The 44,570-nt window shown below is 74.1% G+C and carries 45 protein-coding genes and 2 pseudogenes (1 of these 47 cut by a window edge); 23 read left to right on the plus strand and 24 right to left on the minus strand.

Going from position 1 to position 44,570, the window contains the following annotated elements; genetic code table 11:
- The 3 genes in view from rpsR to rpsF are tightly spaced (at most 54 nt apart) and all read right to left on the minus strand, a layout consistent with a single transcriptional unit that may run on beyond the window.
- A protein-coding gene (rpsR, locus tag ZF1_RS27075; RefSeq protein WP_020623471.1) for a 30S ribosomal protein S18 crosses the window boundary here: on the minus strand, positions 1–72 show its beginning. 165 nt of this gene lie to the left of the window's left edge; 72 of the gene's 237 nt are visible here — the first part of the coding sequence; its start codon is at positions 70–72; the stop codon falls past the left edge of the window.
- 54 nt (positions 73–126) lie between these two features.
- Positions 127–672, minus strand: a complete 546-nt coding sequence (locus ZF1_RS27080; RefSeq protein ID WP_251783330.1) for a single-stranded DNA-binding protein — start codon at positions 670–672, stop codon at positions 127–129.
- A gap of 11 nt (positions 673–683) precedes the next feature.
- Entirely contained in the window at positions 684–998 is a 315-nt protein-coding gene (gene rpsF / locus ZF1_RS27085; protein ID WP_062398960.1) for a 30S ribosomal protein S6, read from the minus strand.
- Positions 999–1,331: 333 nt separating this feature from the next.
- On the opposite strand from rpsF, the gene ZF1_RS27090 reads away from it, so the two are divergent.
- Positions 1,332–2,099 (plus strand): deoxyribonuclease IV, encoded by a 768-nt coding sequence (locus ZF1_RS27090; protein WP_179761498.1) that lies wholly within the window; start codon positions 1,332–1,334, stop codon positions 2,097–2,099.
- A 121-nt stretch (positions 2,100–2,220) separates the two neighbouring features.
- Positions 2,221–2,469 (plus strand): hypothetical protein, encoded by a 249-nt coding sequence (locus ZF1_RS27095; RefSeq protein WP_482638643.1) that lies wholly within the window; start codon positions 2,221–2,223, stop codon positions 2,467–2,469.
- Positions 2,470–2,489: 20 nt separating this feature from the next.
- On the opposite strand, the gene ZF1_RS27100 is transcribed toward ZF1_RS27095, so the two are convergent.
- The 4 genes from ZF1_RS27100 to ZF1_RS27115 form a co-directional block, all read right to left on the minus strand.
- On the minus strand, positions 2,490–3,167 hold the full coding sequence (locus ZF1_RS27100) for an NUDIX hydrolase (RefSeq protein ID WP_073576122.1): 678 nt from the start codon (positions 3,165–3,167) through the stop codon (positions 2,490–2,492).
- Positions 3,168–3,301: 134 nt separating this feature from the next.
- Positions 3,302–4,903, minus strand: coding sequence for a glycosyltransferase family 87 protein (locus tag ZF1_RS27105; protein WP_482638644.1), 1,602 nt, complete (start codon positions 4,901–4,903; stop codon positions 3,302–3,304).
- Positions 4,904–5,034: 131 nt separating this feature from the next.
- Positions 5,035–7,461 (minus strand): transglycosylase domain-containing protein, encoded by a 2,427-nt coding sequence (locus ZF1_RS27110; RefSeq protein ID WP_482638645.1) that lies wholly within the window; start codon positions 7,459–7,461, stop codon positions 5,035–5,037.
- 286 nt (positions 7,462–7,747) lie between these two features.
- Complete coding sequence (locus tag ZF1_RS27115) at positions 7,748–8,143, minus strand: DUF5318 family protein (RefSeq protein ID WP_062403958.1); 396 nt, start codon at positions 8,141–8,143, stop codon at positions 7,748–7,750.
- Between the two features lie 194 nt (positions 8,144–8,337).
- On the opposite strand from ZF1_RS27115, the gene ZF1_RS27120 reads away from it, so the two are divergent.
- The 4 genes from ZF1_RS27120 to ZF1_RS27135 all read left to right on the plus strand — a co-directional run bounded on the left by ZF1_RS27120 (position 8,338) and on the right by ZF1_RS27135 (position 11,853).
- Positions 8,338–8,982, plus strand: coding sequence for a PadR family transcriptional regulator (locus tag ZF1_RS27120; protein WP_482638646.1), 645 nt, complete (start codon positions 8,338–8,340; stop codon positions 8,980–8,982).
- 1 nt (position 8,983) lies between these two features.
- On the plus strand, positions 8,984–10,063 hold the full coding sequence (locus tag ZF1_RS27125; RefSeq protein ID WP_062398977.1) for an inositol-3-phosphate synthase: 1,080 nt from the start codon (positions 8,984–8,986) through the stop codon (positions 10,061–10,063).
- Positions 10,064–10,428: 365 nt separating this feature from the next.
- A complete protein-coding gene (locus ZF1_RS27130) occupies positions 10,429–11,028 on the plus strand; it encodes a C40 family peptidase (protein ID WP_238589730.1) in 600 nt (199 codons plus the stop codon).
- Between the two features lie 105 nt (positions 11,029–11,133).
- Entirely contained in the window at positions 11,134–11,853 is a 720-nt protein-coding gene (locus ZF1_RS27135; RefSeq protein ID WP_482638647.1) for an SDR family oxidoreductase, read from the plus strand.
- Here the strand turns inward: ZF1_RS27135 and ZF1_RS27140 are convergent.
- Positions 11,822–12,736 (minus strand): LysR family transcriptional regulator, encoded by a 915-nt coding sequence (locus ZF1_RS27140; protein WP_251783320.1) that lies wholly within the window; start codon positions 12,734–12,736, stop codon positions 11,822–11,824. The genes ZF1_RS27135 and ZF1_RS27140 overlap by 32 nt on opposite strands.
- A gap of 82 nt (positions 12,737–12,818) precedes the next feature.
- Between ZF1_RS27140 and ZF1_RS27145 the strand changes: the two genes are divergently transcribed.
- The 6 genes and pseudogenes from ZF1_RS27145 (at position 12,819) to ZF1_RS27170 (ending at position 15,627) form a co-directional block, all read left to right on the plus strand.
- Positions 12,819–12,953, plus strand: coding sequence for a hypothetical protein (locus ZF1_RS27145; protein ID WP_255497419.1), 135 nt, complete (start codon positions 12,819–12,821; stop codon positions 12,951–12,953).
- Positions 12,950–13,816 (plus strand): annotated as a pseudogene (locus tag ZF1_RS27150) (DMT family transporter); the annotation flags it as partial. The gene ZF1_RS27145 and the pseudogene ZF1_RS27150, both read left to right, overlap by 4 nt.
- 127 nt (positions 13,817–13,943) lie before the next feature.
- Positions 13,944–14,042 (plus strand): annotated as a pseudogene (locus ZF1_RS27155) (DUF1707 SHOCT-like domain-containing protein); the annotation flags it as partial.
- 87 nt (positions 14,043–14,129) lie between these two features.
- Positions 14,130–14,369: a hypothetical protein gene (locus ZF1_RS27160; RefSeq protein WP_482638765.1), complete on the plus strand. Its 240-nt coding sequence runs from the start codon at positions 14,130–14,132 to the stop codon at positions 14,367–14,369.
- 50 nt (positions 14,370–14,419) lie between these two features.
- Entirely contained in the window at positions 14,420–15,175 is a 756-nt protein-coding gene (locus tag ZF1_RS27165; RefSeq protein ID WP_062398985.1) for a UPF0158 family protein, read from the plus strand.
- Positions 15,172–15,627 (plus strand): HEPN domain-containing protein, encoded by a 456-nt coding sequence (locus ZF1_RS27170; protein WP_062398987.1) that lies wholly within the window; start codon positions 15,172–15,174, stop codon positions 15,625–15,627. The genes ZF1_RS27165 and ZF1_RS27170 overlap by 4 nt, the downstream gene beginning before the upstream one ends.
- A gap of 12 nt (positions 15,628–15,639) precedes the next feature.
- On the opposite strand, the gene ZF1_RS27175 is transcribed toward ZF1_RS27170, so the two are convergent.
- The 3 genes from ZF1_RS27175 to leuS all read right to left on the minus strand — a co-directional run bounded on the left by ZF1_RS27175 (position 15,640) and on the right by leuS (position 19,818).
- Complete coding sequence (locus ZF1_RS27175; RefSeq protein ID WP_224401053.1) at positions 15,640–16,068, minus strand: DUF805 domain-containing protein; 429 nt, start codon at positions 16,066–16,068, stop codon at positions 15,640–15,642.
- A gap of 86 nt (positions 16,069–16,154) precedes the next feature.
- The gene (locus ZF1_RS27180; RefSeq protein ID WP_073573693.1) at positions 16,155–16,910 is read right to left on the minus strand and encodes a hypothetical protein; all 756 of its coding nucleotides are present in this window, start codon (positions 16,908–16,910) and stop codon (positions 16,155–16,157) included.
- A gap of 46 nt (positions 16,911–16,956) precedes the next feature.
- Entirely contained in the window at positions 16,957–19,818 is a 2,862-nt protein-coding gene (gene leuS, locus ZF1_RS27185; protein WP_482638648.1) for a leucine--tRNA ligase, read from the minus strand.
- A 207-nt stretch (positions 19,819–20,025) separates the two neighbouring features.
- Here leuS and ZF1_RS27190 point away from each other — a divergent pair, with 207 nt between their 5' ends.
- The gene (locus ZF1_RS27190; protein ID WP_062398996.1) at positions 20,026–20,511 is read left to right on the plus strand and encodes an SdpI family protein; all 486 of its coding nucleotides are present in this window, start codon (positions 20,026–20,028) and stop codon (positions 20,509–20,511) included.
- 56 nt (positions 20,512–20,567) lie between these two features.
- On the opposite strand, the gene ZF1_RS27195 is transcribed toward ZF1_RS27190, so the two are convergent.
- From ZF1_RS27195 to ZF1_RS27205, 3 genes are all read right to left on the minus strand, one after another.
- On the minus strand, positions 20,568–21,077 hold the full coding sequence (locus tag ZF1_RS27195) for a DUF427 domain-containing protein (protein WP_482638649.1): 510 nt from the start codon (positions 21,075–21,077) through the stop codon (positions 20,568–20,570).
- A gap of 123 nt (positions 21,078–21,200) precedes the next feature.
- Positions 21,201–21,797, minus strand: coding sequence for a YqgE/AlgH family protein (locus tag ZF1_RS27200; protein ID WP_073573695.1), 597 nt, complete (start codon positions 21,795–21,797; stop codon positions 21,201–21,203).
- Positions 21,798–21,938: 141 nt separating this feature from the next.
- Positions 21,939–23,420, minus strand: a complete 1,482-nt coding sequence (locus ZF1_RS27205) for a CCA tRNA nucleotidyltransferase (protein WP_482638760.1) — start codon at positions 23,418–23,420, stop codon at positions 21,939–21,941.
- 199 nt (positions 23,421–23,619) lie between these two features.
- Between ZF1_RS27205 and ZF1_RS27210 the strand changes: the two genes are divergently transcribed.
- From ZF1_RS27210 to ZF1_RS27245, 8 genes are all read left to right on the plus strand, one after another.
- On the plus strand, positions 23,620–24,168 hold the full coding sequence (locus ZF1_RS27210; RefSeq protein ID WP_346101884.1) for an NUDIX hydrolase: 549 nt from the start codon (positions 23,620–23,622) through the stop codon (positions 24,166–24,168).
- Positions 24,165–26,441: a DUF6049 family protein gene (locus ZF1_RS27215; RefSeq protein WP_482638650.1), complete on the plus strand. Its 2,277-nt coding sequence runs from the start codon at positions 24,165–24,167 to the stop codon at positions 26,439–26,441. The genes ZF1_RS27210 and ZF1_RS27215 overlap by 4 nt, the downstream gene beginning before the upstream one ends.
- Positions 26,442–26,670: 229 nt before the next feature.
- Entirely contained in the window at positions 26,671–28,434 is a 1,764-nt protein-coding gene (locus ZF1_RS27220) for a protein kinase family protein (RefSeq protein ID WP_482638651.1), read from the plus strand.
- Positions 28,435–28,511: 77 nt separating this feature from the next.
- Positions 28,512–29,024 carry a sigma-70 family RNA polymerase sigma factor gene (locus ZF1_RS27225; RefSeq protein ID WP_073573699.1) on the plus strand — a complete coding sequence of 171 codons (513 nt, stop codon included), beginning with the start codon at positions 28,512–28,514 and terminating at the stop codon, positions 29,022–29,024.
- Positions 29,021–29,671 (plus strand): hypothetical protein, encoded by a 651-nt coding sequence (locus ZF1_RS27230; RefSeq protein WP_482638652.1) that lies wholly within the window; start codon positions 29,021–29,023, stop codon positions 29,669–29,671. Before ZF1_RS27225 ends, ZF1_RS27230 begins: the two co-directional genes overlap by 4 nt.
- Positions 29,672–29,862: 191 nt before the next feature.
- Positions 29,863–30,876 carry a thioredoxin-disulfide reductase gene (gene trxB / locus ZF1_RS27235; protein ID WP_062399016.1) on the plus strand — a complete coding sequence of 338 codons (1,014 nt, stop codon included), beginning with the start codon at positions 29,863–29,865 and terminating at the stop codon, positions 30,874–30,876.
- Between the two features lie 50 nt (positions 30,877–30,926).
- Positions 30,927–31,253, plus strand: a complete 327-nt coding sequence (gene trxA, locus ZF1_RS27240) for a thioredoxin (protein ID WP_020622767.1) — start codon at positions 30,927–30,929, stop codon at positions 31,251–31,253.
- A 202-nt stretch (positions 31,254–31,455) separates the two neighbouring features.
- The gene (locus ZF1_RS27245; RefSeq protein ID WP_073573702.1) at positions 31,456–32,616 is read left to right on the plus strand and encodes an N-acetylmuramoyl-L-alanine amidase; all 1,161 of its coding nucleotides are present in this window, start codon (positions 31,456–31,458) and stop codon (positions 32,614–32,616) included.
- An 85-nt stretch (positions 32,617–32,701) separates the two neighbouring features.
- Here ZF1_RS27245 and ZF1_RS27250 read toward each other — a convergent pair whose 3' ends face one another.
- Positions 32,702–33,391, minus strand: a complete 690-nt coding sequence (locus tag ZF1_RS27250; protein WP_224401046.1) for a GNAT family N-acetyltransferase — start codon at positions 33,389–33,391, stop codon at positions 32,702–32,704.
- Positions 33,392–33,663: 272 nt separating this feature from the next.
- On the opposite strand from ZF1_RS27250, the gene ZF1_RS27255 reads away from it, so the two are divergent.
- On the plus strand, positions 33,664–35,034 hold the full coding sequence (locus tag ZF1_RS27255) for an aminotransferase-like domain-containing protein (RefSeq protein WP_482638653.1): 1,371 nt from the start codon (positions 33,664–33,666) through the stop codon (positions 35,032–35,034).
- Positions 35,035–35,123: 89 nt separating this feature from the next.
- Positions 35,124–36,074, plus strand: coding sequence for a D-alanine--D-alanine ligase family protein (locus tag ZF1_RS27260; RefSeq protein ID WP_062399020.1), 951 nt, complete (start codon positions 35,124–35,126; stop codon positions 36,072–36,074).
- Between the two features lie 46 nt (positions 36,075–36,120).
- Here ZF1_RS27260 and ZF1_RS27265 read toward each other — a convergent pair whose 3' ends face one another.
- From ZF1_RS27265 to rpmH, 9 genes are all read right to left on the minus strand, one after another.
- Positions 36,121–37,041: an aminoglycoside phosphotransferase/kinase family protein gene (locus ZF1_RS27265; protein ID WP_482638654.1), complete on the minus strand. Its 921-nt coding sequence runs from the start codon at positions 37,039–37,041 to the stop codon at positions 36,121–36,123.
- A 1,629-nt stretch (positions 37,042–38,670) separates the two neighbouring features.
- On the minus strand, positions 38,671–39,642 hold the full coding sequence (locus tag ZF1_RS27270) for a ParB/RepB/Spo0J family partition protein (RefSeq protein WP_405420729.1): 972 nt from the start codon (positions 39,640–39,642) through the stop codon (positions 38,671–38,673).
- Position 39,643: 1 nt separating this feature from the next.
- The gene (locus tag ZF1_RS27275) at positions 39,644–40,537 is read right to left on the minus strand and encodes a ParA family protein (protein WP_482638655.1); all 894 of its coding nucleotides are present in this window, start codon (positions 40,535–40,537) and stop codon (positions 39,644–39,646) included.
- Between the two features lie 70 nt (positions 40,538–40,607).
- On the minus strand, positions 40,608–41,282 hold the full coding sequence (rsmG, locus tag ZF1_RS27280) for a 16S rRNA (guanine(527)-N(7))-methyltransferase RsmG (protein ID WP_062399027.1): 675 nt from the start codon (positions 41,280–41,282) through the stop codon (positions 40,608–40,610).
- Entirely contained in the window at positions 41,279–41,770 is a 492-nt protein-coding gene (locus ZF1_RS27285) for a Jag family protein (protein ID WP_482638761.1), read from the minus strand. Before ZF1_RS27285 ends, rsmG begins: the two co-directional genes overlap by 4 nt.
- Positions 41,771–41,925: 155 nt before the next feature.
- Positions 41,926–43,065: a membrane protein insertase YidC gene (gene yidC, locus ZF1_RS27290; protein WP_482638656.1), complete on the minus strand. Its 1,140-nt coding sequence runs from the start codon at positions 43,063–43,065 to the stop codon at positions 41,926–41,928.
- 40 nt (positions 43,066–43,105) lie between these two features.
- Complete coding sequence (gene yidD, locus ZF1_RS27295) at positions 43,106–43,471, minus strand: membrane protein insertion efficiency factor YidD (RefSeq protein ID WP_073573709.1); 366 nt, start codon at positions 43,469–43,471, stop codon at positions 43,106–43,108.
- Between the two features lie 41 nt (positions 43,472–43,512).
- Positions 43,513–43,899: a ribonuclease P protein component gene (gene rnpA / locus ZF1_RS27300; protein WP_062399033.1), complete on the minus strand. Its 387-nt coding sequence runs from the start codon at positions 43,897–43,899 to the stop codon at positions 43,513–43,515.
- Positions 43,900–43,926: 27 nt separating this feature from the next.
- Positions 43,927–44,064, minus strand: a complete 138-nt coding sequence (gene rpmH, locus ZF1_RS27305) for a 50S ribosomal protein L34 (protein ID WP_020622600.1) — start codon at positions 44,062–44,064, stop codon at positions 43,927–43,929.
- Between the last annotated feature and the right edge of the window lie 506 nt (positions 44,065–44,570).

A 44,570-nucleotide genomic window follows, 5' to 3' on the forward strand; every position in this document is an offset into this window, starting at 1 on the left:
GATCAGCTGGGCCTTGTCCTTGCAGAAAGCGCAGACCTTCTTCTTCGGCTTGCGCACGATGGCCTTGGCCATGGTGGTGCTCCTGGAGATCGTCCTCCGCCCGTCACGGGCGGAGAGGTACGTGGATCAGAAGGGGGGCTCGTCGTCGGACGCGGCGCCACTGCCCGCGGGCGGGGCCGAACCCCAGGGGTCGTCATAGCCGCCGCCGGAGTTGCCTCCACCGCCGGAACCGCCGCCCTGTCGGGCGCCACCGCCACCGCCGCCGTCGTAGCCACCGCCGCCACCGAAGCCACCGGAACCTCCGCCCCGGTTGACCTTGTTGACCTTGGCGGTCGCGTAGCGCAGGGACGGGCCGACCTCGTCGACCTCCATCTCCACGACGGTGCGCTTCTCGCCTTCCTTGGTCTCGAACGACCGCTGGCGCAGGCGACCCTGGACCACGACGCGCGCGCCGCGGGTCAGGGACTCGGCGACGTTCTCCGCCGCCTGGCGCCAGATGTTGCAGCGCAGGAAGAGCGCCTCGCCGTCCTTCCACTCGCCGGACTGGCGGTCGAAGGTGCGCGGGGTGGACGCCACGGTGAAGTTGGCGACCGCGGCGCCGGACGGGGTGAACCGCAGCTCGGGATCCGCCGTCAGGTTGCCCACGACGGTGATGACGGTCTCGCCGGCCATGACGGCTCCAATCAGCCGGCGGCGGGCGCCGGCGTGCGGGTGACGTCCTTGCGCAGGACCTTGGTGCGCAGCACGGACTCGTTCAGACCCAGCTGGCGGTCCAGCTCGGTGACGGTGGCCGGCTCGGCGGTGATGTCGAGGACCGCGTAGATGGCCTCGCCCTGCTTCTTGATCTCGTAGGCCAGGCGGCGCTTGCCCCAGACCTCGATCTTCTCGACCGATCCGCCGTCGTTCTTCACGACGGTGAGGAACTGCTCCAGGGACGGCTGCACGGTGCGCTCGTCCAGGCCGCCGTCGAGGATGACCATGACCTCGTAATGACGCATGAGAACCACTCACCTCCTATGGACTCGAAACGGTCACGGCCCGGACGGCCGTGACAGGAGGTTCTCAGTGCACCCCGACAGTTTCCGGCGGATGCGCGGGAGCTGCGGGGATGCCGGTACAGGCTAGCAACGGCCGTTCCGGCCCCGACCTGCGGGTACGCGGTTCCCCGGATCGCCGGGACGGGTCCGGGCCGTGCCCGCGGAGGCACCGGCCGACGGACGGCTGTCCTTCGTCGCCGCCACCGGGCCCCGTCCTCGACGAGCCGCTCGGTGCCGTCACCGACGCCTGACCGGCGGCCCACGGCTGTCGGGGGTCCTCGCTACCGTGCCCGTATGCAGATCGGAGCACACGTCCGCGACGCCGAGGACCCTCTGGCCGCGGCCGCCGAGGTCGGCGCCGAGGTGATCCAGCTGTTCCTGTCCGACCCGCAGGGCTGGAAGAAGCCGCCGCCGCACCCACGGGCGGCGGAGCTGGCCGCGTCGGACGTCGCGGTGGTGGTGCACGCGCCCTACACCGCGAACGTCGCGTCCACGAACAACCGGATCCGCATCCCGAGCCGCAAGATCGTGCAGCAGCACCTGGCCGGGGCCGCCGAGGTCGGCGCGTTCGGCCTGGTCGTGCACGGCGGCCACGTCACGAAGGACGACGACCCGGCCGCCGGGATCGACAACTGGCGCAAGTTCGTCGAGCGCCAGGCCGGGGAGCACGGCTTCGACGTGCCCGTCCTGATCGAGAACACCGCGGGCGGGGACAACGCCATGGCCCGCCGGTTCGACGCGCTGGGCCGGCTGTGGGACGCGGTGGGCGAGTTCGGCGTCGGGTTCTGCCTGGACACCTGTCACGCCTTCGCCGGTGGCGAGGAGCTGGCCGGGATCGTCGAGCGGGTCCGGGGGATCACCGGGCGGATCGACCTGATCCACCTGAACAACTCGCGCGACGCGTTCGACTCCGCCCGCGACCGGCACGCCAACATCGACGACGGGACGATCCCGCCGGACGAGCTGGCCGCCGTCGTCGCGGCGGCGGGGGCACCGGTCGTGGTGGAGACCCCGGCCGAGGGACAGGCCCGCGACATCGCGTTCCTGCGGGAGCACACCTGAGGAGGCCTCAGGCGGTACCGGTGAGCCAGCCGGACGGCGTGAGCCCCGCCCCGATCTGCAGCCGCGGGGCGTACTGGTCGACGTAGACCCGGGCGGTGAGCTCGCGCCTGCTGCGGACGCGGTGGCCAGCGGGACGATCTCCGGCGGGCGGGCCTCCTCGATCGTCACGACGACCTTCCCCGAGGCCCCGTCCGGCCCGGCCAGCGGCGACGCGTGCGCCACCACCCAGTGCCCGGAGCGCGTCCGCAGCCGGGTCCGCGGCAGCTGCACCAGGCGCCCGTACCGGGACGACGACACCCGGCGCCGGCCGGCCACGCTGAAGCGCCGCGTCGACCCGGAGGGCGTGTTCGGCGGGCCCGTCCGCACCTGAGACCCCGGTTCCGGGAGTCCTCAGCGCCAGGCGAAGACCGGCTGCTCCAGGTGCGCGACCCGGGTCGCGCGCCCGTGCAGGACGACCTCGCGGAACTGGTGGAGCACCGCCCCGGTGGGGGCGTGGACGTAGCGGTCGAACAGCGGCACCTGGATCACCGGGGCGTCGGACTCGGGGATCGTGAGGAACCGGGGCTCGTGGTCGATCTCGGCCAGCGGCGGGCGGTGCAGCTCGGCGACCTCGTCCGGGTTGGGCGTCGGCTCGCCCGCGCCGCCGCCCCACAGCACGACCGGGGTGATGACGTAGCCGGAACGGGTCGGGTAGTCGTCGAGCAGACCGAGCACGCGGTCCGGGCCGAGCTCGAGCCCGATCTCCTCGGACACCTCGCGGCGCCCCGCCTGCTCGGCGGTCTCACCCGGGTCGAGCCGTCCGCCCGGAAGGGCCCACTGGCCGGAGTGCGCCCGCAGCGACCGGGCGCGCCGGGTCAGGACGAACGCGACCTCGTCGGCGAGACGGCCGTCGCCGGTGGCACCGGGGACCGGCAGCAGCGTCAGGGTGACGGCGGCGGCCCGCTTCCCCGCCCGGTCCGCCTCCGACGCGGCCCGGCGCTCGGCCGGGGGGAGCGTCGCCAGCGCCGCCTCGACACGCTCCCGCAGCTGGCGCTGCACCGGTTCCGGGACCACCACGTCGTCGGCCATGCCCCGATCGTCGCACCCGCCCGGGTGCCGCACAGGTTCCGTCGCCGCCGCACTCGTCACACCCGCTGCGGCGCCACCACACCCTGTGCGGCGACCGGCGGGACACATGCGGCGGCGCGAGGGGCAGCCGCAGTTCAGTCCGCGGGGTCGCGCCGGGGGTGGGCCGCCCGGGACGGCCACGGTTCGGGTGCGGCCGCGCGATCGGAGCGACCGGCGCGGCCGGAGCCCGCGGAACCGGCCGCGTCGCCGGACCGGGACGTGCCGACGGAACCGGTGGGGCCGGGGCCGCCGCCGTCCCTCCGCCGTCGCCCGCCCCGTGCGGGCACGGCCGACGCGGAGGCCGTCACGGCGGGCACGCCGGACCGGGAGACCCGCGGGCCGACCGGCCACACGGGCTCCGGGTCCCGGCCGGGGTCGGTGCCGGGCCGCAGGATCTGCCGGACGACGAGCACGCACAGCGCGACCACCACGGCGTCGCGGACCAGCACGGTCACCAGGAACGGCTCCGGCGGCAGCCCCTTGTTCGCGACGCCGAGGTACTGGAACATCCGCGGCACCCAGACCAGCGCGTCGACGACCATCCACGCCAGCAGCAGCCGCCAGCGGGGCAGGGCGAGCACCGCGAGCGGGACCAGCCACAGCGAGTACTGCGGGCTCCACACCTTGTTGACCAGCAGGAACGCCGAGACCGTCAGGAAGGCCAGCTCGGCGACCGCGGGCGGGCGCGGCGCGCGCAGCGCGAGCCAGGCGATCGCGGCGAACGCCAGCACCATGAGCACCGCGGTGACGGTGTTGAGCACGGTGGGGGACTGCCCGTCGCCGAGCGGGCCGTCGAAGCCGGACCAGCCGGTGAACCAGTACAGCGAGTACCAGACCGAGTCCGGGTCGGCCGGTCGCGTGCGGTTGAGCAGGAAGAACTCGACCCAGCCGCGCGGCCAGGCCAGCGCGACCGGGAGGTTCACCGCCACCCAGGCGAGGGCCGCGGCACCGATCGTCCACGCGGCACGCGGGAGGCCGCCGTCGGCGCGGCGTCGCCAGCCGACGAGCAGCACCGGTAGCAGGAGCAGCAGCGGGTAGAGCTTGGCCGCGCCGCCGATCCCGAGCAGCACCCCGGCCCAGACCGGCCGGTCCCGGCGCAGCGCGAGCAGTGCCCCGGTCGCGAGCGCGACGGTGAGCGTGTCGAAGTTGGTGAACGCGTGCACCGCCACCAGCGGGGACAGCGCGACCAACGCGGCGTCCCACGGACGTTCCGGGCGGAGCATCAGCACCGCCCACACCACCACCAGCCAGGCCATGGCCAGCCAGATCGCTGTGACGTCGAAGTAGACGACGACGTCGAGCGCCGTCGGCAGCGGCAACCGCTCGGCCAGCCACTGCCAGCCGTCGGTCAGCTGCGCATTGAGGTACTGGAACATCCCGGTGACGACCGGGTACTCCATGTACCGGGCGGTGCGGGAGCCGTCGGCGGCGGTCTCGAACCAGGCGTCGCGGTAGGGGACGGCGTCGTCGGCGAGACCTTCCAGCCCGTAGAGCGGGACGGTGTCGGAGTAGCACATCGCGACGTACTGACGGTCGTTGCGCCAGTCCAGCGCGAGCGCACCGTCGGGGGTGCGGTACTGCTGCAGACAGGCCGCCTTGCCCAGCCAGCCCAGCGCCAGCACGACGACGGCGAGCAGCAGCACCACCCGCAGCGGGGTCCACCAGCGCGACCGTCCGACGAGTGCGTGCCGACCCATCGGGCCTCCGACGACCCGGCTGGCGGCGCGCGCCAGCGGCTCGGTCCAGGTCGGGACCTCCCGGTCCCGGACGCCCGCCCCCGGCGCGTCGTGGGGGGCGGGCGGTGCGGCTCCGGGCCGGCCGCCTGCGGTCAGTTGTCGCCCCCGCGGCCCGGACGGTCCCGGCCCGCGTCGGAGCCGGGCGGACCGTCGCTGTTGCCGTCGCTGCCGGGGTCGCCGCTGCTGTCGTCGCCGGCCCCGTCCCCGGAGCCGTCGCCCGAGGAGTCACCCCGGTCGCTGCGGTTCCCGCGGTCACCCCGGTCCCCGCGGTCGCCGCGGTCGCCGTTGTCGCGGCTGTCGCCGGGCTCCTGGGTGGTGGTCGTCTGCTGGTCGTCGCCCTGCCCGGAGTCGTTCGAGACGGCCCGGGCCGGAGCCTGGCCGATCGGCTCGAAGTCGGAGAACTGCTCCACCGGCGTCCCCTGCAGCACGTCGTTCATGAACGACTGCCAGATCGAGCCGGGCAGCATCCGCCCGTAGACCGGGCGGCCCGCGGAGTTCTTGATCGGGGTGTTGTCGTCGGTGCCGACCCACACCGCGGTGGACACCGACGGTGTGTAGCCGACGGTCCAGGCGTCGTTGTTCTGGCCCTGGACGCTGCTCTGCACGGTGCCGGTCTTCGCGGCGACCGGACGCCCGTCCAGCCCGATCCGCGACGAGCTCGCGACGTCGGTCATGGACTCGGTGACGTTGCGGGCGACCTCGGCCGGCATGACCTGCTGGCCGTTGTCGGTGCTGCCGCGGTCGTAGATGACCCGCCCGTCGCTGGCGGTGACCTTCGCGATCAGGAACGGGTCGCGCTTCATGCCGTCGGCCGCGAACGTGCCGTAGGCGGCGGCCATGTCCTCGGGGTGGACCTCTCGGTCACCCAGCGAGATGCCGCCGGTGGGGTTCGGCAGCAGGTCGGCGGGGATGCCGGCCTGGTGCGCGGCGTCGGCGACCCGCTGCGGGCCGACGTCGAGGCCCATCCGGTAGAAGACCGTGTTGATCGACTTGGTCATGGCCTCCTTCACCGAGCACCGGCCGCAGCTGACGCCCTCGGAGTTGGTGACCGTGGTGCCGGCGAGCTCCTGGGGGGAGGAGCCGTCGTAGATCGTGCCGAGACCGACCGGCGGGTTCGCCTGCAGCGCCGCCGCGAGCACGAACGGCTTGAACGACGAGCCGGGCTGCTTGAGCACCGAGGCGTAGTCGAGGCCGACACCGTTCTCCCCGCCGAAGTAGGCGATGACCGCGCCGGTCTTCGGGTTCACCGACACCAGCGAGGACCGCAGGTTGCCGGGCTGGCCGTCCATGACCTTCTCGACGGCCGTCGCCGCGTCCTCCTGGGCCTTCGGGTCGATCGTCGTGGTGACCGTCAGACCCTGGGTGTTGATCTCGGTCTCGGAGATCCCGAGCTTCTCCAGCTCGGCGCGGGCCGCGTTGTAGATGTGGCCCTTGTCGTCGCCGGGGATGCCACCGCCCTCGGCCGCGGAGGCCTCGCGCCACTGCGGGAACCTCTGCTGCGCCCGGTCGGCCTGCGTCATCCAGCCCTGGGCGACCATGCCGTCGAGCACGAAGTTCCACCGCTGCTGGGACATCTCGAGGTTCTTCGCCGGGTCCCAGCGCGACGGCGACTGGATCAGCCCGGCGATCATCGCGCCCTCGGAGGCGTTCAGGTCCTGGACGTTCTTCCCGAAGTACGCCTGGCTGGCGGCCTGGACGCCGTAGGCGCCGCGACCCAGGTAGATCGCGTTCAGGTAGTTGCCGAGGATCTGCTCCTTGGTCATCTCCTTGGACATCTTCGCGGCCAGCACGACCTCGCGGAACTTGCGGAACAGCGAGTACTGGTCGTTGCCGGTGGTCACCTTGATGTACTGCTGGGTGATCGTCGAGCCGCCGCCGATCCCGCCGGAGAGCTGGTTGATCACCGCCCGCGCGATGCCGGTGATGTCGAAGCCGGGGTTGGAGAAGAACGTGCGGTCCTCCGCGGACAGCACGGCCTGCTGGACCGGCACCGGCACCTGGGACAGGTCGACGCTGATCCGGTTGACGTTGTCCGGCCGGACCGTCGCCAGCGGGGCGCCGTCGGTGTAGGTGAAGGTCGCTACCTGGGTGACGGCGATGTCGTCGGCGTTGGGGACCGGGAACACCAGCCAGCCGATCGCGAACGCGACGAGCGGGCCGATCACCGCGAACGCGGCGAGCCCGATCACCCAGCGCCGGAGCCGGCGACGACGGCCGGGCTTCTTCCGCCCGTCACCGCCGTCCCCGGGACCGCGACCGTCGGGACGACCGGGCGGTCCGGGCGGGCGGCCGCCACCGCCGCCCCGACGGGCGGCCGTGGCCGGTGCCGCCGCGGCCGCCGCGGCACCGCGGGCCGGCGGAGGGCCGGTGCGCTGCGGGGCGGCCGTGCGCGGACCGGCCTGGGCGGGCCGGACGACGGGGTCGAAGTGGCCGATCCCGGAGTCGTCGTGGGTCAGCAGCGGCGGAGGGGACTGGGGGACCGGGCGCGGCGGCCCCGCGGGGGTGGGACGGCCGCCCACCGGTGGACGACCGGGGGCGGGGGCATCGGGGACGGGGCCCACGCCCGGTCGGGGTGCAGGCGGGGGCATCGGGGACGGGACCGCGGAGGACCGGGGGCGGGGGGGGGGGCGGCGGGGTGCGCCGGGGGTCACGCTCGTCGTTCACCGGGCGGCTCCGTGGGATGCGGTGGACCGGATCCGCAGCGGCCCGGGCCGGGGGTGCCCGGGGCGGAGGGGATCCGGCAGCGGACCGGCGCGGTGCGCGCGGTCCGGGTGGTCGTGCTCGTCGGGCAGGGCGCCATCGGACTCAGCCACCCGCACTCCGCCGGCCGCGGCGGGGGCGGCCGGTGCCGAGGACGAACGAGCGGACCAGGTGGTTCCAGCGGCACTCGGTGCACACCTCGACGACGTGCACGGAGAAGTCGGCGACCTGCGCCGCGAGCTGCTCGAGGTCCGCCGCGGAGCGGGCCGAACCGGAGACGTGGCGCAGGCTCTCGCCGAACACCCACGAGACCTGGGCGAGCTCGTCGTGCCGGCAGACCGGGCAGGCCCGACCGGCGGACGTGCCGTGGAAGCGCGCGGCACGGAGCAGGTAGGCACCCGCATCGCACACCTCCTCACGGCCGACCCGGCCGGCCCGGACGTCGGCCAGCAGAGCACGGCGCTGCAGGGCGTAGTCCACCACCTGTCGCGGGCTGAGCACCCGGCCAGGGTACGCGGGACGGACCCGCGGACCCATCGCCGTCCCGCACGGGGCCCTGCGGGCACGACCGTTCCGTGCCTGGTCGGGGTACTCGTCCGGTCCGCGACCGCCTGTGATCACGATCATGGATGGGACGGATCGATGTATCGGACCGATAGGATGACGGGTCGGCGGTCCGCACGGAGGAGGTCGCGATGCTGGACTTCGCGGTTCTCGGCCTGCTCCAGGACGGTCCGCTGCACGGGTACGAGCTGCGCAAGCAGCTCGGCCGCAGGCTCGGCGGCTTCCGCGCGTTCTCCTACGGCTCGTTGTACCCGGCCCTGCGCCGGCTGCTGCGGGCCGGGTCGATCGCCGAGACCACCGACGAGGCGGGTGATCAGTACGGACGCGCTCCGGGACGGCTGCGACGGGGCAGGCGGGTCTACCGCATCACCCCGGCGGGCCGGGACCGGTTCGCGGCCACGCTCGCCGAGGCCGGCCCCCAGGCGTGGGAGGACGGAAGCTTCGACGTGCACCTGGCGTTCTTCGCGCGGACACCGGCGGAGACCAGGATCCGGATCCTGGAGGGCCGCAGACGGGCCGTCGAGGAACGCCGGGACGGTCTGCGCACCGCGCTCGGCAGGCCCTGCGAGGGGGTCGACCGCTACACCCGCGAGCTGCACCGGCTCGGGCTGGAGTGCTCCGAGCGCGAGGTGTGCTGGCTGAACGAGCTGATCGCGACCGAACGGGCCGAGCAGGGCGCCGCGGACGGACGCGACGAGAGGACCTTCCCCGGCGGCGGGCCATCCCGGCCCGCGACCGGCGGGGTACGACAGGACGAGACAACAGGAGGAGCCTGACATGAGCCAGGTTCGGGTGGCGGTCGTCGGCGTGGGCAACTGCGCGGCGTCGCTGGTCCAGGGGGTTCACTACTACGCGGACGCCGATCCGTCGACCCAGGTCCCCGGCCTGATGCACGTCGACTTCGGCGGGTACCACGTCCGGGACGTGACCTTCGTGGCCGCGTTCGACGTCGACGCGAAGAAGGTCGGTCAGGATCTCGCCGACGCGATCTCGGCCAGCGAGAACAACACGGTCAAGATCGCGGACGTGCCGCCGCTCGGGGTGACCGTGCAGCGCGGGCCGACCCTCGACGGTCTCGGCCGCTTCTACCGGGAGACCATCACCGAGGCCGACGGCGAGCCCGTCGACGTCGTGCAGGTGCTGCGCGACACCGGGGCCGACGTGCTGGTGTCCTACCTGCCGGTGGGCAGCGAGGACGCCGACCGGTTCTACGCGCAGGCCGCACTGGATGCGGGCGTCGCGTTCGTCAACGCGCTGCCGGTGTTCATCGCCTCGGACCCGGAGTGGGCGGAGAAGTTCCGCGCCGCCGGCGTCCCGATCGTCGGCGACGACATCAAGTCGCAGGTCGGCGCGACCATCACCCACCGGGTGCTGGCGAAGCTGTTCGAGGACCGCGGCGTGCAGCTGGACCGCACGATGCAGCTCAACGTGGGCGGGAACATGGACTTCCTGAACATGAAGGAGCTCGAGCGGCTGGAGTCCAAGAAGGTCTCCAAGACCCAGGCCGTCACCTCGCAGGTGGACCGGGACATGGGCAAGGGCAACGTGCACATCGGCCCGTCGGACTACGTGTCCTGGCTGGACGACCGCAAGTGGGCCTACGTCCGGCTCGAGGGCCGCGCGTTCGGTGACGTCCCGCTGAACCTGGAGTACAAGCTCGAGGTCTGGGACTCCCCGAACTCCGCGGGCATCATCATCGACGCGGTGCGGGCGGCCAAGATCGCGAAGGACCGCGGCATCGGCGGACCGATCCTGTCGGCGTCGAGCTACTTCATGAAGTCGCCGCCGGAGCAGTACCGCGACTCCGAGGCCCGCGACAAGGTCGAGGCGTTCATCCGGGGCGAGATCGACAGCTGATCCGTTTCTCGGTACAACGGCCCGGGGAAGACCATGCAGGTCATCCCCGGGCCGTTGCCGTACCGGAGACGTTCCGGAAGACGACATTACCGATCCGGAATGTTCTCGTTATTCGTCGTGAGCGCAGTCATGCAATGAATGTGCTCTGCGTCATTTATCTGAGCGATATCTGTTCGTAATGTGCGGTCCGGCCTTGTGCGACCACCGCCCATCCGGGGTGAGGGGTACAGGGTCACCGCCGGGCGACGACGCAGGCGGGTCGTGAGTGCCGTCGGTGTCCCCACCGGAACTCCCCCTTCGTACCGGCGCCCACGGGTCCCGCCCCGACCGCTCCTCCGGTGGTGCAACATCCCGAGGACCCCACCGTGCCCCAGCGTCATTCCGCTCCGGCGCTCCGCGTCGCCGTCGTGGCCACCACCGCCGCCGCGGCCGCAGTTCTGTCCGTGCTCCCCGCCGCCACCGCGGCACCCACGGACGCCGCCTCCGCGGCACCCGCCGCGGAGACCGTGACCCGTGACGTCGCCCCGGCCGCGAACGTCCTGCCGGCGCTCGGCTCGAACCCGGCCGCGCTGTCGGTCTCCTCCGCGGCGCAGGCCGCGGCCCCGGCCGCGCAGGCCGCCGCCGCGCGCAGCGGCGCGATGTCGACCGCGATGGCCCAGCTCGGCAAGCCCTACCGCTGGGGCGCCACCGGCCCGAGCGCGTTCGACTGCTCCGGCCTGGTCCACTACGCCTTCTCCAAGGCGGGCAAGGACCTGCCCCGCACCAGCCGGGCCCAGGCCCAGGTGGGCACCAAGGTGTCGAAGTCGAACCTGAAGCCCGGTGACCTGGTGTTCTTCTACAGCCCGGTCAGCCATGTCGGCATCTACATCGGCGGCGGCCAGATCGTGCACGCCTCCACCAGCGGCCAGCCGGTGAAGATCTCCGACATCGACCGGATGCCGTTCAACTCGGCCCGCCGGGTCTGAGAGAAGCCTGCGGAACGAGGCTCAGCTCTGAGCGCGCCCGCTCCCCGGTACGACGACTGGCCCCGTCCTCGCGCAGGACGGGGCCGGTCGTCGTAGGTTCACCGGGTGACCGCTCCGCGCCGCCCGCTCGCCCTGATCACCGGTGCCTCCCAGGGCATCGGCGCCGCCACCGCCCGGCTGCTCGCGCCGCGCTACGACCTGGTCCTGGGCGGCCGGGACGAGAAGCGGCTGGAGGCCCTGGCCGGTGAGCTGACCGAGGCGGGCCCGGTCGCGGTCCGCACCGTGGCGGTGGAGCTCACCGACGACGACGCGCTGGCCACGGCCCTCGACGGCATCGACCGGCTCGACGCGCTGGTCCACTCGGCCGGGGTCGGCGAGCTGGGCACCGTCGCGGAGACCACCGCGCAGACCTGGCGCCACCAGTTCGACGTCAACGTCGTCGCGGTCGCCGAGACGACCCGGCTGCTGCTGCCCGCGCTGCGCGCGGCGGGCGCCGACACCGGCGCCGACGTCGTACTCGTCAACTCCGGGTCCGGGATCACCGCCCGCGCGGGCTGGGGGTCCTACGCGGCGAGCAAGTTCGCGCTGCGCGCGTTCGGCGACGCCCTGCGCGCCGAGGAGTCCGGCCACGGCATCCGGGTCACCTCCGTGCACCCGGGCCGGGTGGACACGGCGATGCAGGAGCGGGTCGTCGCCCACGAGGGCGGCGAGTACGACGGCTCGCGGTTCCTGCGCCCCGAGTCGGTCGGTGCCGCGATCCTGGCCGCACTGACCGCGACCCGCGACGCGCACCTCACCGAGATCGTGGTGCGCCCGCAGGGCTGAGGGCCGACTGCTCGCGCAGCTCGTCGAGGGCCGCCAGCAGCGGTGGCGCCGCCGCCGCGGCGTCCCGGACCACCGCCAGGATCGTCCGCACCGGTGTGGGCCGCACGACCGGCACCGCGCAGGTCCCGGCCGGCAGGTCGACGGCGCCGAGCCGGGGGAGCACGGTGACGCCGATCCCGGCGGCGACGAAGGCCAGCGCCGTGCGGTAGTCGTGGGCCTCGACGTGGAACGGCGGGCGGAACCCGGCGGCGGCGCAGGCCTCGACCAGGTTGCGCCGGCACCACCCGCGGGCGAAGTCGTTGTCCACCCACCGCTGCCCGGCCAGCTCCGCCAGGTCGACCTGCTCCGCCCCGGCCAGCGGGTGCCCCTCGGGCACCACCACGACGTAGGGGTCGTCGAGCAGGTGGTGCACCGAGAACCCGGGCCAGGCCTCGAACTCCGGTCGCTCGACGGCGATCTGCAGGTCCGACCGGTCGGCCGGGTCGTCGGGCAGCCACTCACGCAGGGCCAGGTCGAGCCGGACCCCCGGGAAACCGGTGGTCAGCCTGCGCACCACCCGCGGCATCCAGGCGGACCCGACGGAGGCGAAGTAGGCCACCGACAGCGACCCGGTGCGCCCCGTGCGCAGGTCCTCGACGAGTACCTGGGCCTCACCGAGCCGGGCGAGCACCGCGTCGGCCTGCTCGGCCAGCAGGAGCCCGGCCGCGGTCGGCCGCAGCCCGCGCCCCACCCGCTCGAACAGCACCAGGCCGGTCTCCCGGGCGAGTGCGGTGACGTGCTGGCTCACCGCCGAGGGCGTGTACCCCAGATTGGCGGCGGCGGACTGCACCGACCCACCGGCCACGACCGACCGGAAGATCATCAGGCGATGAGCGTCGAGCACGCGGAAAAACGTACAGCAGAACTGAATCCAGAGGTAGAACATATCGCTGGTGCTGAACCGTGAGCGGTTCGACGATGTCTCCATGACCACCGTGAACCTGGGGCTGCTCGCCCTCACCACCCCCGCCACCCTCGCCGCGCTGTACCGGCTGTTCCGGGAACGACCGCGACGGTTGCCCGTCCGCACCGGCTACGACACCCGCCGGCCCACCCTGTGAGCGCCGCGACCCGGCCGGGACTGCTGCCGCTCGCCGCCGCGGCCACCACCGTCGTGCTCTGGGCCTCGGCCTTCGTGAGCATCCGCGCCGTCGGCCACGACCTGTCGCCGGGCGCGCTGGCCCTGGGACGGATGCTGGTCGGGGCCCTGACCCTGACCGCGATCCTGACCGTGGTCCGCGCCCGCAGACCCAGACCCGGCCCACCCCTGCCCCGCGGACGGTTGCTGGCGGCGGTCGTGATCTGGGGCGCGGCCTGGTTCGGCGTCTACAACCTCGCGCTGAACGCGGCCGAGCGGCACCTCGACGCGGGCACGACCGCGTTGCTGGTGAACGTGGCACCGGTGGTCGTCGCCGTGCTCGCCGGGCTGCTGCTCGGCGAGGGCTTCCCGGCACGGCTGCTGGCCGGGATGGCCGTCGCGTTCGCCGGGGTGGTGCTTATCGCGGCGGCGTCGTCGGCCGGGGGCGCCGACCTGTCCGGGGTGCTGCTGGGGCTGCTCGCCGCACTGGTCTACGCGGGCGCGGCCGTCGCGCAGAAGCGGTTGCTGCCCCGGGTCGACGCCCTGACGATGACCTGGACGGGCGCCGTCGCCGGGGCCGTCGCGCTGCTGCCGTTCCTGCCGTCGCTGGTCGCCGCGCTCGCCACCGCGCCGCCGACGGCCGTCGCCGGCGTTGTCTACCTGGGGGTGTTCCCGACCGGAGTCGCGTTCCTGACCTGGGGATACGCCCTGACCCGCACGACCGCGGGGCGGCTGGCCGCCACCACGTACGCGATCCCGCCGGTGGTGGTCGGACTGTCCTGGGCACTGCTCGGGGAGGTGCCCGCACCGGCCGCGCTCGCCGGCGGTCTGCTGTGCCTGGTCGGCGTCGCGGTCGCCACCCGTTCGGCTCCGCCCCGGGGGCGGGGATCGTCCGAACGACAGACCCCCGGGTCCCTCCCCGTCACTACGCTCGACGGGCATGGGGGAGTCCAGGGACGACGAGCGGTCCGTGATGCGGGTGTCGGACGCCGACCGCAGCGAGACCGCGGAACGGCTGAAGCTGGCGCACGACGAGGGCCGGCTGTCACTGATCGAGTACGACGAGCGGTTGCAGCAGGCCTACGCGGCGACCGTCCGCGCGGACCTCGACCGGCTGGTCACCGACCTGCCCGCGGTGGAACGCACGACGTTGCCGTCGGTGCGTGCCGAGACGGCGCAGGTGGAGAAGGCCGAGGCGAGGCGTGAGCACCTCACCGAGTGGCGCTCGTGGGCCGGCACCTCGGTCGTCCTGACCGGCATCTGGGTGGTCACCGCGTTCGCCTCGTCCTCCGACGGGGAGGGACTCCCGTTCTTCTGGCCGATCTTCCCGATCGGGATCTGGGGGGCGGTCCTGGTCGCGCACTTCTTCTTCGGCTCCGGGGAGAAGGACGACGACTGAGGGTCCCGCGGCGGCTGCCACGCGCACCGGACCGGGCATAGAGTCGCCCCGTGCTCGACCCCGCCCGCCTCGACCTGTCCGCACTGGCGGACGCGCTCGAGGACCGCACGCCGGAGGTCACCTGGTACCTCGACCCGGCCGACGCCGAGGTGCACGGCGTGTCCGGCGACGACCGGCCCGGTCCGGACTGGGTGGAGATCCGGCCGGTGACCAGCCGGGAGTCCTACCGGGACATGTCCGACTTCACCGCGGGCGTCCAGCACCGGCGGGCCGCGGCGCTGCTGGACCGCGCGATCGACGGCCGGGGTGCGTTCCGCCGGTTCAAGAACACGCTGTTCGAGTTCCCCGAGGTCCGCGACCAGTGGTACCGCTTCCGCGACGCCCGTTCCCGCCGGCGCGCGGCGGACTGGCTGGTCGCGGCCGGCCTGATCGGTGCCGACGACGGCGAGCGGCTCAGGGCCCGCCACCCCGACCCGGACCCGTCCAACGACGACGTGCCCGCCGCCGTCGCCGACGACCTGGGCCTGCTCTACGGCCCCCGGCTGCGTCAGGTGCTGCTGTTCGGGTCCTGGGCGAGCGGGGAGGGCTCGGTCGAGTCCGCGATCGACCTGCTCGTGGTCCTCGACGACGACGGGTTCCCGATCCTGCCCTGGGAGGAGGTCCGCGCGATGGACGACGTGCTGTGGCAGCACACCCGGCGGACCGGGCTGACGATCAGCGTGCTGCCGGTCGGCCAGGGTGAGCTCGTCCGTGCCGCCGACCCGACGGTCGTGCGTGCCCGCGCCGAGGCGGTGCGGATCCGGTGACCCGGCGGGTGCACGGCGGGATCGCGCGGGCCCGGGTCGAGCTGGGCGGGGCCCGGGTGCTGGCCGAGAACGGCTTCGGCGACGCCGCGGTCTCCCGCGCGTTCCATGCCGCGTTCCGGGCCGCCGAGACCGCGCTGCTGGTGCTGGGGGAGACCCGCGCCGAGCATTCCGAGGTCGTCAGCGCGTTCGTCCGCCGGGTGGTGCGGGAACGGTCGCTGGACCCGCGGGCCGGGCGGCTGCTGCGGTCGCTCTACAACCGGCGGGCGCTGGCCGACCACTCGGACGTGACCGCCCCGGCGGCGGAGGCGCGCGCGGCCCTCGACGACGCCGCGTTCGTGCTCGACGCCGTGGAGGCCTGGCTCGCCGAGCCGGCCCTGTCCCGGCCGCCGGACCCGGGGACCGGGGCGACCCGGCGGCCGGAGAAGCCGGTCCGGCGCGGATCCCGCGCCTGACCGGCCGCCGCCTCAGCGGAACTGCGGCGGGACCCCGTACGGCCCGGCCTGCGCCGCGACGAACTGCGCGGGAGCACGCTCGGCGCGCTTCGGGTCGTCGCCCCAGGCGTTCGGACGGTGCTCGCCGTCGGTCGCCAGCCACACGATCAGCAGCACCACCCCGACCAGCGGGACGAAGCCGATGAAGTACCACCACCCGCTGCGCCCGGTGTCGTGCAGCCGTCGCACCAGGACCGCGATCGCGGGCACGAGGTGGACGAGTGCGACCACGGTCGCCAGCACCGGCGCGCCGAGCAGCTGCGTCGTCCCCAGGACCGCGTCCAGGATCCCGGCCACCAGGTAGATCCCCAGGTAGACCAGGACGAACATCCAGTACTCGGCCCGCCGGGCGCGCCCCCGGAAGTCGGAGAACCCGCGCATCGCCTGCAGGTAGTACGTCATGACGTGGCCCCTCTCGCCGTGCGACCACGGGCTGGTCGCTCGGACGAGGGGATGCCGCCCGGGGGGCGGCCGTTACAGCGCGCGGGTCAGAAGAAGTCCCCGCCGAAGTCGGAGTCGTTGTCGAACAGGCCCCCGCCCTCGAAGCCCCCCTGGTCGGCGCCGTCGAAGCCGCCGTCGGCACCGCCGTCGAAGCCCGGGTCGTCGAGGGCGGCCCCGTCGGCGTAGGCGGCCTGGTCGGCGCCGGCCATCCCGCTGAACAGCGAGGTGAACAGCAGCGCCGAACCGACGCCCCAGGCCCCGGCGACGAGTGCCGGCTTCCACCACGGCTCGGAGTACCAGCCGCGCGGCACCGGACGCCCGGCGACGGTCCCGCCGGGGTAGTAATGGCTGTTCCGGTCGGTCGGCTGCGGCGACGCGCCCAGACTGCGGCCCTCCACCTCGACCTCGCGGTCCTCGGTGACCTCACCGGCGCGGGACTGGCCCGGCAGCGGCGGCAGCTCGGGCCCGGGGTCCATGCCCATCGCCGTGCGTGCGGCGCGGATGTAGTAGAGACCCTCGTAGGCGGTCTCGGTGACCTGACGGCACTGCGCGGCCGTGCGCGCCTGCTCCATCTGCGAGCCCGCGGCGGTGTAGCGCTCGGCGGCGTCGGCCAGCGCCTGACGGCTCGGGTCGTCGGTCCCGGTCAGGGCCAGGACCTGGCCGCCGAGACGCTCCACCCAGCGCCGGGACTCGGCCTGGGCGTCCGCCAGAGCGGCGGCGGAGTCCGCGTTGTGCCGCCGTACCAGCCACACGACGGCCGCGACGACGGCCAGGACGACGATCAGGGTCAGGACTGCGCTCATGACGGACCTCCTGCCCGCTCAACGGGCAGGAGGTCGCCTGCGTTCCCTACCGGACGACGTTGACCAGGCGCCCCGGCACTACGATGACCTTCTTCGGCTCGGCCCCGTCCAGCGCGGCGACGACCTTCTCGTCGGCCAGCGCGGCCGCCCGGATGTCCTCCTGGGCGGCGTCGGCGGCGACGGTGACCCGCGAGCGGACCTTGCCGTTGACCTGGATCGGGTACTCGACGGTGTCCGCCACCAGGTAGCGCTCGTCGGCGACCGGGAACGGCGCGTAGGTCAGCGTGTCCTCGTGACCCAGCTTCTGCCACAGCTCCTCGGCGATGTGCGGGGCCAGTGGCGCCAGCATCAGCACCAGCGCCTCCGCGACCTCGCGCTCCACCGGCGCCCCGCGCTTGGTCAGCGCGTTGTTCAGCTCGATCAGCTTCGCGGCGGCCGTGTTGTAGTGCAGCGCCGGGAAGTCCTCACGCACACCGGCGATCGCCTTGTGCAGCGACCGCAGGATCTCCTCCGACGGCGCGTCCTCGACGACGGTCACGGCCCCGGTGCCCTCGTCGACCAGGTTGCGCCACACCCGCTGCAGGAACCGCTGCGGGCCGACGACGTCCCGCGTCGACCACGGACGCGAGGCGTCCATCGGGCCGGTGTACATCTCGTACAGCCGGAAGGTGTCGGCGCCGTAGCGGTCGCACATGTCGTCGGGCGTCACGACGTTCTTCAGCGACTTGCCCATCTTCCCGTACTCCCGGGTGACGGGCTGCCCGTTCCACGTGAAACCGGCGCTCGTGCCGTCCTCGCCGACGACCTCGACGACCTCCTCCGCGGGCACGTAGGTCCCGCGGGCGTCGGTGTAGGCCCAGGCCTGGATGTAGCCCTGGTTGAACAGCTTCCGGAACGGCTCCTCGCTGCTCACGTGGCCCAGGTCGAACAGGACCTTGTGCCAGAACCGCGAGTACAGCAGGTGCAGCACGGCGTGCTCGACGCCGCCGACGTACAGGTCCACGCCGCCCGGGTCGGCGACCGACCGGGCCGCGTCCTTGCCGATCCAGTACTTCTCGGCCTCGGCGGAGACGAACCGCTCGGTGTTCTCCGGGTCCAGGTAGCGCAGGTAGTACCAGCACGACCCGGCCCACTGCGGCATCGTGTTCGTCTCGCGGCGGTACTGCTTCGGGCCGTCACCCAGGTCCAGCTCGACGGCCACCCACTCGTGCGCCCGGGACAGCGGCGGCTCCGGCTCGGAGTTCGCATCGTCCGGGGCGTAGGTCTTGGGCGAGTAGTCGTCGACGTCGGGCAGGACGACGGGCAGCTGGTCCTCGGGCAGCGCGATCGGGCCGTGCTCGTCCCAGACGACCGGGAACGGCTCGCCCCAGTAGCGCTGCCGGGAGAACAGCCAGTCGCGCAGCTTGTACTGCACGACGCCCTCGCCGGCGCCCTTCGCGGCCAGCCAGTCGATGATCGTGCGCTTGGCCTCGTCGACGCCCAGCCCGTCCAGGCTGATCTCGTCGTTCGCGGAGTTGATGGTCGGGCCGTCGCCGGTGTACGCGCCGCCGTCCCAGTCCGGCGGCGGCGCCACCGTGCGCACGTGCGGCAGCCCGAACGCGGCCGCGAAGTCCCAGTCCCGGGTGTCCTCGGCGGGCACCGCCATGATCGCGCCGGTGCCGTAGCCCATCAGCACGTAGTCGGCGACGAACACCGGGACGGCCGCGCCGTTCACCGGGTTGGTGGCGTACGCGCCGGTGAACACACCGGTCTTGTCCTTGTTCTCCTGGCGGTCCAGCTCGGACTTGCGCGCGGCCTCGGCGCGGTACGCCGCGACGGCCTCGGCGGGCGTCGCGGCGCCACCGGTCCAGCGCGGGTCGGTGCCGTCGGGCCACTGCCCGGGGACCAGGGAGGAGACCAGCGGGTGCTCGGGCGCCAGCACCATGTAGGTGGCGCCGAACAGGGTGTCCGGGCGGGTCGTGAAGACCTCGATCGCGTCCGCGCCGGACTGCACCGGGAACCGGACCCGGGCGCCCTCGGAGCGGCCGATCCAGTTGCGCTGCATCGCCTTGACCGACTCCGGCCAGTCGACCCGGTCCAGGTCGTCGGCCAGCCGGTCGGCGTAGGCGGTGATCCGCATCATCCACTGCTTGAGGTTGCGGCGGAAGACGGGGAAGTTGCCGCGCTCGGAGCGGCCGTCCGGGGTGACCTCCTCGTTCGCCAGCACGGTGCCCAGGCCGGGGCACCAGTTCACCGGCGCCTCGGAGATGTAGGCCAGCCGGTACCCGTCGACGGCGGCGCGCCGGTCGGCCTCGGACAGCTCGGCCCAGGGGCGGCCGTCGGGGGTCGGGCGGGTGCCGGCCTCGAACTCGGCGCGCAGCTCGGAGATCGGGCGGGCGCGGTCGGCGTCGGTGTCGTACCAGGACTCGAAGATCTCCCGGAAGATCCACTGGGTCCAGCGGTAGAACGCGATGTCGGTGGTGGACACCGAGCGACGCGGGTCGTGGCCCAGGCCCAGCTGGCGCAGCTGCTGCCGGTAGCGGGCGATGTTGGCCTCGGTCGTCGTCCGCGGGTGCGTCCCGGTCTGGACGGCGTACTGCTCGGCGGGCAGCCCGAAGGCGTCGAAGCCCATCGGGTGCAGCACGTTGTGGCCGTTCATCCGCAGGTAGCGGCCCAGCACGTCGGTGCCGATGAAACCCAGCGGGTGCCCGACGTGCAGCCCCGCCCCGGAGGGGTAGGGGAACATGTCCATCAGGTAGACCTTCGGCTTCTCCGAGCCGGGCTGACCCGGGTCGGGGGCGTGGAAGGTCTGCTCGGTCTCCCAGAAGTCCTGCCACTTCCGCTCGATCCGGGCGGCCATCTCGGCGTCGTAGCGGTACGCCGGTCGGTCCGCGCGCTGCTCGGACGCGGTCGTGGTCTCGGTGCTCATGTCCGTCTCACCTCGGGGATGCCTGTCGTGACGGCCCGACTCGGGGCCCGGAACACGTCGCGGCCCCTCGTGCGCATCACGCAGGAGGGGCCGTCGCGGCGCCGTGTTGTGGCTACGACGCCGCGCCGGGAAGTCGGCGGGCCGTGCACATGTGACCAGGGTAGCCGGGGCGGGCGTCCCCGTTCCCGCGGGTTCTACCCTGGTCACGTGCCCACGACGCTCCGCCTGCTCCTCGCCGCCCTGCTCCTGCTGGCCGGGGTGGTCCTCGTCGTCCTCGCCGTGCTGGGGGCGACCGGCCGGCTGCCGCGCAACCGCTTCGTCGGCGTCCGCACCGCGGACAGCCTGCGGACCGCCGACGCGTTCGCGATCGCCAACCGGGTGGCCGCGCCGCCGGTCGGCGCCGCGGGGGCGATCGCCCTGGTCGGCGGGACGGTGCTGCTGGTCCTGGACCGGACCGGCGCCGCCCCGTGGGTGCTGGGTGCGATCGCGCTGGTCGGGACGGTCGTGCTCGCCGGTCTCGGGGGCGCGGTCGGGGCGCGGGCCGCGGCGGCGGCGATCGCCGCGCAGGCCGCGGCCCCGAGCTGCGGCGGGGTCTGCGCCGGCTGCGACCTGGTCGCGGGCTGCCGCGACGCGACCGGCACCGAGCCGGGCTCGGAGCCCGGGGCCCGCACCGGGCTCACCCGCGAGGCCTGACCTGCGGGGCCGGTCCGCGGGCCCGGCCCTGCGGGGCCTGATCCGCGGGCCCCGGGCTACCAGCCGCGGGAGCCCGGCCCGCCCTTGAACGGGCCGACGACCTCGTCGGTGACCCAGCCGCCGTAGAACCCGCCGGGCTGCGGGCGGACCGTCTCCCCGTCCAGGGTGATCCGCTCGAACGGCGCCACGTAGACCGCGACCCGGTCGGTCAGCTCCGGGTAGCGCGCGTCCGGCCGCGGGTACCACCAGGCGACGTCGGTCAGCGGCGGCACGCCGGGGACGCGCACGTCGCAGTAGTGGGCGACGCCCTTCCACTCGCAGAACGTGCGGTGCTCACCGGGCACCAGCACGCCGTCGGTGAAGGCGGTGCGGGGCAGGTACCAGGTCGGCGGGTGGCTGGTCTCCAGCACCCGGACCAGGTCGTCCGACGCGGCGACGAGCGTCCCGCCGTGCCACAGCTCCGCGCGGCGGGGCACCCGCTCCGCCCGGGGCGGGCGCGGGTAGTCCCACACCGACTCCAGCCCGGGGCCGACGGGATCGGGCCGGGGACGACGGTCGAACGGCACGACCCCACGGTAGGCCGGTCAGCGGCCCCCGGCACGGTCGCGGCGGATCCGCGCTGCGCGGCACCGGCCGCGGCGTCCTGACCGGGGTGGGCCCACCACAGGTCACACACCGCCCGCGGGGATTCAGTTCCAGGCGGGATCACGCGGGAACGTGGCGAGCAGCGCCAGCGGGACGCCCTGGCGGCGCAGCACCCGTTCCCACAGCTGGTCGTAGACGGTGGTCAGCAGGTCGTCGGGCAGGCCGGGGACGACGTACCAGTCACCCCGGGCGATCTCGCCGCCCAGCTGGCCCGCGTCCCAGCCGGAGTACCCGGCGAAGATCCGCAGGCCGCGCAGCCGCTGCGCGAGCGGCGCCGGGTCGGAGTCGAGGTCGACCAGCTGCACCGGTGGCCGGACCGGCATCAGCCCGCCGAGCCCGCGACCGGTCTCCCCGGTCCGCAGGGCGGCCAGGCAGAGCGCGGTGCGCGCCTCGACCGGACCACCGACGAACATGGTCCCGGGATCACTGGTGAGCCCGGCCCAGCGCGGGAGCACGTCCCGTACGGCCGCCTGGCCCGGCCGGTTGAGCACGACCCCGAGGCTGCCCTGCGGACGGTGCTCGATCATGTAGACGACCGTCCGCGAGAAGTTCGGGTCGCCCAGACCGGGGGCGGCGACGAGCAGACTCCCCGGTGTGACCGGGGGAAGAGCGGCGCCTCGCGTGGCGCGGTGTTCCCGCACGGGTCCATGTTCGCACCTCCGGCGCGGACGCGATGTCGCCACCCGTTCGCCGCATCGTCGTACACCGGACATGATCGTCCATACGTTCGTACAATACGAACGTACATGAGTGTGGACGTCCGTACGGGACGCCCGTACGGATCAGAGGTTCTCGTCCGCCCAGGCCCGCAGGGCGACCTCGGCCTGCTCGGCGTCCATCGGCCCCTGCTCCATCCGCAGCGCCAGCATGTGCCGGTAGGCCTTCCCGACGGCCGGGCCCGGCGGGATGCCCAGCAGCTCCATGATCCGGTTGCCGTCGAGGTCGGGGCGGATCGCGTCGAGCTCCTCCTGCTTGCGCAGCTCGGCGATCCGGTCCTCCAGGCCGTCGTAGTTGCGCTGCAGGGCCGAGGCCCGGCGCCGGTTGCGGGTGGTGCAGTCCGAGCGCACCAGCCGGTGCAGGCGCTCCAGCAGCGGGCCGGCGTCGGCGACGTAGCGGCGCACGGCCGAGTCGGTCCACTCGCCCTTGCCGTAGCCGTGGAACCGCAGGTGCAGGTAGACGAGCTGGCACACGTCGTCGACCAGGGCCTTCGGGTACTTGAGCGCCCGCAGCCGCTTGCGGGTCATCTTCGCCCCGACCACCTCGTGGTGGTGGAACGAGACCCGCCCGTCCGGCTCCTTGCGCCGGGTCGCCGGCTTGCCGATGTCGTGCAGCAGCGCGGCCAGGCGCAGCGTGAGGTCCGGCCCGTCGGTCTCGCGCTCGATCGCCTGCTCCATCACGACGAGCGAGTGGGTGTAGACGTCCTTGTGCTGCATGTGCTCGTCGGTCTCCAGCTGCATCGCCGGGACCTCGGGGACGACGTGCCGGGCCAGGCCGGTGTCGCAGAGCAGCTCCAGGCCGCGCCGCGGGTGGTCGCCGATCATCAGCTTGGTGAACTCGGCCTGCACCCGCTCGGCGGTGATCCGGGTCAGCTCGTCGGCCATCGCCGTCATCGCGGCGGTGACCCGCGCGGCGGGGGTGAACCCGAGCTGGGAGACGAACCGGGCGGCGCGCAGCATCCGCAGCGGGTCGTCGGAGAAGGAGCGCTCCGGGGTGTCCGGGGTGTCCAGGACGCCCTGGGCGAGCGCGGCGAACCCGCCGTGCGGGTCGACGAAGCGGCGGTGCGACCCGGTCAGCTCGACCGCCATCGCGTTGACCGTGAAGTCGCGGCGCACCAGGTCGCCCTCGACGGTGTCGCCGAAGCGGACCTCGGGGTTGCGGGAGGTGCCGTCGTAGGTGTCGGCGCGGAAGGTCGTCACCTCGAGGGTCTGCCCGTCGCGGCGCAGCCCGACGGTCCCGAACGCGATCCCGGTGTCCCAGACGGCCTCGGCCCAGCCGCGCACGATCGCGAGAATCTGCTCGGGGCGGGCGTCGGTGGTGAAGTCGAGGTCCCCGGAGTCCCGGGTCGACGCGCCGGTGCCGCGCAGCACCGCGTCGCGGACGCTGCCGCCGACGAGATGGAGCAGGTGACCGCGGGCGGCGAAACGGGCGGCCAGCTCGTCGGCGACGGCCGGGACGTCGAGCAGTGCGACCACGGCGTTCTCCTGTGCTCGCTGCAGCTCGTCCGGGTCCGGGGCGGATCCGGCCGGAGGTCGGGTCGGCCGGATCACCTGTCGGGCGGTGGAGGACGGGGACGACGAGGACACGACGGGCCAGTCTAGGCAACGCGCCCGGCCGGTGGGCACGGGTCCTCCGGTCACTCCGTACCGCTCGACCGCTGATCGACGGCAGGGCGACCGGGTGACGCCACGGCCGCGGGCGGCTCGTCGACCCCCCTTCGAGCCACCTCCTCGTTACCATCGCCACATGTCCACCTCCCGCGGCCGCTCCTCGGCAGGGCGCGGCGCGGAACCCGGCCGTGAGGGCCGGAGCGCACGCGCCGGCCGTGCCGGGCGCGCCGACCGGTCCCCGGACCGCCGTCGCCGGCTGCGCACGGTGGACGAGACGTCCGCCGGTGGGCTCGTCGTGCACCCCCAGACCGGCGCCGCCGCGCTGATCGGCCGGCTGGACCGCCGGGGCCGGCTGCTGTGGTCGCTGCCCAAGGGCCACATCGAGGCCGGTGAGACCGCGGAGCAGGCCGCGGTGCGCGAGGTGCAGGAGGAGACCGGCATCATCGGTGAGGTGCTGGCTCCCCTGGGCACCATCGACTTCTGGTTCGTCGCCGAGGACCGGCGCGTCCACAAGACGGTCCACCACTACCTGATGCGCGCGCTCGGCGGTGAGCTCTGCGACGAGGACGTCGAGGTCTCCGAGGTGGCCTGGGTGCCGCTCGACGAGCTCGAGGGCCGCCTCGCCTACGCCGACGAGCGCCGGCTGATCCGGCATGCGGCCAACCTGCTGGAGGAGACGGCGTGAGCCGGGTCGCGGCCCTGGTCGCGATCGTGCTCACCGCGGTGGTGGCGCTGTTCCTGCCCGCGGCGTTCCCGGCGGGCGCCCCGCAGGCCGCGGCCCGGGACCGCCCGGCGCAGCAACCGGCCCAGCAGCCCGTGGCCCCGGTCCGGCTCGACGTCGGCACGATGACCCCGCGGGTGGTGACGTCGGCGGGGCCGGGCGAGCTGGTCGTCACCGGGACCGTCACCAACACCGGCCCGGGGATCGTCGACGACCTGGCCGTCCGGGTGCAGCGCGGGCCGGTGCTCGCCGGCGAGGCGGCGCTGCGGGCCGCGCTGGCCGGGGAGGCCGAGGTCGACGACGCGACGCCGCCGTTCGCCGACCTCGGCCCGCTCGCGCCGGGCGCGTCGGTCCCGTTCCGCTACGCCGTCCCGCTCACCGGGCCCCCGCAGTCGACGCTGGCGCTCCCCGGCCCGGGTACCTACCCGCTGCTGGTGAACCTCAACGGGACCGTCGACGGCACGCCGTCGCGGCTGGCCGGGGTCCGCACGATGCTGCCGGTGTCGTCGCTGCCGGGGGCCGCGCCGCCGTCGTCGCCGGTCACCGCCGCGCCGGTGACGATGCTGTACCCGATCACCGACGCCCCGCGCCGCGTCCCGCCGCTGCCCGGCGAGCCGCCACTGCTGACCGACGACGACCTCGCGACCTCCTTCGCCGACGGCGGCCGGCTGCGCGGCCTGGTCGAGGCGCTGGGCTCGGCCGCGCCCGCCGGATCCCCGACCCGGGCCGCGCTCTGTCTGGCGATCGACCCCGAGCTCGTCGCCACCGCGGCCGCCATGCGCGACGGCTACGGCGTCGTCACCGGCCCCGGCGAGTCCGTTCCCGGCCGCGGCGCGGAGGCGGCGGGCCAGTGGCTCGCGGCGCTGACCGCGGCCGCGCGCGGGACCTGCGTGATCGCGCTGCCGCCGTCGGACGCCGACCTCGTCGCCCTGGTCCGCGGCGGGCAGGCCGACCTCGCCAGGACCGCGCTGGACCGCGGCCGCCGGACCCTGGCCACCGAGCTGGGGACCACGGTCCTCGACGGCGTCGTGTGGCCCGCCGACGGCGTCGTCGACGAGGCGACGCTGGACGCCCTCGGCGGCGGGACCCGGCTGCTGCTCTCCGCCGACGGGGTGACCGGCACGACGGCCTCCGGCCGGGTGCGCGTGGGCCGCTCCGACGGCACCGGCCGCGACGGCGACGACTCCGCGCTGCTCACCGACCCGCTGCTCACCGAGGCCGCGACCAGACCCGCGGGCGTCGAGGTCCAGGAGGGGGACGTGGGCGGACTCGCCGGCCAGGACCTCGCCGGGGCGCTCGCGTTCCGGGCCGGGGACGCCGGCGGCCCGCTGGTCGTCGCACCGCCGCACCGCTGGGCCGCGGACGGGCCGGCCGCCGCCGGGGTGCTGACCGCCCTGACCTCGCTGATCGACGACGGCCGGATCGCCCCGACCGGCCTGTCCACCCTCATCGGCGGCGACGTGCAGGCGGGCGGGACGCAGCTGTTCTACCCACCGCAGGCCGGCGGCGCGGAGATCCCGGGGACGATCGTGTCCGGGGTGGCCGACCAGGTCCGGACGATCGAGGCGCTGCGGGCCGCGGCCGAGGCCCGCACCGGGGTCGGGGCCAGCCCCGCCGACGTGTTCGACCCGCTGGTGACCGGCACGCTGCGGGCGGTGTCGTCGTGGTGGCGGGGCGACCCGGCCCGCGCCGAGCGGGAGGAGACCGTCGTCGCCGACCGGATCGCCGAGATCCGCGCGTCGGTGCGTGTGGTGGAGCCGCCCAGCCCGTACTCGCTCGGAACCAGCGACGCACCGCTGCTGATCACCGTCGCCAACGGGCTGCCGGTGACGATGAACGTGCGGGTGGTGCTGTCGAGCACCACCGGGCTGCGGGTCGCCCCGATCGAGGTGCAGGCGGTCCCGCCGCGCGGCCGCGTCCAGGTGCGGGTCAGCGCCCAGGTCACCCGCTCCGGGGTGTTCAGCGTCGACGCGGGCCTGCTCACCCCCGACGGCGTCGCGCTCGGCCCGGACACCCGGCTACGGGTGCGGTCGACGGTCTACGGGACGGTCACGGTCTGGCTGACCGCGATCGCCGGCGGTGTCCTCGTGGTCCTGGTGGTCCGGCGGGTGCTGCGCCGGCTGCGTCCGGCCGCCGCAGCCGGGCCGTCCGGTGGCCCCGGGTCAGGGCCCGGCACGCCCCCGGACGTCCCCGTCCCACCGGGACCGGCGCCGTCCGGACGCGTCCACGGCTCCTGAGCCGGCAGAGACAAAGAACACGGCTGTCGTTCGCCGTCCGGTATTGACCGCTCGTCGCATCACAGGTGCTTTCCGGCGAATCCGGAGGGCGGGGAGGCAAACCGATGGTGCCCCTTCTCCGAAGACAGGGGAGACGGATCCGGGGCGTGTTCTCGGCTCGTCCACATCCGACCGAGTGCCGTAGGCTGACGCCGGACACGACACCGAGCGCCAGGGGAGGGCGAGGCCGTTGAGCGGGCAGATCGGCGAGCGCACTGCCCGGACCGGCCCCCACCCCGTCGAGGACGACGCGACCCCCCGTCCGCACCCGTCGCTCGACCCCACCGACGCCACGGCGACCGCCGACGCACCCGGGACCGCCGGAGTACCCGCCGACGAGCAGCCGACGGCCGCCGTGCCCGCGGTGCCGGCCCAGGCCCGGCCCACCGAGCGCATCCCGACCGTCCGCGAGACCGCGGGCACCACTGCGGGTTCGCCGCTCACCGAGCGCTACGTGCTCCGTCAGCGGATCGGGTCCGACCCGGCCGCCGGGGCGGAGTTCTGGCGCGCCGAGGACACCGTGCTGCGCCGCCCGGTCGGCGTCACGCTGCTGCGCAGGCTCCCCGCCGACGACCGTTCCGACGACCCGGAGGGCACCGCCCGCGCCGGTGAGATGATCGTGCGTGCCCTGCGCTCGGGCTGCTTCGAGCACTCCGGCAGCGCCCGGCTGCTCGACGTACTGGCCCCGGGCACGCACGGCCTGCCGGCCGACGTGCTGGGCGCCGCCGTCGCCGAGTGGGTGCCGGGGCGTTCGCTGGCCGAGACCGTCGCCGAGGGCCCAATCCGCGCGCAGCGGGCCGCCAAGGCCGTCGAGACCCTGTCGGCCGCCGCCACCGAGGCCCACCAGCAGGGCCTGGTGCTCGGCTGCGACCACCCGCAGCGCGTCCGGATCACCCCGGACGGGCGCGCCATGCTCGCCTTCCTGCTCCCGCGCCCGTCGGTGTCCGCCGCCGACGACGTCCGCGGGCTCGGCGGGATCCTCTACTGCCTGCTCACCCGGCGCTGGCCGCTGTCGGTGTCCGACGCCGCCCGCGCCGGGCTCGTCGCCGCCGACCGCACGCCCGCGGGCCGGCTGCGGCCCGCGTCGCAGCTGCGGCCCGGTGTGCCGCTGGAGCTGGACACGCTGTGCAGCGGTGCGCTCGGCCAGGGCGACGGCGTCAGTCGGGTGCACACCGCCGCGGCGATGCACCGGATGCTGGCCGACGTCGTCGCCGAGGACGCCGACCAGGCCTTCTTCCCGCCGGTGCACGACGGCGCGCCCGCCGAGCCCGACGACGTGTGGCAGGACTCCGACCGGCTGCCCGACACCCGCAACGACCCCCGGCGCCGCCGCAACCTGCGGATCGGTCTCGGGGTGCTCGCCGTCGGCGTGCTGATCGTGCTCGGGTACGTCGCCGTGCAGCTGGGCATGCTGTTCGGTGGTGGCGGCGCCCCGCCGGTGGTCGTCCCGCCCGCGGCGAGCGCCCCGGTGCAGCAGCAGGTTCCCCCCGCCGGGGCCCCGGCCGCGTCGTCCGGGACGGGTACCGCGGTGCCGGACGTGTCGGCGACGGTGTTCGACCCGGTCGGCGACGCGGACAACGCCGGCACCGTCGGCAACGTCGTCGACGGCGACCCCTCCACCGTGTGGACGACGAGCCGCTACTTCCAGCCGTTCCCGGCGCTCAAGCCCGGGATCGGCGTGCAGGCCTCGTTCGACGCCGCCGAGCCGCTCACCGGGCTCACCGTCGACTCGCCGACCGCGGGCGCGGTCGTGCAGGTCCGCTCGGCCCCGTCGGCCGAGCCGACGCTGGCGGAGACGACGCTGCTCGACACCGTCACCCTGTCGTCGGGACGGACGACGGTCGGCCTCGACCCGGGCCGCCCCACCCAGCACGTGCTCCTGTGGATCACGAACCTCGGGCCGAACAACCAGACCCAGATCGACGACATCGGGTTCCGCCGCACCGCACCCTGAGCCGCCCCGTTCGCGATCGCGACCGACCGGCCCGGCAACGCCCGTGAGCACCCCCCGGCGCTGCCTACCGTGCGCGGGTGACGACCGTCGACCGGATCCCGGACCGGGCCCCGCCCGACCTGGACGAGATGTTCCGCAGGTACGCCGACCGGCTCTGGTCGGTGGCCCTGCGGATGCTCGGCGACCGGACCGAGGCCGAGGACGCGGTGCAGGAGGCGTTCCTGTCCGCGCTCCGCTCGCCCGGGTTCCGCGGTGACGCCGCGACGGGGACGTGGCTGCACCGGATCCTCGTGAACGACTGCGTCGACCGGCTCCGCGCGGCCGGGCGGCGACGGGACCGGCTGCGGGCCCTGGAGACGGTCGTCGCGGCCCGGGACCACGCGGGCGGGCTCGTGGTGCGGCTCGCCGTCTCCGACGCGCTGGCCCTGCTGCCGGTGGACCAGCGGGCCGCGCTGGTGCTCGTGGACGGGCTCGGCTACGGCGTCGCGGAGGCGGCGGAGATGCTGGCGGTGGCGCCGGGGACGGTGAAGAGCCGCCGGGCCCGTGCGCGGGCCCGGCTGGCCCCCGTGCTGCGGGAGGACGAGGGATGAGCAGTTCTCACCGATCCGACGACAACTCCTCGGAGATCACTCGTCGGTACGACGACAACCACTGTTCACCTGCTTCGTCTCATCCCGACGAGGAACCGTTCGTCGAGGTCGGGGCGCGAATGGCCCGGGAACTCGGTCCGGTGGCGATGCCCGACGACGTGGCGGCGCGGATGCGGGCGCGGCTCGCCGCGGAGATGGCGCGAGCGGCTCCCGGACCGGAGCGGGGCGACGCTCCGGCGGCCGGCGGCCCGCCGCCGGGCCGCCGCACCCCGTGGCGCGCGCTCGCCGTCGCCGCGGCGGCACTCGTCGTCGCCGGGGTCGGGCTCGCCGCCCTCGTGCCCACCGCGCCGGTCGTCGTCCCGGTCGCCGGGACCGCTCCGGAGGAGCTCCGGTCCGCCGCCGCCGGCGCGGCCGTCCCCGTCGGCGCGCTCGACGATCCCGCCCGGGTCCGCGCCTGCCTCACCGCCGCCGGCGACCCGCGACCGGACGCTCCGTTCCTGACGGCCCGCCCGCACTCCGTCGACGGCCACCCGGCGGTCCTGCTCGTCCTCGGCGGACCGGAGCGGGGCCGCTACCGCCTCGTCGCCGTACCGCCGGACTGCGGGCCGGGCACCGCGCGGGTGCTCGCCGAGACCACCACCGGCTGACCCGGCCGGGCACCGGCGACGCCCGGATCACGCGGCCCACGTCCGACGGCACCGACGAGCGGGAATGCCCCTGTCTAGGATCGCGTTCGAGCCATACGGCAGCCACGACGCAGGAGCCGGCCACCCGGGCCGGCACCCGCAGGCCCGTCATCGCGCCCGTCGCCCGGGCGCGGCAGGAGGGATCGGTACCGGTGACCACCGACGACACGGTGCACAACCTGATCATCATCGGGTCCGGGCCGGCCGGCTACACCGCTGCGGTGTACGCCGCGCGGGCCCAGCTCGCCCCGCTCGTGTTCGAGGGCAGCCAGTTCGGCGGCGCCCTGATGACCACGACCGAGGTGGAGAACTACCCGGGCTTCACCGAGGGGATCATGGGCCCCGAGCTCATGCAGCAGATGCGCGGCCAGGCGGAGCGCTTCGGCGCCGACCTGCGCCCGCAGGACGTCGACGAGGTGAAGCTCGACGGCGACGTCAAGGAGGTGCGAGTCGGCAAGGAGACCTTCCGGGCCCGCGCCGTGATCCTCGCGATGGGTGCCGCCCCGCGCTACCTGCACGTCCCCGGTGAGCAGGAACTCCTCGGCCGCGGCGTCAGCTCGTGCGCCACCTGCGACGGCTTCTTCTTCCGGGACCAGAACATCGCCGTCATCGGCGGCGGCGACTCGGCGATGGAGGAGGCCACGTTCCTCACCCGCTTCGCCGAGACCGTCACGGTCATCCACCGTCGCGACGAGTTCCGCGCCTCGAAGATCATGTACGAGCGGGCGCAGAACGACCCGAAGATGCGCTGGCGCACCAACTCCGAGGTCACCGAGGTGACCGGCGAGGGCTCGGTGAAGCAGCTGCAGCTGCGCGACACCGTGACCGGTGAGACCAGCACGCTCGACGTCACCGGCATGTTCGTCGCGATCGGCCACGACCCGCGCAGCGCGCTGGTGGCGGGCCAGGTCGACGTCGACGACGAGGGCTACGTGCAGGTGGACGGACGTACCACCTACACGAACGTCCCGGGCGTCTTCGCCTGTGGCGACCTCGTCGACCACACCTACCGCCAGGCGATCACCGCCGCGGGCTCCGGCTGCTCGGCCGCGATCGACGCCGAGCGCTGGCTGGCCGGCCACGAGGTCGGCTCCGAGATGGCCGGTGGCGGCTACGGCTCGGAGGAGACCGCCCCGGCGGCCGCCGTCGCCGACGCCGCGCACTGACCGCCCACCGGCACCCGACAGACCCGCATCCGCGACCGAAGGAGAACCCCATGGGCAACAACACCGTCGACGTCACCAGCAGCTCGTTCGACCAAGACGTCCTGAAGAGCGACAAGCCCGTCCTGGTCGACTTCTGGGCCACCTGGTGCGGCCCGTGCAAGATGGTCGCCCCGGTGCTCGACGAGATCGCCGGCGAGAACTCCGAGAAGCTGACCGTCGCCAAGCTCGACATCGACGCCAACCCGGAGGTCGCCCGCGACTATCAGGTCATGTCGGTCCCGACGATGATCCTGTTCTCCGGCGGCAAGCCGGTGAAGCAGATCGTGGGCGCGAAGCCGAAGGCGGCACTGCTCGCCGATCTCGCCGACCACATCTGATCACTGTCCGTGCGCTGCATAGCGCACGGAGATAACGCTGCGTGTCCCGGTTGATCACAACCGGGACACGCGCGTATCCGCCCCGCTGCACTCCTCCGGGGGCGGGGCAGGGCACAATGAGTCCGGCACGCGTCCGGTCACCGGGCGAAACCGACCGATCACGGGCGTCGCACGGCGCCTCACGACTGCGAGCGAGGGGTGCATGCAGCTGCTCCGGCGCGGGGACTGCGGTCCGGCCGTACGCGAGATCCGGACGACGCTGGGACAGCTCGGTCTGCTCCCGGCGGTTCCGCCGGGCTCGCGCGCCCAGGACATGTTCGACGACGGCGTGGACCGCGCCGTCCGCATGTTCCAGCAGGGCCGTGGCCTGATCACCGACGGCATCGTCGGCCCGGACACCGCCCGCGCGCTGCGGGAGGCGGGCTGGAGCCTGGGCGACCGGATGCTGTCGTTCACGCTCTCCACCCCCACCACCGGCGACGACGTCGCCCACCTGCAGGAACGCCTGCTCGAGCTCGGGTACAACCCGGGCCGGCCGAGCGGGTTGTTCGACCAGCAGACCGAGCAGGCCTTGATCCGCTTCCAGCGTGACTACGGCATGACCCCCGACGGTGTCTGCGGCCCGGAGACGCTGCGCGCGCTGCGCCAGCTCGGCCGGAAGGTCACCGGCGGGCGTCCGCACCTCATGCGCGAGCAGGAGCTGCTGCGCCGGGCCGGCCCGCGGATGCGCGGCAAGCGCATCGTCATCGACCCGGGACACGGCGGGCACGACCGCGGCGTCGACGTCGGCGGCGTCACCGAGGCCGACCTGATGTGGGACCTCGCCCGCCGGGTCGTCGGCCGCATGTCGGCCACCGGCATGGAGGCTCTGCTCTCCCGGCCGGAGAACGGCAACCCGCCGGACACCGAGCGCGCGCAGTTCGCCAACGACGTCGGCGCCGACATGGTCGTGTCGCTGCACACCGACGCGAGCTTCAGCCCGCACGCGCAGGGTCTGGCGACCTACTACTTCGGCAACGGGTCGGGCACCACGTCGAACGTCGGCGAGGCGCTCGCCGGGCTGATCCAGCGCGAGCTGCTCACCCGGACCTCGATGCTCGACTGCCGCAGCCAGACGTGCACCTGGGAGCTCGTGCGCCGGACCCGGATGCCGGCCGTCCGCGTCGAGGTCGGGTACCTGACCCACCTCGGGGACCGTCGCAAGCTGCTCGACCCGGGCTTCCGCGACGTCGTCGCCGAGGGAATCCTCGTCGCCGTCAAGCGGCTGTACCTGCTCGGGCAGGACGACCAGCCCACCGGCACGTTCACCTTCAACGACGTGCTGGCCCGCGAGTACGCGAGGGACGAGATCCGGGCCGTCTGAGGCCCGTCACGACCCGCAGCGCCCCGCCCGGCCCCTCACCCGGGGCCGGGCCACCGAGGCCGTCCACAGCCCGCTCAGCGCGCCCTCAGATCGTCCCTGCGGGCGGCACGAACGACAGCTGGCAGGACCCCGCGCGGGCCGGTGTCGCCGTCGGGCGCGGCGCCGCGGTCTGCATCGGGATGGTCACCGTGTTGAACAGCTGTTCGAGCGCGGCCTCGACGTCGGACTTCCACTCCAGCCCCGAGCGCAGCTCCATCCGCAGCCGCGGCCAGCGGTGGTGCGGGCGGACGGTCTTGAAACCGACCGAGCGGAGGAAGTCCGCCGGGACGACGCAGTCGGACTCGGTGCCGGGACGCGCGTCGCCGAACGCCTCCACGGCCTTCACCCCGCGCCGGGTCAGGTCCTTCACGACGGCCTGGGCGAGCGCCCGGCCCAGTCCCTCGCCGGCGAACTCCGGGGCCACCTGCATCGTGGTCAGCAGGACGGCGTCGGCGCTGACCGGTCCGGTCGGCATCTCGGTGGCACGGGGGACCGACGCCGGCGGCGCGAACAGCACGTACCCCGCGGGGGCACCGCCGACGTAGACGACCCGGCCGCAGGAGCCCCACTCGAGGAGCACCTCCGACAGCCAGGCCTCCTTCTCCAGGTCGGTCGTGCCGTACCCCTCGGCCTGGTCGGCGAGCTGGGGTGAGAGCTCCCAGTAGACGCAGTTGCGACACCGCTTCGGCAGATCGCCGAGGTTGTCGAGGTTGAGCGCGGCAACGTGCCAGGACACGGAATCCGACCTCCGGATGTCGTCGTCGCGCGATGCACGCGCTGCTGCGCGGCCGGCCCGTCCGGGGCGTGGTCCCGACCCCGGCGCCGGAGCAACCGTCCCCCCTGGCCGCCCCCGGGTCCGGTGACCCCGCGCAGCCCGAGACTAGGTGGATTCTCGCGATCCCGTCACCCCGAGAAGGCCCACCGGTACGAACGTCACGACGAAGGGCGGGCCGATCACCCGTCGCGGTTACACTCGGCGAGCCTTTTCCCCTCGCAGAGGAGCATGCGATGACCCTGCCCGACCGCCCGCAGCAGCCCGACGTCCGCCGTTCCGCGGCCGCGGCGGCCGCGCAGGCAGCGGCGGCAGGGGAGGGGGCCGTGGTCCCGCTCGCCCCCACCGAGCGCTTCGCGACCCGCACCGCCGGGATGACGGCCTCGGAGATCCGGGCGCTGTTCGCCGTCGCGAGCCGTCCCGAGGTCGTCTCGCTGGCCGGTGGCATGCCGAACCTGGCGGCGCTGCCGCTGCAGTCCCTCGCCCGTGAGGTGGCCGAGCTCGTCGACGTGGACGGCATGTCCGCGCTGCAGTACGGCTCCGCCCAGGGTGTCCCACAGCTGCGGGAGCAGATCTGCGAGGTCATGCGGGAGGAGGGCATCGAGGCCGACCCGAACGACGTCGTCGTCACCGTCGGCTCGCAGATGGCCCTCGACCTGCTGACCCGGATCTTCGTCGACCCGGGCGACGTCGTCCTGGCCGAGGGACCGTCCTACGTCGGCGCGCTGGGCAGCTTCGCCGCCTACCAGGCGCGGGTCGTGCACGTCGCGATGGACGAGCACGGGCTGGTCCCGGAGCTGCTGCACGAGGCGCTGGAGTCGCTGGCGCGGCAGGGGATCGTCCCGAAGTTCCTGTACACGATCCCGAACTTCCACAACCCGGCCGGCGTGACGCTGGCGCACGAGCGGCGCCCGCGGATCCTGGAGCTGTGCCGGCGCTACGGCGTGATGGTCGTCGAGGACAACCCCTACGGGATGCTCGGTTTCGACGGCGAGGTGCACCCGGCGCTGCGCTCGTACGACCCGGACGTGCTGTACCTGGGGTCGTTCTCGAAGACGTTCGCGTCCGGGCTGCGGGTGGGCTGGACGCTGGTACCGCCGCTGGTGCGGGACCGGTTGGTGCTGGCCGCGGAGTCGGCGACGCTGTGCCCGCCGTCGTTCACGCAGATGCTGGTGTCGCGCTACCTGTCGCACCACGACTGGCGCAGCCAGATCAAGACGTTCAGCGAGAACTACCGCGAGCGCCGCGACGCGATGCTCGCCGCGCTGGAGACGTACCTGCCCGAGGGCTGCACCTGGAACGTCCCCGACGGCGGGTTCTTCGTGTGGCTGACCGTGCCGGAGGGCGTCGACACGAAGGCGATGCTGCCCCGTGCGGTCACCGCGCGGGTCGCGTACGCGTCCGGCACCGGCTTCTACGCCGACGGGTTCGGCAGCCGGCAGCTGCGGCTGTCGTTCTGCTTCCCGACGCCCGAGCGCATCACCGAGGGCGTGCGGCGGCTGGCGGCGGTGCTGGAGGCCGAGATGGAGGTCGTGCGGACGTTCGGGACACCGGTCCGCCCCGAGCTGACCCGGGGCACCCAGAGCCCGTCGCCGGACACGACCTGACGCCGTCCGACGACGGCGATGTTTCACGTGGAACGCCCCGGACCGGCTCCCGGTCCGGGGCGTTCCCGTTCATGGCGCAGAATGCCCGCGTGAGCGATCGAACGGTGGCCGTGCTGGCCGGAGGCCTGTCCCACGAGCGTGAGGTGTCCCTGCGATCCGGTCGTCGACTGGCGGGTGCGCTGCGCGCGAACGGTGTCGACGTCCGCGAGTGGGACGTCGACGCGCGCCTGTTGGAGCGGCTGTCGACCGACCGGCCGGACGCGGTCGCCGTCGCGCTGCACGGGGGCGAGGGGGAGAACGGCGCCGTGCAGCAGGTGCTGGAGCTGCTGGGCATCCCGTTCGTCGGGACCCCGTCCGGGGCGTGCCGGCGGGCGTGGGACAAGCCGAGTGTGAAGACCGAGCTCGTCCGTGCGGGTCTGTCGACGCCGGACTGGGTCGCGCTGCCGCACTCGACCTTCCGTGAGCTGGGAGCGCAGGGCGTGCTCGGTGCGATCGTCGAGCGCCTGGGGCTGCCGCTGGTGCTGAAGCCGGACCAGGGCGGCTCGGCGCTCGGTGTGCAGGTGGTCCGGAACGCGGCGGACCTGCCGGCCGCGATGGTCAGCTGCTTCGCCTACGCCGAGACGGTGCTCGTCGAGCGGTTCGTCGCCGGGACCGAGGTCGCGGTGTCGGTCGTCCACGACGGCGAGGAGCCCCGCGCGCTGCCGCCGGTGGAGGTGGAGGTGCCGTCCGGGTTCTACGACTACACGTCCCGCTACACACCCGGTGCGGCCACGTTCCACTGCCCGGCGCGGCTGCCGTCGGACGTGCTGGACGCGCTGGCCGACACCGCCCTGGCCGCACACCGGCTGCTGGGGATGCGCGACGTGTCGCGCACCGACGCGATCGTCGACGCCGACGGTCACGTGCACGTCCTGGAGATGAACGTGTCGCCGGGCCTGACCGACACCTCGCTGCTCCCGACCGCGGTGGCCGCGGACGGTTCCGACCTCGCGACGGTCTACCTGGCGCTCGTCGAGCGCGCGGCGGCCAGGCAGGGCTGAGCGGTGTTCCACGTGGAACCACAGCGGTGTGGTTCCACGTGGAACATCAGCCGAGCACGCCGCCGCAGGGTTCGGAGGCCCGCCACAGCTCCAGGAGCGGGCTCATCCCGTCCCCGAGCCCCGGCTGCTGCGGGACCATCGCGAAGCAGGCGACGAGCTGCACCAGCCGGGCCGCCTCGCAGAGGGCGAGCAGCTCGGCGTCGACGGGACGGTCGGCCGCCCGCTCGTAGGCGACGACGACCTCCGGGCCGGCGAAGGTCAGGTCCCACTCGACCGGTCCGACGCAGACGTGCTCGAGGTCGGCGTCGTACGGACCGTCCGGGGTCCGCAGGACGTTGTACGCCGGCGAGTCCCCGTGCACCGGCTGCGGGCGTGTGCCGGGGAACCGGTCGGCGCAGCCCGCCTCGTCGCCGAGCACCGGGAGGATCGTCGCCCACTCCCGCAGCGCGCGGTCGCGGTCGGTGGGGGAGACGTGGGTGGTGTCGTGCCGCAGCGCGTCGAGCATCGCCGTGACGGAGTCGTCGAGTGGGTGCATCCAGTCCAGCTCGACCGGACACGGTCGTAGCGCGGTGTGCAGCCGAGCGAGCGTCGCGCCGCTCGCACCGGCGTCGGGCGGGCCGTCCGGGACGACGGTCAGGCGCTCCCAGAAGGTGAGGGACAGGTCCCCGGCGGCGACGGGTCGCTCCGGGTGTGCGGGCCGGACCACGGGGTGCCCGGCGTCCGACAGCCACCGGCAGACCGCGATCTCGCGCCGCTGCTGCTCCGCCTGTCCCGCCGGATCGAGGCCGGGCGGGAGGACGGTGGGGACCCGCACCACGACCGGCTCCGGCTCCAGTGCGACGACGACCGAGAACAGGTCGTGCAGGACGCGGGGTGTGCCGGGGCGGTAGCCGTGGTCCCGCGCGGCGGACACCGCGGTGTCGACGGCGCGGTCGGTGCGAGCGGCGAGCTCGGCGTCGGTGAGCACCGGGCCATCCTGGGGCATCGGGATGTTCCACGTGAAACACACGCACGCGACGTCGGGCGGATCGGGCGGGCGGGGTCGGAGCCGCTCGGTGTGTGCCCGAGTCTGCCGCAGTGGGTCGCCCCGCCCTGCTGCATCGGCCGGTCCGATCCCACCCTGCGCCGTACGATCCCGCACCGTCCGGCCCGACCCCGCCCTGCCCCGGTTCCGTCTGCCCGTTCCGTCTGGGCCGGTCCCGCCCTGCCCGATCCCGCCCTGCCCCGGTTCCGTCTCCCGCCCGTTCCGTCTGGGCCGGTCCCGCCCTGCCCGATCCCGTCCTGCCCGATCCCGTCCTGCCCGCTTCCGCCCTGCCCGCTTCCGCCCTGCCCGCTTCCGCCCTGCCCGCTTCCGCCCTGCCCGCTTCCGCCCTGCCCGCTTCCGTCCTGCCCGATCCCGCACCGTCCGGTCCACGCGCGGTTCCGCGTCCGGAACCGTGCCGACGGGCCGAGCACTCCCGCGCCGAGCACTTGCCCGCGATGGCGCCGGCGCGGACACCGGCCTCGCAGGCCGCCGCGCGCTCCCGGGCCGGGCACTCCCGGGTGAGCACTCCTGGGCCGGGCGCCGGCGGTCCGGGCATCGCTGGACCCGGGGCCTGCGGGCCGGACGTGGTGGCCGGCGTCCACGCCGCAGCACGCGCGGTCGTCCCGGATGCTGGCCGCCGCCCACCGGCTCGGCGCATCCGGGCCGGCCGTCCCCCGGCACGGTCGCCGGACGGCGACACCGGCCGGGCTCCACCGGGAACGCCGAGGTGCGGCGATCCCACCGGTGCGTCCGGCTGCCACCTCGGGCCGACGAGCCCCCTGCGCCGCGGAGGCGCACGGATCGGCGTCGCCCGCACCCGGTACGCGGCGACGAGCTCCTCCGTCCCGCCGGGCGACGACGTCCGCACCGCCCAGGCCACCCTCGGCGGGACGAGACCTCGCCCCGGTCGCCGTGCCCGTGCGGCGCGTACGGAATCGCGACGCGGCAGGTCCCGCAGCGTGGGCGGACCACCCCGGGGCTGCGGCGTCCGCAGGCCACCCGCTCACGAGACCGAGCCCGACGCGCTGCCGGAGGCTGCCACGGCCTCCGTCGCTGTTCCACGTGAAACATCTCCGCCGCCCCGCCGCGGACCCGATCACATGCCGTACCGAGACCGCCGGAGAGAGCCGCGGACCCCAGCCGCGCACGAACCACGCAACCCCGGGGCGGACGCCCCGGCCCGCTCACCGACCGAGCCCGGCACTCCGTACGACCCTCGCCCGGGACGCACCACGAGCCGGACCACGCATGAACACCGTCGATGCGTCGAGTTCAGACATACGTACGACTGATCAGCCGGGTTCCGGGCGGTGCACACCTCCGCGACCACCGAGAAGCCGGGAAAAGCGACCAATCGGGCACGTCCGGCGGCTCAGCGGTCCCACACGACTCCTGAGACCCAGCCCGGCCTCCCCATCAACCCAGCACCCGTCGGACGTCCCAGAGGCCGTCTCAGGGCGCCCTCAGAAGTCGCCCAGCGCCCCACACCACGCCGCCACCCCGGTGCCCGGACAGACCGACGGCCGTCGTCCCCGGGGACGACGGCCGTCGGGGAAGGGGAGTGGTGTCCGGTCAGTCGCGCTCGCTGATCCCCATCAGCCCGGTGATCCGGTCGAGGTCCTCGACCGATCCGAACTCGACGACGATGCGGCCCTTGCGCTGACCCATCTCGACCTTCACCCGGGTGTCGAACATGTCGGCCAGCCGGTCGGCGCGCTCGACGAACTCCGGGCGCTGATCGCCGCGACGGCGGACCCGGCGTTCCTGCGGAGGTCCCGCGTGCCGCGCCAGCACGACGGCCTCCTCGGTCGCGCGGACGGACATGCCCTCCGCGACGATGCGGGTGGCGAGATCCTCCTGCTGCCCGGCGTCCTCGAGACCCAGCAGGGCGCGTGCGTGCCCGGCCGACAGCACGCCGGCGGCGACCCGGCGCTGCACCGACACCGGCAGCTTCAGCAGCCGGATCATGTTGGTGACGACGGGCCGGCTGCGGCCGAGCCGGTCGGCGAGCTCGGAGTGGGTGACGCCGAACTCGGCGAGCAGCTGCTCGTAGGCGGCAGCCTCCTCGAGGGGGTTGAGCTGGACGCGGTGGATGTTCTCCAGGAGCGCGTCGCGGAGCATCACGTCGTCGGCGGTGTGCCGGACGATCGCGGGCAGCGTCTCCAGCCCGGCGCGCTGGGCCGCGCGCCAGCGGCGCTCGCCCATGATCAGCTCGTAGTCGACACCGGCCCGGCGGACCACGATCGGCTGCAGCAGCCCGAACTCGCGGATCGAGTGCTCCAGCTCGGCGAGCTGGTCGTCGTCGAACTGGGTCCGCGGCTGCTTGGGGTTGGGCACGATCCGCCGCAGCGGGATCTCGCGGTACTCCGCGCCGCCGTCGACGACCGGGGTCTCGGGCTCGTGGTCGTCGCGCCGGACGGCCGGAGCCGGGCGGTGCAGGGGTGCGCCGGGCCCGTTGTTCCCGGGCCGGTCACCGGACTCCGACGGGCCGGTGGGGATGAGCGCGGCGAGACCGCGGCCCAGTCCACCCTTGCGCTCGGCCATCTCAGCGACCGTCCGGGCGGTAGGCGCCGCTCGCCCCGTGCTCGGCGATCTCCCGGGCCGCGTCGATGTAGCTCATCGCACCGCGGGAGCCGGGGTCATAGGCGAGCACGGTCTGGCTGTAGCCGGGGGCCTCGGAGACCTTCACGCTGCGCGGGATGACCGTGCGCAGCGCCGTCGGACCGAAGTGCTGGCGGACCTCGGAGGTGACCTGGTCGGCGAGCTTGGTGCGGCCGTCGTACATGGTCAGCAGGATGGTCGACACGTGCAGCGAGGTGTTCAGGTGCGACCGGACGAGGTCGATGTTGGACAGCAGCTGCCCGAGCCCCTCCAGCGCGTAGTACTCGCACTGGATCGGGATGAGCACCTCGGACGCCGCGACGAGCGCGTTGACCGTCAGCAGCCCCAGCGACGGCGGGCAGTCGATGAGCACGTAGTCGACGTCGAGCCGGGCCAGCGTCTTGTCGTTCAGCGCCTGGGCCAGCCGGGACTCCCGGGCGACCATGCTGACGAGCTCGATCTCGGCGCCGGCCAGGTCGATCGTGGCGGGCAGGCAGAGCAGGTTCGGCGACGCGGTGCTGACCGCGACGGCCTCCTCGAGGGGGATCTCGCCGAGCATCACCTCGTACACCGACGGCGTGCCGGTGCGGTGCTCGACGCCGAGTGCGGTGGACGCGTTGCCCTGCGGGTCGAGGTCGATCACCAGCACCCGGATGCCGTGCAGGGCCAGGCCCGCGGCGAGGTTGACCGTGCTGGTCGTCTTCCCGACCCCGCCCTTCTGGTTCGCGACGCCCATGACACGGCGCGCGGCCGGGCGGGGCATGCCGTGCCGGTCGGGGTGCAGGACGCGTGCGGCCCGCTCGGCCTCGTCCGCGATGGGGGTCCATCCGGCACTCATGCGCGACCCTCGCTTCCTGGACGGTTCGTGCCCGGTCGGTGTTTCACGTGAAACGGCGCTCCGGCACCCATCATCGCCGTTCCTTCCTCCGGTTGCGGCGGGGCGCGCCGGTCCGCGGGATCTCGACCACCGTGGTCAGCGGATCGACCACACCGGCTCCGGTCTCGTGGATCCGGGGCTCGCCCCCTCCGAGCGCACGGACCGCCGCGGCGTCGCGGGCGATCTCGTCCGGGGCGGAGGCGCCCTTCAGCACCAGCATCGCACCCCCCTGCCGCAGCAGCGGCAGGCAGATGCCCGCGAGCCGGGCCAGCGGTCCGACGGCCCGGGCGGTGACGACGTCGGCCCCCTCCCATCGTCGCAGAACGGGCTTCTCCTCGGCACGCCCCCGTTCGACGACGATGTCCAGGCCGAGGTCGCCCAGCACCTCGTCCAGCCACTCCACCCGGCGGGCCAGCGGCTCGATCAGCACGATCCGCAGGTCCGGCCGGGCCAGGGCGAGCGGGATCCCGGGGAGCCCGGCACCGGAGCCGACGTCGGCGACCCGGGCGTCGGCGGGCACGACCTCACCGAGGACCGCACAGTTCAGCACGTGCCGGTCCCACAGCCGGTCCCGCTCGCGCGGGCCGATCAGCCCGCGCTCGATCCCGGAGGTCGCGAGGTGCTCGACGTAGCGGACGGCCAGCCCGGTCCGGTCGCCGAAGACCTTCTCCGCGACCTCCGGGGTCGGGATGGGGGAGGTGGTCACTTCTTGTGGACCACGACCTGGCGACGCGGCTCCTCGCCCTCGCTCTCGGAGACGACGCCCTTCACGGTGGCGACGGCGTCGTGCACGACCTTGCGCTCGAACGGCGTCATCGGGCGCAGCCGCGCGGACTCGCCGCTGGCCTTGACCTCCTGGGCGGTCTCCAGGCCGAGCTCGGTGAGCTCGTCGCGGCGGTGCCGCCGCCAACCCGCGATGTCGAGCATCAGCCGGCTGCGGCTGCCCAGCTGCTGCTGGACGGCCAGGCGGGCCAGCTCCTGCAGGCTCTCCAGCACCGAGCCCTTGTCGCCGACGAGCTTCTGCAGGTCGGCGTCGTGCTCGGCGCCCTCGATGCTGACGATGGCGCGGCCGCCCTCGACGTCGAGGTCGATGTCGCCGTCGTAGTCCAGGATGTCCAGCAGGCGCTCCAGGTAGTCACCTGCGACGTCGCCCTCCTGGATCAGCAGGCTCTCGCCGGACGGCTTGTCCTGCACGTCCGGCCCCTCGGCGGGCTCCTTGGCGGTGGTGGGCACGCGCAACTCCTCTCGTCAACGGTTCGCTGTCCGTCGCGCCCGGGCCCGCGCGGCGGTGGGGTCCGCCGGGGCCGGCGGGGCGCGCCGGGGTCTGTCGGGGTGGTGCGGTGGGACGGTCAGCGACGCTTGCCGCGCCGGGCCTTCGCCCCCGGACGCTTCTGCACCGGCTTCGCCCCGGGCTTCTTCTGGCCGTTACCGGAACCGTTGCCGTTCCCGTTGCGGGCCGTTCCGTTGCGCTGCCCGTCGGGGGTCGCGCCGGTGCCGGCGGAGGCACCGTCGGATCCGGTGGCACGGGCCTCGGACGCCGCCTCGGCAGCCTCCTCCTCGGCCGGCTGGATCGGCTCGTCGGCGATCTCACGGACGTCCTCGGCGGAGCCGCGACGGACGTCGCGGAGCGGCTTCTGGCCGGGGCGCGGGGCGCGGGCCTTGGCGGACTCGGTGGCCTTCTCGGCCTTGTCCGACTCCTCGGCGTCGATCTTGCGGTAGACGACGTACTGCTGGCCGAGGGTCCACAGGTTGTTGGCGACCCAGTAGAAGAGGACCGCGAGCGGCAGGAACGGCGCACCGACGACGACACCGATCGGGAACACGTAGAGCATCAGCTTCTGCATGATCTCGGCCTGCGGGTTCGCCGCGACGGTGCCGGCGGCGATCTGCGCCTGCTGGCGGGCGACCGAGTGGCGCGCGGTGATGTGGGTGAAGATGCCGGCCGCGATCATCAGCGGGATCATCACGATCCACTGCGAGACCAGGTTGCCGCCGAGCGCCTCGACCGAGGCGGTGTTCTGCAGCGGGAAGATCGCCGAGCCCAGCTTCGCGCCGAACAGGCTCGAGTCGACGAACGAGGCGTTCTCGGCCGCGTTGAAGACGTAGTTCTCGGTCTTGCCCGGCTTGAACTCGCGCAGCACGTGGAACAGACCGATGAACACCGGGATCTGCACCAGGATCGGCAGGCAGCCCATGAGCGGGTTGGCGCCGTTCTGCTGCTGGAGCTTCTGCATCTCCGTGGCGAGCTTCTGGCGGTCGTTCGCGTACTTCTTCCGGAGCTTCTGCATCTCCGGGGCCATCTCCTGCATCTTGCGCATGGAGCGGACCTGCACGACGAACGGCTTGTAGAGGATGACGCGCAGCGTGAAGACGAGGAAGACGACCGACAGCGCCCAGGCGAACCCGTTGTCGTCGCCCAGGACGAAGCCGAAGACCTTGTGCCAGACCCACATGATCCAGCTGACGGGGTAGTAGATGAAGTCCAGCACTGCTGCGTTGCTCCTCGTGGTCTCGGGCGGGGCCCGCGGGTCAGCGGTCCGTACCGCGTGAGAGGCCTTCGGTCCGGGGCGGGTCGGTGGACGTCTGCTCCGGCCCGGGGTCGGGTTCGGTGCCGCTGCGCGGGACCCCGTCGCTGCGCCGCCGGCGCGGCGGCACCGGATCCCACCCGCCAGGGTGCCACGGGGCACACTTCAGCAACCGCCACACGGTGAGGCCGAGACCGCGCACGAAGCCGTGCTCACGGAACGCCTCGACCGAGTACGCGCTGCAGCTCGGGTGGAACCGGCAGCTCGGCATCAGGTTCGGGGAGATCCACACCTGGTACCAGCGCACCGCGGCCATGGCGGCCCGCGCGCCGACACCGGGCCGTGCGCCGGGGAGCTCTCCGTCGTCCATCGGAGCCTCCTCGCCCGTCGGGGCCGCGTCGTGTGTCGTGCTCATCGCGGGCCGTCCGCGGCCGGGCGCGGACGGCGCGGCCGCTGCGCCGCGCGCAGTGCGGAGTCGAGGTCGGCCGCCAGCTCGGCGGACGAGGCGTCACCGGCGGGCGGCAACGCTCGGACGACGAGTGCCGCGCCGGCGGGCAGCGCCGTCAGCCTGTCCGCGACCAGATGGCGCAGCCGCCGGGAGACCCGGTGCCGGGCCACGGCGTTGCCGACGGCCTTGCTCACGACGAAACCCGCCCTCGGCGAGGCGTGCTCGGGCACACCGCCGGGGCGGGTCAGGTCGAGATGAACCACCAGCCTCGACCGGCCGGCACGTCGTCCGCGCCTGATCGTCGAGGCGAACTCGGGCCGGCGGGTGAGCCGGGCGTGTGCCGGCAGCACGGCGCGGGCCGGTGGGGGCGCCGGCCGTCAGGCCGAGAGGTTGCCGCGCCCCTTGCGACGGCGCGCGGCGAGGATCGCGCGGCCGGCGCGGGTGCGCATGCGCAGCCGGAAGCCGTGCGTCTTGGCCCGGCGGCGGTTGTTCGGCTGGAAAGTACGCTTGCTCACGGTCGGCTCCTGGTCGGCGGTTCGCAGGCGTCCTGCGACGCCGAGATGTCTACGGTCACTGGCTCGGGTTCGCGGGCCACCGGCCACACGACGCTCCACAACGACAGATGCGGGGAGCCGCGTTCGACGGGCGCGACACGCCCATCCGACCAGGTGTCCGGTCGTCAAGGGTACGCAGCGCGTTTCGAGGGGGTCAAACCGCCCCCACCGGGCGCCGCGACCCCGCCGGACGCCCGCCACGACGGCTGCTGCTAGCGTCGCCGACCCCGCCCGGGACCGGCGCGGGAGTAACGACCGCCCGCACCCCGACCGAGACCTCCACACGACCGACGGCCGGTGCCCCGATGCGCGTCGGCCGGGACCTGCTGCGTACCTTTACGCACAAGTGTGGACAACTCTGGGGATACATCGCCCCCGAGGCCGAGTCCTCGTGTCCGGACGGCTCATCGCCAGTGCTCCGGGGGAGCAGACCGCCGGCGGCGGTCGATCGGGAGGGGGAAACGCGG

Source organism: Pseudonocardia sp. ZF1 (genome assembly GCF_056835605.1).

Coding starts and splice junctions, on each gene's coding strand:
- ZF1_RS27120 (WP_482638646.1), top strand. CDS start 8,338: ATGCTGGACTTCGCGGTTCTCGGCCTGCTCCAGGACGGTCCGCTGCAC.
- ZF1_RS27105 (WP_482638644.1), bottom strand. CDS start 4,903: ATGGGTCGGCACGCACTCGTCGGACGGTCGCGCTGGTGGACCCCGCTG.
- ZF1_RS27230 (WP_482638652.1), top strand. CDS start 29,021: ATGAGCAGTTCTCACCGATCCGACGACAACTCCTCGGAGATCACTCGT.
- ZF1_RS27100 (WP_073576122.1), bottom strand. CDS start 3,167: ATGGCCGACGACGTGGTGGTCCCGGAACCGGTGCAGCGCCAGCTGCGG.
- ZF1_RS27145 (WP_255497419.1), top strand. CDS start 12,819: ATGACCACCGTGAACCTGGGGCTGCTCGCCCTCACCACCCCCGCCACC.
- ZF1_RS27210 (WP_346101884.1), top strand. CDS start 23,620: ATGTCCACCTCCCGCGGCCGCTCCTCGGCAGGGCGCGGCGCGGAACCC.
- rpsF (WP_062398960.1), bottom strand. CDS start 998: ATGCGTCATTACGAGGTCATGGTCATCCTCGACGGCGGCCTGGACGAG.
- ZF1_RS27080 (WP_251783330.1), bottom strand. CDS start 672: ATGGCCGGCGAGACCGTCATCACCGTCGTGGGCAACCTGACGGCGGAT.
- ZF1_RS27245 (WP_073573702.1), top strand. CDS start 31,456: ATGCAGCTGCTCCGGCGCGGGGACTGCGGTCCGGCCGTACGCGAGATC.
- ZF1_RS27270 (WP_405420729.1), bottom strand. CDS start 39,642: ATGGCCGAGCGCAAGGGTGGACTGGGCCGCGGTCTCGCCGCGCTCATC.
- ZF1_RS27125 (WP_062398977.1), top strand. CDS start 8,984: ATGAGCCAGGTTCGGGTGGCGGTCGTCGGCGTGGGCAACTGCGCGGCG.
- yidD (WP_073573709.1), bottom strand. CDS start 43,471: ATGGACGACGGAGAGCTCCCCGGCGCACGGCCCGGTGTCGGCGCGCGG.
- leuS (WP_482638648.1), bottom strand. CDS start 19,818: ATGAGCACCGAGACCACGACCGCGTCCGAGCAGCGCGCGGACCGACCG.
- ZF1_RS27090 (WP_179761498.1), top strand. CDS start 1,332: ATGCAGATCGGAGCACACGTCCGCGACGCCGAGGACCCTCTGGCCGCG.
- ZF1_RS27275 (WP_482638655.1), bottom strand. CDS start 40,537: ATGAGTGCCGGATGGACCCCCATCGCGGACGAGGCCGAGCGGGCCGCA.
- ZF1_RS27180 (WP_073573693.1), bottom strand. CDS start 16,910: ATGAGCGCAGTCCTGACCCTGATCGTCGTCCTGGCCGTCGTCGCGGCC.
- trxA (WP_020622767.1), top strand. CDS start 30,927: ATGGGCAACAACACCGTCGACGTCACCAGCAGCTCGTTCGACCAAGAC.
- ZF1_RS27175 (WP_224401053.1), bottom strand. CDS start 16,068: ATGACGTACTACCTGCAGGCGATGCGCGGGTTCTCCGACTTCCGGGGG.
- ZF1_RS27255 (WP_482638653.1), top strand. CDS start 33,664: ATGACCCTGCCCGACCGCCCGCAGCAGCCCGACGTCCGCCGTTCCGCG.